The organism is Petralouisia sp. (assembly GCF_056822245.1).
In genome coordinates this window covers 1-43185 of sequence record NZ_JBQIOP010000036.1, presented here as the reverse complement: position 1 = coordinate 43185, position 43185 = coordinate 1, and the positions used below count along the sequence as shown (strand labels likewise).

The 43185-nt window shown below is 45.4% G+C and carries 39 protein-coding genes and 7 tRNA genes; 1 reads left to right on the top strand and 45 read right to left on the bottom strand.

Translation table 11 applies throughout. The features are described from left to right. Positions 1-58: 58 nt before the first annotated feature. From ACTO17_RS14085 to ACTO17_RS13900, 38 genes are all read right to left on the bottom strand, one after another. Positions 59-1141: a hypothetical protein gene (locus ACTO17_RS14085; RefSeq protein WP_482558371.1), complete on the bottom strand. Its 1083-nt coding sequence runs from the start codon at positions 1139-1141 to the stop codon at positions 59-61. 356 nt (positions 1142-1497) lie between these two features. Continuing rightward, positions 1498-2916, bottom strand: a complete 1419-nt coding sequence (gene hydG / locus ACTO17_RS14080) for a [FeFe] hydrogenase H-cluster radical SAM maturase HydG (protein WP_482558370.1) — start codon at positions 2914-2916, stop codon at positions 1498-1500. Continuing rightward, on the bottom strand, positions 2904-3971 hold the full coding sequence (gene hydE / locus ACTO17_RS14075) for a [FeFe] hydrogenase H-cluster radical SAM maturase HydE (RefSeq protein ID WP_482558369.1): 1068 nt from the start codon (positions 3969-3971) through the stop codon (positions 2904-2906). Before hydE ends, hydG begins: the two co-directional genes overlap by 13 nt. A gap of 302 nt (positions 3972-4273) precedes the next feature. Then, positions 4274-6238 (bottom strand): bifunctional metallophosphatase/5'-nucleotidase, encoded by a 1965-nt coding sequence (locus ACTO17_RS14070; protein ID WP_482558368.1) that lies wholly within the window; start codon positions 6236-6238, stop codon positions 4274-4276. Between the two features lie 10 nt (positions 6239-6248). Continuing rightward, positions 6249-7364 carry a DUF362 domain-containing protein gene (locus tag ACTO17_RS14065; protein WP_482558367.1) on the bottom strand — a complete coding sequence of 372 codons (1116 nt, stop codon included), beginning with the start codon at positions 7362-7364 and terminating at the stop codon, positions 6249-6251. Positions 7365-7812: 448 nt separating this feature from the next. Further along, positions 7813-8787 carry a biotin synthase BioB gene (gene bioB / locus ACTO17_RS14060; protein ID WP_482558366.1) on the bottom strand — a complete coding sequence of 325 codons (975 nt, stop codon included), beginning with the start codon at positions 8785-8787 and terminating at the stop codon, positions 7813-7815. A 220-nt stretch (positions 8788-9007) separates the two neighbouring features. Continuing rightward, on the bottom strand, positions 9008-9778 hold the full coding sequence (locus ACTO17_RS14055) for an anti-sigma-I factor RsgI family protein (protein ID WP_482558365.1): 771 nt from the start codon (positions 9776-9778) through the stop codon (positions 9008-9010). After that, positions 9771-10253 carry an RNA polymerase sigma factor gene (locus ACTO17_RS14050; protein WP_482558364.1) on the bottom strand — a complete coding sequence of 161 codons (483 nt, stop codon included), beginning with the start codon at positions 10251-10253 and terminating at the stop codon, positions 9771-9773. Before ACTO17_RS14050 ends, ACTO17_RS14055 begins: the two co-directional genes overlap by 8 nt. Before the next feature lie 21 nt (positions 10254-10274). Further along, positions 10275-10943, bottom strand: coding sequence for a hypothetical protein (locus ACTO17_RS14045; protein WP_482558363.1), 669 nt, complete (start codon positions 10941-10943; stop codon positions 10275-10277). Positions 10944-11211: 268 nt separating this feature from the next. Continuing rightward, positions 11212-11619, bottom strand: a complete 408-nt coding sequence (atpC, locus tag ACTO17_RS14040; RefSeq protein WP_482558362.1) for an ATP synthase F1 subunit epsilon — start codon at positions 11617-11619, stop codon at positions 11212-11214. A gap of 11 nt (positions 11620-11630) precedes the next feature. Beyond that, positions 11631-13022, bottom strand: coding sequence for a F0F1 ATP synthase subunit beta (gene atpD, locus ACTO17_RS14035; RefSeq protein ID WP_172537963.1), 1392 nt, complete (start codon positions 13020-13022; stop codon positions 11631-11633). 130 nt (positions 13023-13152) lie between these two features. Further along, positions 13153-14010, bottom strand: a complete 858-nt coding sequence (atpG, locus tag ACTO17_RS14030; protein ID WP_482558361.1) for an ATP synthase F1 subunit gamma — start codon at positions 14008-14010, stop codon at positions 13153-13155. Between the two features lie 18 nt (positions 14011-14028). Next, positions 14029-15534, bottom strand: a complete 1506-nt coding sequence (gene atpA / locus ACTO17_RS14025) for a F0F1 ATP synthase subunit alpha (protein ID WP_482558360.1) — start codon at positions 15532-15534, stop codon at positions 14029-14031. Then, on the bottom strand, positions 15531-16097 hold the full coding sequence (gene atpH, locus ACTO17_RS14020) for an ATP synthase F1 subunit delta (RefSeq protein WP_172535800.1): 567 nt from the start codon (positions 16095-16097) through the stop codon (positions 15531-15533). The genes atpA and atpH overlap by 4 nt, the downstream gene beginning before the upstream one ends. Further along, positions 16085-16600: a F0F1 ATP synthase subunit B gene (atpF, locus tag ACTO17_RS14015; RefSeq protein ID WP_172535799.1), complete on the bottom strand. Its 516-nt coding sequence runs from the start codon at positions 16598-16600 to the stop codon at positions 16085-16087. Before atpF ends, atpH begins: the two co-directional genes overlap by 13 nt. 55 nt (positions 16601-16655) lie before the next feature. Next, complete coding sequence (gene atpE, locus ACTO17_RS14010; protein WP_016213229.1) at positions 16656-16913, bottom strand: ATP synthase F0 subunit C; 258 nt, start codon at positions 16911-16913, stop codon at positions 16656-16658. A 98-nt stretch (positions 16914-17011) separates the two neighbouring features. Next, positions 17012-17701: a F0F1 ATP synthase subunit A gene (gene atpB / locus ACTO17_RS14005; protein WP_482558372.1), complete on the bottom strand. Its 690-nt coding sequence runs from the start codon at positions 17699-17701 to the stop codon at positions 17012-17014. A 112-nt stretch (positions 17702-17813) separates the two neighbouring features. Then, a complete protein-coding gene (locus ACTO17_RS14000) occupies positions 17814-18227 on the bottom strand; it encodes a hypothetical protein (RefSeq protein ID WP_482558359.1) in 414 nt (137 codons plus the stop codon). A gap of 5 nt (positions 18228-18232) precedes the next feature. Further along, positions 18233-18511 (bottom strand): AtpZ/AtpI family protein, encoded by a 279-nt coding sequence (locus tag ACTO17_RS13995; protein WP_482558358.1) that lies wholly within the window; start codon positions 18509-18511, stop codon positions 18233-18235. Between the two features lie 180 nt (positions 18512-18691). Continuing rightward, positions 18692-19177: a deoxycytidylate deaminase gene (locus ACTO17_RS13990; protein ID WP_172535795.1), complete on the bottom strand. Its 486-nt coding sequence runs from the start codon at positions 19175-19177 to the stop codon at positions 18692-18694. A 13-nt stretch (positions 19178-19190) separates the two neighbouring features. Next, positions 19191-19820, bottom strand: a complete 630-nt coding sequence (upp, locus tag ACTO17_RS13985) for a uracil phosphoribosyltransferase (RefSeq protein ID WP_482558357.1) — start codon at positions 19818-19820, stop codon at positions 19191-19193. A gap of 1 nt (position 19821) precedes the next feature. Further along, on the bottom strand, positions 19822-20283 hold the full coding sequence (locus ACTO17_RS13980) for an arsenate reductase/protein-tyrosine-phosphatase family protein (protein ID WP_482558356.1): 462 nt from the start codon (positions 20281-20283) through the stop codon (positions 19822-19824). 17 nt (positions 20284-20300) lie between these two features. Then, positions 20301-21362: an L-threonylcarbamoyladenylate synthase gene (locus ACTO17_RS13975; RefSeq protein ID WP_482558355.1), complete on the bottom strand. Its 1062-nt coding sequence runs from the start codon at positions 21360-21362 to the stop codon at positions 20301-20303. A gap of 162 nt (positions 21363-21524) precedes the next feature. After that, positions 21525-22235, bottom strand: a complete 711-nt coding sequence (locus tag ACTO17_RS13970; RefSeq protein ID WP_482558354.1) for an N-acetylmuramoyl-L-alanine amidase — start codon at positions 22233-22235, stop codon at positions 21525-21527. A 71-nt stretch (positions 22236-22306) separates the two neighbouring features. Beyond that, complete coding sequence (locus ACTO17_RS13965) at positions 22307-23752, bottom strand: sensor histidine kinase (RefSeq protein ID WP_482558353.1); 1446 nt, start codon at positions 23750-23752, stop codon at positions 22307-22309. A 3-nt stretch (positions 23753-23755) separates the two neighbouring features. After that, positions 23756-24475 carry a LytR/AlgR family response regulator transcription factor gene (locus ACTO17_RS13960; RefSeq protein WP_482558352.1) on the bottom strand — a complete coding sequence of 240 codons (720 nt, stop codon included), beginning with the start codon at positions 24473-24475 and terminating at the stop codon, positions 23756-23758. 22 nt (positions 24476-24497) lie between these two features. Beyond that, on the bottom strand, positions 24498-25412 hold the full coding sequence (locus tag ACTO17_RS13955; RefSeq protein ID WP_482558351.1) for a hypothetical protein: 915 nt from the start codon (positions 25410-25412) through the stop codon (positions 24498-24500). A 38-nt stretch (positions 25413-25450) separates the two neighbouring features. Beyond that, positions 25451-29080: a transglutaminase domain-containing protein gene (locus tag ACTO17_RS13950; RefSeq protein ID WP_482558350.1), complete on the bottom strand. Its 3630-nt coding sequence runs from the start codon at positions 29078-29080 to the stop codon at positions 25451-25453. A 174-nt stretch (positions 29081-29254) separates the two neighbouring features. Then, positions 29255-29905 (bottom strand): hypothetical protein, encoded by a 651-nt coding sequence (locus ACTO17_RS13945; protein WP_172535786.1) that lies wholly within the window; start codon positions 29903-29905, stop codon positions 29255-29257. A 107-nt stretch (positions 29906-30012) separates the two neighbouring features. Beyond that, positions 30013-30771: a LytR/AlgR family response regulator transcription factor gene (locus ACTO17_RS13940; RefSeq protein ID WP_482558349.1), complete on the bottom strand. Its 759-nt coding sequence runs from the start codon at positions 30769-30771 to the stop codon at positions 30013-30015. Positions 30772-31015: 244 nt separating this feature from the next. Beyond that, positions 31016-32440 carry a 6-phospho-beta-glucosidase gene (locus ACTO17_RS13935; protein WP_482558348.1) on the bottom strand — a complete coding sequence of 475 codons (1425 nt, stop codon included), beginning with the start codon at positions 32438-32440 and terminating at the stop codon, positions 31016-31018. Positions 32441-32454: 14 nt separating this feature from the next. Further along, on the bottom strand, positions 32455-34380 hold the full coding sequence (locus ACTO17_RS13930) for a beta-glucoside-specific PTS transporter subunit IIABC (protein ID WP_482558347.1): 1926 nt from the start codon (positions 34378-34380) through the stop codon (positions 32455-32457). An 80-nt stretch (positions 34381-34460) separates the two neighbouring features. After that, a complete protein-coding gene (gene licT / locus ACTO17_RS13925) occupies positions 34461-35303 on the bottom strand; it encodes a BglG family transcription antiterminator LicT (protein WP_172537019.1) in 843 nt (280 codons plus the stop codon). Between the two features lie 261 nt (positions 35304-35564). Further along, complete coding sequence (locus ACTO17_RS13920; protein WP_482558346.1) at positions 35565-37664, bottom strand: glycosyl hydrolase family 18 protein; 2100 nt, start codon at positions 37662-37664, stop codon at positions 35565-35567. Positions 37665-37766: 102 nt separating this feature from the next. Continuing rightward, positions 37767-38558, bottom strand: coding sequence for an adaptor protein MecA (locus ACTO17_RS13915; RefSeq protein ID WP_482558345.1), 792 nt, complete (start codon positions 38556-38558; stop codon positions 37767-37769). Positions 38559-39592: 1034 nt separating this feature from the next. Further along, complete coding sequence (locus tag ACTO17_RS13910; protein ID WP_172537557.1) at positions 39593-39793, bottom strand: DUF1858 domain-containing protein; 201 nt, start codon at positions 39791-39793, stop codon at positions 39593-39595. Positions 39794-40054: 261 nt separating this feature from the next. Then, on the bottom strand, positions 40055-41203 hold the full coding sequence (gene fucO / locus ACTO17_RS13905; RefSeq protein ID WP_482558344.1) for a lactaldehyde reductase: 1149 nt from the start codon (positions 41201-41203) through the stop codon (positions 40055-40057). 472 nt (positions 41204-41675) lie between these two features. After that, entirely contained in the window at positions 41676-41879 is a 204-nt protein-coding gene (locus ACTO17_RS13900; RefSeq protein WP_482558343.1) for a hypothetical protein, read from the bottom strand. Positions 41880-41986: 107 nt separating this feature from the next. On the opposite strand from ACTO17_RS13900, the gene ACTO17_RS13895 reads away from it, so the two are divergent. After that, a complete protein-coding gene (locus tag ACTO17_RS13895; protein WP_482558342.1) occupies positions 41987-42301 on the top strand; it encodes a helix-turn-helix transcriptional regulator in 315 nt (104 codons plus the stop codon). A gap of 53 nt (positions 42302-42354) precedes the next feature. Here the strand turns inward: ACTO17_RS13895 and ACTO17_RS13890 are convergent. The 7 genes from ACTO17_RS13890 to ACTO17_RS13860 form a co-directional block, all read right to left on the bottom strand. Beyond that, positions 42355-42427 (bottom strand) — tRNA-Lys (locus ACTO17_RS13890). A gap of 16 nt (positions 42428-42443) precedes the next feature. Continuing rightward, a tRNA-Phe gene (locus ACTO17_RS13885) sits at positions 42444-42516 on the bottom strand. Between the two features lie 14 nt (positions 42517-42530). Then, positions 42531-42604 (bottom strand) — tRNA-Met (locus tag ACTO17_RS13880). A 44-nt stretch (positions 42605-42648) separates the two neighbouring features. After that, positions 42649-42730 (bottom strand) — tRNA-Tyr (locus ACTO17_RS13875). A gap of 17 nt (positions 42731-42747) precedes the next feature. Next, positions 42748-42820: transfer RNA gene (locus ACTO17_RS13870), tRNA-Thr, on the bottom strand. Between the two features lie 25 nt (positions 42821-42845). After that, positions 42846-42918: transfer RNA gene (locus ACTO17_RS13865), tRNA-Val, on the bottom strand. 48 nt (positions 42919-42966) lie between these two features. Further along, a tRNA-Asp gene (locus tag ACTO17_RS13860) sits at positions 42967-43040 on the bottom strand. Positions 43041-43185 lie beyond the last annotated feature (145 nt).

Genomic DNA, 43185 nt, shown 5'->3' with positions numbered 1-43185 from the left:
CGGCCCCTTCTTTAGACTTTAACTCCTGCATCGCAAATGAATCTGCTTTGGTATATTCTCACTGCTTTCTCCCAAAAAGGAACCGTTTCTCCTTCTTCTCAGGTGCAGGGTTTTCCTCCCCTTCTTTCCACTTAAAATACTCAGCGTCCAAATCCACATGAATTTCCGGCGGAAGTTTTGGAATTTCTGCTGTTTCCATGGATAATTCCGGCCTGGAAGAAAGGGCCGAACCGCCTGTTTTTGCAGCGTTTTCCATTTCCTGAATCTCAGATTCCACCATGGCTGCCAGACCTGCGCCGGCTTTTGCCAGAATATCGTCCAGTCCTTTCTCCCGCTCAGCCATCGTAGTTTCTCTTTTAACGGTTCGCTCAGAATCCAGGGACATATCCTCAATTTTTATCTGATTTCCCCGGTTTCTTTTGGCTCTCCGGCGCAGATTTTCTGCAAATTCTTTTCCGGTGATATGCGCCAGGCTGTCCGCTGCATCTGATTGGCTGTCCGCGCCCTGCTGATCTGATTCATAACTTTTGCCGGTGCGCTCAAAGTAAGCCTGGTTAATTTTAATCTCCGGTTTCACAGCAGAGTAAGATTTTCCCTCGTTCTGAATCTTTTTCTCCTTCCGGCCTTCCATCTCCATCTGACGTTCTTTTTCCCGCTGCCGGTTCACCTCTTCAATCAGCTTCACATATTTGTCGGTATCAGCAAAATCCCGAAGCTGTCCGGTCAGCTCCAGCTGGTTGTGTCTGACCCGGTCCCGCTGTTCTTCTATCTCCGTGTTCATTTTGCGGAAAATACTCTGAACCGCCTGGTTGGCATCATCCATAATATAACAGATCCGGTTAATGGCGTCATCCGTATACATAATAGAAGCCGCATAAATATCGTCCGCATGTCTGCTTGCTTTCTGAAGTATTTCCTCTCCCCGCTTCTCACAGCGCCGTTGTGCTATCTCATGTTTTCTTGTGGTAATCTCATACTGATCCATCGCCTCATAGAAAGCAAGATTCAGCTGCTCTAACAATTCAAAAACAATCTGTTTTTCTACTATAATTTTCGTGCCGCTTCCCTCATAAGGCTCACTTTTGGAAAACAGCAGGTGTATGCTTTTTAAAATGCGCTCTATTTTGTCCTGTACACTCATATTTCATCCCCTGTTCTGCTGAAATGTATCTGAAACTTATACCCTGAAGCCAGTGAATCTGCCCCTGAACATAAAACCCTGTATTCTTCGAAAATTTTTAGGACATACCTTTGTCAATTTTACCAGAATTGCCTTATAGTTGCAAGAAAAAATCTCTCTTACATTTTCCTTACAATCCGGCCGCTGGTCTTTTTTTCCAGACAAAAATATGATACACTCCCTGACAAAGAATTGACAGCTGCCCTCTTTGCAGGAGCTTTTGCCGGAATTTTCTTCGTCCCTGTTATATCATATGCAAGGGCCGTCCAAACATGACGGAAAAATGATTGAGGACAGGACTTCCTATAAAACGCCTGCTAAAACCGGAAATCCCTCTCCCCATTATGGATATTCGCCAGGTAATCAATCACTTTCTCTTTTACTTTGGGGTTGGTGATAACATCCAGTTCTTTTTCAATCAGCTTATCTCCCAGTTCCCTGGTTTCAGGAGAAGCATAATCCTCCAGATATTCTTTTAAGGTCATCAGGGCGTTGGGATGGCAGCAGTTTACAATCTGACCGCTTTTTAACAGTGTCATAAAGCGGTCTCCGGTTCTTCCTTCCCGGTAACATGCGGTGCAGAAACTGGGCACATAGTCCATTTCCATCAGCCATCTGACCACCTCATCCAGTGTACGGTTATCGCTGACGTCAAACTGCGCTGAATTTTCTTCCTCCGGTTCCGGCTCCACATAGCCTCCCACACTGGTTCTGGAAGCGCCGCTGATCTGGGAAATCCCAAGGTGCAGCACTTTTTCCCGGCAGGCTTTGCTCTCCCTTGTGGAAACGATCATTCCTGTATAGGGAACGGCAATCCGGATACATGCCACAATTTTTTCAAAAATCTCATCCGAAATACCATTGTCAAACACATCCGGATCAATATCATCCGCCCGGCGCAGCCTGGGAACGCTGATGGTATGGGGGCCCACGCCTTTACAGGCTTCCAAATGCTCTGCATGCATCAGAATTCCGGTGAAATCATAGCGGTAATTGTTCAGCCCGAACAAAACTCCCAGGCCCACGTCGTCAATTCCTCCTTCCATCGCCCGATCCATTGCCTCGGTATGGTAAGCATAATCATGTTTCGGCCCTGTGGGATGCAGTTTTTCATAAGATTCTTTATGATAAGTTTCCTGAAATAAAATATAAGTGCCGATTCCCGCTTCTTTTAATTTCTGATAATTTTCCACCGTGGTGGCGGCAATATTTACATTTACCCGGCGGATTGCCCCGTTTTTGTGCTTAATGCCGTAAATGGTATGAATGCATTCCAGAATATACTCAATGGGATTGTTCACCGGATCTTCCCCTGCCTCCAGCGCAAGCCTTTTGTGCCCCATATCCTGGAGAGCCATAACCTCTTTTACCACCTCTTCCTGGGTAAGCTTCTTTCTGGCAATATGCTTGTTTTTCAGGTGATAGGGACAATACTCGCAGCCATTAATGCAGTAATTGGACAGATACAGCGGCGCAAACATCACAATGCGGTTGCCGTAAAAATCCTTTTTGATCTGCTGCGCAAGGGCAAAAATTTCCTGATTGATATCCTCAATCTCACAGTCCAGAAGCACAGCTGCTTCCCGGTGGGAAAGTCCTTTCCGAAGTTTTGCTTTTTCCAGAATCTGCTCTAACAATTCCCTGTTATTTTTGTTTTTCTGTGCATAAGCCAGAGATTCCAGAACCTCTTCATGGCTGATAAATTCCTCTGCTTTCGGTGACATTACGTTATACATAGTATTGATTCCTCCTTATAATCGCCCCGGTCAGTGACCAGTTCATATCCAATCTGCTCCATTCTCCGGCTCAGACAGACCCGGCATTCCGCCGCCTCATCGCCGGTACAGATTTTATTGTCATACAGTTCATATTTTTTCCGCACGGAAGTGGGGGACAGGTTGGGCATAACCACGTTGGCCCCCGCCAGAATTCCTTTCTCCCTTCCTTTGGGATCGATGGTTCCCAATGCAGTGGTGGCCGGCAGCAGCAGCTTGGGCAGCATTACCCTGAGAAGCCCGATTAAAAACAGCGTCAGCTCCAGGGCTCCGGCCGCTTCCCCGGCAAAGGGGGTATCGTGATGGGGCACAAAAGGCCCGATTCCTGCCATATGAGGTTCCAGTTCACGGATAAACATCATATCCTCCGCCAACTGGACAGCGGTCTGCCCGGGACTTCCCACCATAAATCCGGTGCCTGTCTGAAAGCCGATTTCTTTCAGGCTGTACAAACACTTTTTCCGGTTTTCCAAAGACAGTTCCGGCGGGTGCAGTTTCCGATAATGCTCCTTATCCGCCGTTTCATGGCGAAGCAGATAACGGTCTGCCCCTGCCTGGAAAAATCCGAGATAACTCTCATAGGAACGCTCGCCAATGGACAGGGTGAGCGCGCAATCCGGGTAATTTTTTTTGATTTTCCGGATCAGCTCTTCCATCTTTTCCTGGGAAAAGCTTCCGTCCTCGCCTCCCTGCAGCACAAAAGTCCGAAATCCAAGATCATATCCTGTTTTGCAGCATTCCATAATCTGAGCTTCTGTCAGCCGGTAACGCTGGGCGTTTCGGTTGCTCTTTCGGATACCGCAGTATTTGCAGTCATTTCTGCAGTAATTGGTAAATTCGATTAGTCCTCTGGTATAGATTTTATTTCCATAATATTTCTGCTGCCATTTTCTGGCTTTTTGAAACAGATACTCTGCTGCATCAGGGCTGCGGCCCTCTAACAGTGTAATCCATTCTTCTCTGGTGAGCCGGGATTCAGCTTCCAGTTTGTCAATTAATTGTTTTATTTGCTTCATAGCTCCTCCTGGGGGAATTTTGGGATACGGACAGCAATTCAAAACTGTACTGTAAAAAACCCCTGCGCCAAAAGGCACAGGGGCAGAATATTCTCGCAATAATTTTGCTTGCAGGCTGCACCGTCCCCTTCAGGCTGTCCTTGTGGTCTGGTTTGCATATATATTTTTACACTGTCTAAACTATTTCCACCCAATATTACAGTAAACAGTTTATTTCGATACACAGGTGAAATCATTCCCCGGTTTGCAGTCAGAAGCTTCTTCCTGCTTACCTTCTCAGAATTTCCGTCCGTATCTCAATATCAGCTCTTTGTCTCTTTCAATCTTGCCCTGCGCTTTTTCCTCCATCGTACCATCAACAGAATCAGCAGAACAAGAATAATGATCAGCCCTGCGCCAATGGCAAATACAGCCACAGCGATCCGGTTGGGATTTTTCAGGACAGCCCGCAGGCTGCTGTCGGCCTCTACCACTTTACGGTTATGGGTGGTGCTGTAATATTCCGGAATCTCCGGCTCCTCTGCCTCAGCGCTCTTTTCAAAGGAATCCAAATATCTTGCCACACATTCCCAGGCTTTCAATTCCCGCCCGTTTACATAGATAATATGTTCCTCCAACTGCTCCACGGGAATCTCGTTTCCCTCAGCATCCTTGGGCACAATGGAGAGAATGCCGTAAGACTGCTCCGTCACTGCGCCTAACATCTGTCCGCTGTAGAGATCCGCAATCAGGCGGTAGAGCTTGTCATCCTCTAATTCCTGCACCGTTCCGTCCATATCCTGAAATTCCACATCCGTTACTTTATTCAGTATCATACGGCTGGGATTGATTTTGTAGGACAGACCGCTGACATATAGCTGTGCGGTTGACATCATCGGAGAAATGGACGCATCCACCTCCGCCATGGTTTTCAGCTCTTTTCCGGTAAAGTATGCGCTTACTAAAGGATATCCCGGCACACCGTCCGGCCCGATGCCCAGAGAAAGAATCTGGAACGCATCCGAAACGGTAATGTCTTTATTCTCAGGAAGCGTATCGCGGATGCAGCCGCTTGGCACTACTGCTACCATCGCCGGATTCTCGTCTCCGGTATCGCTGCTGTTCACCACGTAACGGTAAGAATCTGCCAGAAGATTTCCCAATGGCTCTTCCTGCAAAATCTCCCCAAGTCCGTTGATTTTCGTAAATTCCCATGGATTATGGGCTAACACCTGTCCTCTGGTAAATCCAAATTGGGACAGATAATCAGAATCAATGGTTTTGCCCAGCTCCTGGATTTTGGCCGCTGCTTCTTTGTCCTCCGGATAGTGTTCATCCATCAGCGTCAGCTCATAATCCGCAAGGCTCCAGCGGCCTTCCTGGTTCTGAACCATATTCAGGGCTCCCACTCTGGCACCGTATTCTCCTGTGGATACAATAACCGTATCGCCGTGGACAATGGGCTCTGCCAAAATACTGTGAGTATGGCCGCTTACAATCAGATCCAGTTCCGGCACTGCTTTGGCCAGTAATTCATCTTCTGATTTCTTCTCATCCTCCCAGGTTCCGCTGTGGGACACACATACAATCATGTCCGCGGCTTCCTGCTTCTGAATCTCTTCCACTGTTTCTTTTACCGCTTCCGCCGGGTCACGAAAAGTCAGGGCACAGGTAGGCGCGCATTCCAGGGAATCTTTGCCGAAAACCCCGATTACTGCAACTCTTACGCCGCCTTTTTCCACTATGATATAGGGTTTCACGCCATACATTTCGAATGCCTGCTGCAGTATGGCTCCTTCTTCTGCCTTTTCACTTTTTAACGTTGCTTCCCAGTCTATGTTGCAGACCACCAGAGGCGGAACCTTATCTCCGCTGTCTTTTGCCGCCTGAAGCATATCCGCCAAGCCCTGACTCCGGTAATCAAATTCATGATTTCCCAATGTGACGGCGTCTGCGCCCAGCATTCCCAACATCCGCAATTCGGCTGCCTGAGAGGTAAATACCGTCTGATACAGCGTCCCCATGGAAAAATCTCCGCCGTCTAAGTACAAAAGATTCTCATTCTCCTGCCGCTGACTGGACAAATAAGTCATAATCCGGGCAAAGCCTCCCACCTGCTGCTCCTTTCCATCTTCTTCCAGATAAAAAGGCTCCAGATGAGAATGGAGATCATGGGTAAAAACCACTTTCACCTCTTTGGGCTCCCGGGCAAATGCGGCGTTTCCTGAAATCACCGCCCCCATCAGGCAAAGCAGCAGCAGCTTCCATACTCTCTTCACTATTTTCATAAATTTTCCCTTAAATCTCAATCAGTTCATATTCCCGGCTGCCGATGCCGATTTTCTCCGCATGCTCCACGCAGGATTTCCAGTTGGTATCCGGATGGGTAATATGGAAATGATCGTGGGCCCCATCGTGATCATGCTCTTTATTTTCCTGGAGAATGCTTCCTGAAACCACTGGCTGACGGTTGCAGGCATCTGCACAGGCAACGTCTAAGGCCACCGGATCAAAGGATGCAAACATTCCCACATTGGGGATAATCGGAATATCATTTTCCGGATGGCAGTCACAGTTGGGAGACACATCGCAGACAATGGAAATATGGAAATGAGGCCTGTTCTGAATCACCGCTTTACTGTATTCCGCCATTTTATAATTCAGCACGTCATTGGAATCTCCGAAGCTGGGCTCAACCGCATCTCTGGGACAGATGCCGATACAGCGTCCGCAGCCCACGCAATTATCATGGTTAATGGAAGCTTTTTTGTCTGTTACGGTAATTCCTGTATGGGCGCATACTCTGGTGCACATGCCGCAGCCCACGCATTTTTCCTGATTTACATAAGGCTTTCCTTCGCTGTGCATCTCCATCTTTCCTGCACGGGAACCGCAGCCCATTCCGATATTCTTCAGCGCTCCGCCGAAACCTGTCATTTCATGTCCCTTAAAATGATTCAGTGAAATAAAAATATCTGCATCCATCACGGCCTGGCCGATTTTGGCTTCTTTGACATACTCGCCGTTTACCGGAACAAGCTCTTCATCCATTCCCTTCAGCCCGTCTCCGATAATCACATGGCAGCCTGTGGAAAACGGCGTAAACCCATTTTCATATGCCGTATCCAGATGATCCAGCGCATTTTTCCTGCTTCCCACATACAAAGTATTGCAGTCTGTCAAAAATGCTTTTCCTCCTAACTCTTTCACGGTATCCGCCACCACTTTGGCATAATTGGGCCGCAGAAAGGCCAGATTGCCCAACTCCCCGAAATGAATCTTGATTGCCGCATACTTATCTGTAAAATCAATGTTTCTGATCCCTGCTGTAAATATGAGGCGTTTTAATTTGGCGGGAATATTTTCCGTATATGAAGTTTTAAAGGTTGTAAAATATACTTTTGACTTATCCATAAGAACCGTTCCTCCTTGAGTTGTATTTAGAGTACATTATAACATTGCTGCCTCTTTTTTTGCAAGAAAATATCGAAAACCTTTCACAATTTTAGGCGTTCGGGCCAGGGCTTTTTCACCTGATAATTTTTTTACTTTTTCTTCATAATTTCTTTTGAATTCTTTATCTTTCTTTTAGAAATTGTCCACAGTTTGCACACATTTATATCCTATACTCATTATATCAAATGAAGTTGATAGCACAAACAAGCGCGCACCGTTATTGACTTCGACAAACAACAATTTAACTTTTTTCGAAAAGTTATTTTACATATATTGGTGCCACCGCCCAAGATGTGGCACCCCATGAAACATTTCATAAATTTACTCCCCCAAAAAGGGTTGCCGCACGGCAACCCTTTCCTTCCGTTTTGAACAGCTCCTCCAGCTATCACCCAGAATATTCAGTTTATTTTTCCCAGGCAGCCGCCTGATAGCCTAATTCTTCCAGCATTTCCATATCCTTTTGGATCGTAATTCCCGCAGTTGTCAGCATATCGCCGGTAATGGCTGCATTGGCTCCGGACTGAAAGCATCTTCGTCCCTGATCCTGCATCAATCCTCTGCCGCCTGCCAGCCGGATAAACGCTTTCGGCAGAATAAAACGGAACACAGCTACAATCCGGCACATTTCCTCTTCTGTCAGCCTGGGATTGTTCTCATAGGGTGTTCCCGGTATGGGATTCAGCATATTCACAGGTACGGATTGAACCCCCAGTTCCCGCAGCGTGAACGCCAGGTCAATACGATCCTCCATGCTTTCCCCAAGGCCCATAATTCCGCCGCTGCAGATGCTGAGCCCGGCTTTTTCTGCCGCCTGCAGCGAATTGATTTTGTCTTTCTGTGTATGGGTGGTACAGACATTTGGAAAATAATTTGCTGAAGCTTCCAGATTATTATGTACCCGCACTGCGCCTGCCTCTTTCACTTTCCGGAATTCTTCCTCCTCCAGAAGTCCAAAGGATACGCAGACAGAAATATCCACATGCTCCTTAATCTGACGAATGCTCTCGCATACCTGTTCCACTTCCCGGCTGCTGAGCTTTTTGCCGGAGGTGACAATGGAATATCTGGGCACTCCCCGTTTACTGCTATATTCCGCCTGTTTCAGCAGTTCTTCCGTTCCCAATAAGGGATAACTTTCCACATCCGTTGGGTAAAACGACGACTGTGCGCAATATTTACAGTTTTCTGAACATTTTCCGCTCTTTCCATTGATAATGGTACAGAGATCAAACTGGTTTTTGCAGAATTTCTGCCGAATCTCATCTGCCGCCTGGGTCAGCTCCTCCAACGGCATCTCTGCCAGTGCAAGCGCCTCCTCCTTACTGATTTGGTATCCCTCTAAGACTTTTTTCTTTAAACGCTCCAGCTTCTCTTTCATAGTTCCTCCATTTCCGGTTTCCGCATGTTTCTGTTTCCAATATTCTCCTGTGTGTTTGCCGCTGTTTCAAACTGCTGCAAAGCGCAGTCAAACACGCTCTTTTTCTAAAAATACTATACACGGAATCATTTTTATTGTCAACTTGCACAAGATAATTGTTTACATTCTGTTTATGCGTAAAAGACGGAACGATTCAGACTTTCAGAATTAAAAAAGGACATCACTGATGGTAATGTCCGTTCTCATGATGGTGATGCTGCTGCTCGCCGTGGCTGCAGCCCACCTGCATATTATCTAATTCATTATCGGTTACCGATTCTTCCCTTCCGTTTTCGTACTGAACTAACAGCTCCCGAAGCCGGCACATGGAAATATTCTGGCAGTCCTCTGTGGACAGGCCGGAACCGTACTGGGACAAAAGCTGATACATCTGATATTTGCCTAAAGACATACCGTGATCATGGGCTGACGCTACCGTTTCCATGTCCGCGCTTCTGCACATTCCATGATAGTGCGTGGCCACTACGCTGTTCTCAAGACCTGACAGAAGCTCCTCTGCTTTCAGCGAGGCCACGGTAACTGTCAGCTCTGCATCTGTGGTCAGATACGGCTGCATGGCTTCACTCTCCACCAGAAGTTCCACTGCTTCCAGATAATCCTTGCCTTCCAGCTGTACATGCTCCAGAACTTTTGCACCGTCTTTGTTCCGGCTCTTTGCGTCTGTCACACGGTTTCTCCGGTTCAGCGTCAGTTCAATGGAAGGATTCACGTCCACACTGACATAAGACACCGGCATTTCCCAGAAATACCAGTTTCCAATTCCAATGCATATCAGCAGCAGGGCACAAACAGGAGCCAGAGAACGCATACGAAATCTCACGGTGTTTTCTGAAGTTTTCCGTCTCTTTTGAACCAGATAATCAGAGACAGACTGTTTCATCTGCTCTGTTGCGTGAACCTGATCAAATGCTTCCCGAATCTCATCATACATTCCTGTCACCTCCAAGCTTCTGTTTCAGCAATTCTCTCCCCCTCGACAAAAGGGAATATACGGTGTTTTCCTTTTTATGCAGCATTGTTCCGATTTCCTTTGCAGTGTACCCTTCATAATAATGAAGATAAATCACATCTTTGTACTTCACTGGCAGCGAAAGCACGATTTCCAAAATTCCCATCTGTTCCGGCATCACACTGGCCGCCTCCTCTGAAAGCACTTCCAATGGCACAGTACTGTGACGGAATAATTTCCTCTTCAAATCTTTACAGGCATTGAGCGTGACGCGGATTAACCATGCTTTTTCATGTTCCTGGCTCTCAAAGACCGCAGAATGGAGGACATACTTCAAAAACACCTCCTGAAGCACATCCTCCGTATCCTCATGGCTATTCAGATGCAACAGGCAAATCCTGCGAATCATATCAGAATGTAAATCTATTGCCTGCTCGACCTCCTGTTCGCTGCGCATAAAATATCCCCTTTGTATTTCCTACCAGTGATGACCTCCATGATGTCTGCCTCCATGGTGACCGCCGTAGCCGCCGTTACCGCCGCCGGAATAATTATCACAGATTCCATCTCCGTTAGAATCTGCATAATTCCCGCAATGGCCGCTTCCATTGTGGCTGCAGTAATCGCAAACTCCGTTTCCATCAGCATCCACATAATTGCCGCATGCTCCGCCATGGGCGCAGTGGTCGCAAACTCCGTCTCCATTGGCATCTACATAATATGGGCAGCCTGCCGGCGCTGCTGTATCCGGTACTTCTGTATCAGCAATATCTGCCGGTGCAGGCTCTTCCGTTGGAGCTGGATCTTCCGCAGGAGTTGAATCCTCTGCCGGTGCAGGATCTTCTGTCGGCGCAGGTTCCTCTGCGGGAGCTTCTGCTGCGTCATCCACTAAATCTGTATCCTGAATATCAACTAAAATATCTTCCTCTGCTGCCGGTACTGTATCGGCAGATTCCTCAGGAGTCTCCTGCGGGGTTACTGCGCTGGTCTTTACAATGGCATTGCTCAGCCCGGCATTCCTGGTGGTTACCTCCTGTTCCACACGGGTGCTTGTTTTCTGTAAGTTCGCTGCAATTACAGGCGCGGAAATCCCGCATACCACAATTAAAGCGAACGCTGCAATCAGTGCTTTCTTCATCTTCTTCATTTCTACCTCCTGAATATTCTTAGTGAATGGTTGTCGTTGTAATTTGTTCTTTACTTATAATACGATGCAACTGGAAAAATACTTGCATTTTTTTGAAAAAATTTTTCAATTTTTAAAAATTCCCTGCGGAATGAAATTACGGGGATATCCGCCTTTAAAATAATTGCCACGCTCTATGTCTGTTCCTTATGCTCCATTTCCCCCGTTGTCTAAAAAAGCATCGCAAATATCAGATTCTCTGTCTGATATCTGCAATGCTTTTCTTTATCTAGCGTTTCGCGTCAAGCCGCACCAGAGCCTTCTTTAATGCAATTTCTGCACGGGCCACATCAACTTCTGCACTGTGGCTGCGAAGCCGTTCTTCTGCACGGGCCTTGGCCGCCTGTGCACGGCCTGCGTCAATCTCGTCGGGCCATTCTGCAATCTCTGCCAGAAACGTTACTTTTTCTCCGAGAATCTGCACAAAACCTGCATGGATTGCCGCAAATTTCTTTCCGCCCGGCTCTGTAACGGTTACAATTCCGGGAGCCAGTACGGTGGTCAGAGGGATATGGTGTTTATAGACACCCATCTCTCCATCTACGGAAGTAAATTCCACCATAGACGCTTCCCCTTTGTAAAACACACGATCCGGTGTGATAATTTCCAATTGAAAGATCTTATTTTCCTCTGCCATGTGCTCACCCCCTACTTCATGCGGGCGCGAACTTCATCAATCGAACCGGCATTCAGGAAATGGCTTTCCGGCACATCATCATGTTTGCCTTCCAGGATTTCTTTAAAGCCTCTCAATGTCTCTGCGATAGGTACATATTTTCCGTCCAGTCCGGTAAACTGAGTTGCCACAAAGAAAGGCTGAGACAGGAATCTCTGCACTTTTCTTGCACGGTTTACCACCAGCTTATCATCCTCGGACAATTCATCCATACCAAGAATCGCGATAATATCCTGCAGTTCTTTGTACTTCTGAAGAATCTCCTGCACGCCCCGGGCCACTTCAAAGTGCTCTTCTCCCACCACACGGGGGTCCAGAATACGGGAAGTGGAATCCAACGGGTCTACCGCCGGATAAATACCCAGCTCTGCAATGGAACGGGACAAGGTTGTGGTCGCATCCAGATGGGCAAAGGTTGTTGCCGGCGCCGGGTCAGTCAGGTCGTCCGCCGGAACGTAAACTGCCTGTACAGACGTAATGGAACCGTTCTTGGTAGAAGTAATACGCTCCTGCAAAGCGCCCATTTCCGTCTGCAGCGTAGGCTGATAACCCACGGCGGAAGGCATACGTCCCAGCAATGCGGACACTTCGGAACCGGCCTGGGTGAAACGGAAAATGTTGTCGATAAATAACAGCACGTCCTTTCCGCCCTTGTCACGGAAATACTCTGCCATGGTAAGTCCTGTCAGTCCCACACGCATACGCGCTCCGGGGGGCTCGTTCATCTGTCCGAACACCATACAGGTTTTATCAATAACTCCGGACTCTTTCATTTCATAATACAGGTCGTTTCCTTCACGGGTACGTTCTCCTACACCGGTAAATACGGAATATCCATCATGCTCTGTGGCAATGTTATGAATTAATTCCTGAATCAACACGGTTTTTCCTACTCCGGCGCCGCCGAACAGACCGATTTTACCGCCCTTCTGGTAAGGGCAGAGCAGGTCAACGACTTTGATGCCGGTCTCCAACATTTCCGTAGAGGTCGCCTGTTCCTCAAATGTGGGAGCTTTTCTGTGAATCGGCATGTGTTCTACATTCTTGGGAGGATCGATTTCATCAATGGGATCTCCCAGCACATTGAACATACGTCCCAATGTCTGCTCTCCCACCGGAACGGTAATGGACGCGCCGGTTGCTTCGGCATCCATCCCCCGGACCAATCCATCGGTAGAACCCATGGCGATACATCTTACCGTATCATCACCCAGATGCTGAGAAACCTCCACAACCAGACGTTTTCCGTCTGCCATCGAAATGTTGATTGCTTCGTTGATTTCCGGCAGGCTGCCTTCGGAAAACTTAATGTCCAAAACGGCGCCGATAATCTGAGTGATTTTACCTATATTCTTATCTGCCATAATTTCACTCCTTAAATTGTTAATAACTGCATAAATCTCAGTCTGAAGTTCTTCTCAGCCTGATTTCAGATTCAGAAGCACAAACAGAATGCCCTGCAATCCGTACATTTCACAGAAGCAGAAAACGCTTCTATGAAATGGCTTCGGCGCCGGCAATAATTTCTGTCAACTCCTGCGTAATAGAGCCCTGACGCGCTCTGTTATATTTCAGTGTCAAATCACTAATCATTTCCTCTGCATTGCTGGTTGCGGAATCCATGGCCTGCATTCTGGCCCCGTTTTCACTGGCAACCGCTTCCACCAGCGCACCGTAGAACAGACTTGTCAAATATTTCGGAATAATCAGGTCTAACGCCTCTTCCTCATTGGGTTCATAATTCATCAGCGTATTGCTGTCCGCCTCTTTCAGCTCCGCTTCGTCAAATTCTATGGGAAGCAGCTTCATCAGCGTAGGCTCGTGGCTGACCGTATTCTTAAAATGAGTATAAGCAAGATAAATTTCCCCGATTTCCCCTTTGGTAAACGCTCCCAGTACTTCCTTGCAGATCTGAGCGGCGTCTCCGTAAGTGGGCCCTTCAATGACATCTGAATAATCCCCTGTGATTTCATAGCCTTTTCGTTCCAGGGATTCCCTTGCCTTGCGGCCAATGATATAGATTTTGGCCTCATCTTTGGGAATTCCGCTGTCTGTAACAAGCTTCACAATGTTGGAATTATATCCGCCGGCAAGTCCCCGGTTAGAAGCAATGGTTATGACTGCTTTTTTGGAAGAACTTCCCGCCTGTAAATAAGGATGGCTCATGTTCCCGGAACGGGCCAGCATTGAGGTTACCGTCTGATACATATAGTTAAAGTATGGATTGGACTGCTCCGCACGGCTTTTGGCTTTCTGCAGTTTAACGGTGGAAACCAGCTTCATGGCTTTTGTGATTTGCTGCGTACTTTGTATGCTGCCTTTTCTTCTTTTGATGTCCCTCATGGACGCCATAAATATTCACCACCCGTCCTACTTAAATTGCGCTTTGCACTCCTCAATTGCTTTTACAAGCTTGCTCTCAGTTTCTTCTTTGATTTCCTTATCGTTACGGATTGACTCCGGAATCTCGGGATATTTGGTATCTACAAATTCAAACAGCTCTCCTTCAAAACGAAGGATATCCTCTACCGGTACATCCAGAAGATATTTCTTGGTGGCTGCGTAGATAATCATAACCTGATATTCTACCGGCATGGGCTTATACTGGGGCTGCTTTAACATTTCACGGATTCTTTCTCCCTGTGCCAGTTTCTCTGTGGTATCTGCATCCAGTTCTGATCCAAACTGTGCAAATGCCGCCAGCTCGCGGAACTGCGCCAGCTCTACACGGATCGGCGCTGCAATCTTCTTCATAGCCTTAATCTGTGCGGAGCCCCCTACCCGGGATACTGACAGGCCGGCATTGATTGCCGGACGGAAACCTGCGTTAAACATTTCTGTTTCCAGATAAATCTGTCCGTCTGTAATGGAAATTACGTTGGTAGGAATGTACGCAGACACGTCTCCGGCCTGTGTCTCTATAATCGGCAGCGCCGTTAAAGACCCGCCGCCCAGTTTATCAGATAATCTTGCCGCACGTTCCAGAAGTCTGGAATGAAGGTAAAATACATCACCGGGATAAGCCTCACGTCCTGGCGGACGGCGAAGCAGCAGGGAAAGGGTACGGTATGCCGTAGCATGTTTACTCAAATCATCATAAACTACCAGAACATCCTCTCCGTTTTCCATCCACTCTTCTCCGATGGCGCATCCGGCATAAGGAGCGATATACTGCAGCGGCGCAAGCTCGCTGGCAGTGGACGCCACAACTGTGGTATAATCCATAGCTCCGAACTCTTCAAATGTCTTTACAATGGTTGCAACGGTAGAAGCTTTCTGGCCAATGGCAACGTAAATACATTTCACGCCCTGGCCCTTCTGATTAATAATTGTATCCACCGCAATAGCTGTTTTACCTGTCTGACGGTCTCCGATAATCAACTCACGCTGTCCTCTTCCGATGGGCACCATGGAGTCAATTGCCTTAATACCTGTCTGCAGCGGTGTATCTACAGATTTTCTTGAGATAACGCCGGACGCCACTCTTTCAATCTGTCTGAACTTCGTTGTTTCAATGGGCCCTTTGCCGTCAATGGGCTGTCCCAGCGCATTCACAACACGTCCGGTCATGGCGTCGCCTACCGGAACCTCAACCACTCTTCCCGTAGTCTTAACGGTATCCCCTTCATTGATATTTTTTTGGTCGCCCAGCAATACGGCTCCCACATTATCTTCTTCCAGGTTCAACACCATTCCATAGACTTCGCCGGGAAATTCCAATAATTCGCCCTGCATGGCGTTTTCAAGGCCGTGAATACGGGCAATACCGTCTGCTACCTGAATTACCGTACCTACGTCTGATACTTCAAGCTGCGCCGCATACCGTTTCACCTGCTCTTTTATAACTGAACTTATTTCCTCCGGTTTTAAATTCATGGAGCGCATTCACCTACTTTCAACTGTATTTTTGATAATTCCCTGGTAAGGCTCTGCAACTTGTTCTTCACACTGCTGTCAACCACCCTGTCACCAATCCGAATTACCACGCCGCCGATTAAACTTTCATCCACATCATAATGCATCTCAAATTCTACATATCTGGTGGTTTCCTGTAATTTATTTCTGATCTGCTCTTTCTGACTGTCTGTAAGCGGCATCGGTGCAGTCACATAAGCAGTGCCAATATTTTTATATTCCTTTACCTGGTCAATGAAATATGTGAATACAGATTCCATTTCACCATAGTGACCCTTAGAAACAAGCATACGCATAATCCCTGTGATTTCATCACGGACCCTGCTTTTAAAAATCTGTTCCAGAATCTCTATTTTTTCTTCTTTTACGATTTTCGGGTGATTCATCAGTTTGGAAAGCTCGTTATCTGTTTGAAGAATCTGCTGTATGCTTCTTGCTTCTTCCAGCATTTCATCCACCTGACCAGATTCCACAGCAAGCTCAAACAGTGCATCCCCATAAGTTTTGGATACTAGCTTTGCCATGTACTTTCACCTATTTCCTTCAATGTTTCCTCCACCAGTGCGTCCTGAATGGATGTATCAATGGAGGCTGTGACTACCTTGCCTGCCATCATTGAGGCTATGGCAATCATTTCCTGTTTTGCCTCATCCATAATACGCTTTTTCTCCAACAATGCTTCTTCGTTGGCGCGTTTAATGATGCGGGCAGCTTCTTCCTTCGCCTCATCTACAATCCTGCTTTCATTTTTCAGGGCTTTCTGGCGGGCCTCACTTAAGATTTCCTCAGCTTCTTTCTCGATTCCTTTGATTTTCGCATCATACTCTGCTTTCACAGCAGCAGCTTCTTCCCTGTCCGTTCTGGCAGAGTCAATATCATTCTTAATGCGATCCTGTCTGTCCTTTAACATCTTCTTTGCCGGATTAAACAGCAGGTAAGACATCAGGGCAAACAGAAATAAAATGGCGAGAATTGAAAGAACCGTATCATGCAAAAGCTGGGGATTTAAGCCAAATAACTGTTCCAAGGCCGGTCCTCCTTTCATCTGATTTGTGCTGCTCTTTGCACATAAGGGTATGCCCTTACTTTAATGGCTGCACAAACATCAGAAGGATTGCTACCAGCAAACCGTACAGACCTGTTGTTTCTGCTACCGCCTGGCCCAAAAGCATCGTAGAAGTAATGTCTGATTTTGCTCCGGGGTTTCTTCCAACTGCAGACGCAGCGTGACCTGCTGCAATACCCTGACCAATACCAGGGCCGATACCTGCGATAACCGCAAGACCTGCGCCGATTGCTGAACAAGCTCTGATTAATTCTGCTCCTGTAATGTTATCCATAAAATTTTTCCTCCTTGAGTTTTCTTTCTAAGATATATAACTCTTAATTTTTATTGACCGGATCTGAAGTCCGGGTGTTACCTGATGTTGCATGTCATCTACTCTTCCTCTCCGATTGCGTTGCTGATGTATGTCATCGTCAGCATACAGAACACATAGGTCTGGATACATCCTGAAAACACATCAAAATATGCATGCAGCGCGCCTGGCCAGAAGTAGGCGACTTTGGACAATAAGGCATAAATCAATGCCATGATAATGGTTCCTGACAATACGTTTGCAAATAAACGCAGTGACAATGAAATCGGAACAGCGAATTCACTGATCAGGTTAATGGGGAACCAGATGGGCAGCCATGGCGGAAGCGGGGAACACATATCGGTCCATATCGCTTTGGGCGTCTGATATTTAAACTGATTGAAATGAATCAAAATAAAACTCAGCAGCGCCAACGGCAATGTCACGCCGTAATCGGCTGTGGGCGGCCTTAATCCAAACAGGCCGGAAAGATTGGATATCAGAATAAAGATAAATATCGTACCCACATAATTGACAAATCTGCTGCCGCTTTTTCCCATAACGCCGCAGACCATGCCGTCCAGTTTTTCCACAATCAGCTCCACAACATTCTGAAATCCTCCGGGAACCTCTGACGCATGTTTCATGGCACGATTGGCCGCAACAGAAAATCCAATCAATATGGCCATCACAATCAGAAGGCTGACATGAGTTGTGGTGATCCAGAATGTCTGTCCAAACAGCTCATAGGAAAACAGCCCGTGCACCATAATATCAATGTCTGCACCGGATGACAGTAAAATTGAGCTCTGCACTCTCTCACCTCCTTATAAATTTGCTTTTGAAACCTTATTTACCATATTTTCTGATCTATCACCTCTTTTAACTTTTTCCATGAAAATATTTTTTCTGAAAAGCTGATAAAAATTTATGTGTTATGGGCTGTAAATAGGCAGATACTTTCAAACCCATTACACCCGCAAACATAACCACTACATTGCCAAGCTCAAAATATCCCACAATTCCAAATGCCAGAACAACTGCCAGATACCGCAGGGCCGCATACAGAGACGCCCTTTTAGAATACCTGCCCTCTGCCAGTTCCTCTACGGTGTCGAAAATAACGATTGCCATATTCACCGCCATTCCCGCTGCCAGAAAAATACCGGCCCAGAGCCCTGTACAATATCTTATTCTGTCACTTACAAACCATATGCCAGTTATTTGAAGCAGCAGGCCATACAGTACAATCCCTGCCAGTAATTCCGGAAGGGCCTGATTAATTCTTCTTAACATGAACTCTACCCTTTTCCTTGCCGCCCGGTTTTTTCAGAATGCCGGGGAATCGTTTCATTATTACTGTTCTTCTCATCGGAATAAATATTCTTCGCCATAATGAAAATATTGCGGAAGCCTGCCAGCGCGCCTATGGCAAACAGTGGGATTGTAATCCAGTTTATCTCATACTTTTTCCCAATATAAACTCCTGCCATTACACATAAAAAAATCGGCACCAGCATGTTAATTCCAAACTGCGTAATTAACGCCAGAGAACGATATACGCTTTTTTTGTATTTCACACGGCACCTCCGTCATAACCCATAATTTCCACCATATGAAATTATTATATCTATTTTCTGTAGAAATGTCTATTCCTTTCTTTGATTTTTGGAAAGATGATTGATGCAAAAAGGGCTGCCCGGAACAAATATGCTTCCCGGAAACCGGACAAGCATCGCCGTACAGCCCTTATATTTCCTTTACAGCACCATCTTCACTTCCCGCTCCGTATGTGTATACTGATAATACCGCACTCCCGCGGCGTCCAGCATCCGCTTGGAGGCAATGACAGAGGGCGTATCCTTATATTTGTCGCTGTCATACACCACGGTTTTGATGCCTGACTGGATAATTGCCTTCGCGCATTCATTGCAGGGAAACAGGGAAACATACAGCTTCGCCCCCTCCAGACTGCCGCCTCTGTAATTCAAAATCGCATTCAGCTCACTGTGAGTCGTGTACAGATATTTGCTGTCCAGCGGCTCCCCTTCCCGGTTCCATGGAAATTCATCATCAGAACATCCGATGGGAAATCCATTGTAGCCCATGGACAAAATCTTGTTATCCGGACTGACGATGCAGGCCCCCACCTGAGTGCCCGGATCTTTGGAGCGCATGGCGGAAAGCATTGCAACTCCCATAAAATATTCATCCCAGGTAAGATAATCCTGTCTTTTACTGCCCATTCTGAATCTCTCCTTATTTCGTACCAAAAATCCGATCCCCGGCGTCTCCAAGGCCCGGCACAATATAGCCATGTTCATTCAGTTTCTCATCCAGAGCCCCAATATAAATATCCACATCCGGATGCGCCTCCTTCATGGCCGCCATTCCCTCCGGCGCTGCAATGATACAGAGAAAATGTATATTTCTGACGCCTTTATCCTTCAGCATTTGAATGGCTGCCACTGCAGAGCCCCCTGTGGCAAGCATGGGATCTACCACAAACACTTCCCGTTCTGAACAGTCCTCCGGCAGCTTGCAGTAATATTCCACCGGCTCTAATGTATCCGGGTCACGGTACAATCCAATGTGTCCCACTTTTGCCGCTGGAATCATTGCAAGCATTCCGTCCACCATTCCAAGACCGGCCCGGAGAATCGGAACCACTGCCAGTTTCTTTCCCTTCAGCCCTTTAACCGTAGTGGCGCAGATAGGCGTCTCAATCTCAATATCCTCCAGTTCCAGATTCCTGGTGGCCTCATAGCACATCAGCATGGCGATTTCGCCCACCATTTCCCGAAAATCCCTGGAGCCCGTCTCGCTCTTACGTATCCACCCAATTTTGTGCTGGATCAGCGGATGATCCATAATCATTACTTCTGCCATATTATCCTTCTCCTTCGTTTATAAGATTAATCAGTTTTTTGATGGTCTTATTTAATGTCTCGTAACAGAGTCCGTAAGACTGGAGGGTTCCTCCGTAGGGATTTAAAATCTCCAGTTCATCCCCGGTTAAATCCGTCAGCACCTCCACTTCCGCTTCCAGGCTGTCTTTATATTCCTCCAGAATCTTCTGTTTCTGAGCAGCCTCCATGGCAATGATCAGGTGCTCCGGCTGTAAATCCTCTGCCGTAAGCTGTTTTGACATCTGATGTTCCGTGCTGATGCCGTTGCTGATCAGCACAGCCTCCGTTTTCTGATTCAGCGGCTCCGGAAACAGCACCACAAGCCCCCTGCTTTCAATTTCCACCGGGTATTTTATGATGTATTCCTTCATGATAGCCTCCGCCATAGGTGCACGAGCCGTACCGCTGTCGCATACAAAAATAATTTTATTATATCTTTTCATATCCGTCACCTTCCTGTTTACACTTCTATCACCTGATGTCCCGCTGCTTTCAGCATACGGTTTCTGATTGCCTGTCCGATTCCCGACGCAGAAAAACTCTCTGAATATATAATTTCCACATCCAGCTGATCAAATTCACGGAGAATCCCATATAAATGCCTGGCAATGGAGTCCGCGTCCGTTCTGGTTCCAATGCTTTTTACAATCCCGTACCTGTATCCGTCTCTGGTTTCTTCTGTTCCGATAATGCCTGCAGATTTTCCTTCTTCCGCTGCTTTTTTTGCCAGTTCATTGATTTTCTTCTGCACCCTCTCCTTCGGGCCGGATACCAGAATCAGGTCTGCCCTGGGCGCATAATGCCGGTATTTCATACCTGGCGCTTTCGGACGGATTTCTTCATTCTCAGACGCAAGACCGGGGTCAATTCTGATTTCTCCAATGACTTCCTGTATCATCTCCGCTGTAATATAGCCCGGCCGTAAAATCATAGGGATTTTTTCTGAAAAATCCACAATTGTGGACTCTATACCAATCCCCACAGGGCCTCCGTCCAGAATCATGGGAATTCTGCCCCTCATGTCTTCTGCCACATGCTCTGCCCGGGTGGGACTTGGTTTTCCGGAAGTATTCGCGCTGGGCGCTGCAATAAATCCGCCGCCGGACTGGATCAGAAGCAGGGCTGCCGGGTGGTCTGGCATACGTACTGCCACCGTCTGCAGCCCTCCTGTCGTTTCCAGGGGAACAATATCGCTTTTCTCAAAAATCATCGTCAAAGGCCCGGGCCAGAATTTATCTGCCAGTTTTCTTGCCTGTCTTGGCACTTCTGTCACTATTTGCTCCAGATCTTCCAGATTGGAAATATGTATAATCAGAGGATTGTCTGAAGGACGGCCCTTTGCTTTGTAAATCCGCTCTGACGCCAGAGGATTCAGGGCGTCCGCCCCCAGTCCGTACACTGTTTCTGTGGGAAATGCCACCAGGCCCCCCTGTCTTATGAGCTGCCCTGCTGCATGAATTTTTTCCCGGATAGCTTCTTTGCCCTGTCTGTCATCTGTAATATTTACAATTGCTGTTTCCATGGTCTTTACCTGCTCTTGGTTCTCTTTACTGATAGCGGGCGATTCATCGCTGTTTCAGCATACCGCCCTTTCTGCTACCACATATTATCCCATACTCATGCAATCTTCGCAACTACAATATATAAGAAACATTCACTTTACAGACTGGCAAAAACACAATAACTACTGTCCGGCCGGTTCTGAAGATACACCCCGGCCCAGATACTCCAAAATGCCTGCCTTCACCGCTTCGGCCACTTTATCCTGGTATTCCTCTGTCGCCAGAAGAGCCGCTTCTTCTGAATTACTCAGGAATCCGCACTCCACAATCACCGTGGGGCTTGGCGTCTTTTTCAGAAGAAAATAGCTTTCATTTGCCTTCGCCTGCCTGTGATTCTGAGGATCTAACTGCGCCGCCAAATTTTTCTGCAGCGTTTCCGCCAGTTTTTTTCCCTCCTGGGACTGGCCGTAATAGAATACCTGGGCTCCTTTTACCGCCTCTTCCGGATAGCTGTTCTGGTGAATGCTCACAGTAAATACCGGTTTTGCCTTGGTTATGATCTCGCAGCGTTTGCGCATATCCTCCACCTTCTTGTTATTGGAGGATTTCTGGTACAGTCCGCCCTCGTCCGTCCGCGTCATAACGATTTTAATGTTTTCTTTTTCCAACAGTTTTTGAAGTTTTCTGGCAATTTTCAGATTAATGTCTTTTTCTTTTTCCTTGTTGATGCCGATTTTACCGGGATCATCGCCCCCGTGGCCTGCATCCACAACAATGCAGATTTCCCCCTTCTGCGCCCTCATATTTTCTACCATATGGGCCCCCTGCCTTGCAAAAAAGTAGGCCCCTATCAACAGCACTACTGCCATTATCACTTCGATTCTTTTTTTCATCCGCCGCTCCCGGTTTATCGTCCTTGTTACTATTTATGATAAACCCGGGCAAAGTATTCTTCCAACATTTTTCATTCTGCCATCAATAAAATGCAGAGACAAAATTCCCCGTCTTTTAATGTGATGTCGATGTCGCCGGCATATTTTCCTGCCACTCTGCGTATATTGGACAGCCCATACCCATGGCCTTTTGCCTGTTCCTTTGTGGTAAGAGGAAGCCCTGTTTCTGCATTCCACTTAAGACTTCCGGAAAAACTGTTGCAGATTTCCATAATATAAGCGTTATTTCTCCGGTAAGAGACAATGGAAATCCGGTTTTCCCCTCCTTTTTTGGTATGCTCCACCGCATTCTGCAAGGCGTTGTTTAAAACCACGCTGATATCAAACGCATCTATCTCTGTTTTGGCAGGATAATAAAATTCTGATTGAAAGGCGATTCCCCGGTTTTCCGCCTCTTTTGCAAACTCCTGCAAAATCACATTGGTAACGGGATTTCCGCTTTCTATCCCGCCTGTCATCTGAGCAAGCGCTGTCTGCAGACTCCGGCTGTAAGCCTTTGCCTCTTTGGGGTTGCTTCCTTCATACAGTTTTTCCAATGTCATCATATGGTTTGCCATATCGTGGCGGATGCCCCGAATCTTATGATACAGGCTCTCCACCTGCTCAATATGCCGTCTGACACTGTCCATCTGCGCCGCCAGGAATTCTGCCTGCTGATTTTCCTCCTGAGCCGCCCGAATCCTCTGATACAAAAGAATCACCGCTATCACTGTCACAGATGACACCAGGCAGAACAACAGCGTCATTCTGTCATAAGTCTTTTCCATCTTTCCTGTTTCCAGCACATAAAATACTCGATAATAACGCATAATCTCATAGCCCAGCAGACCCATCAGGGACGGAAGAGACAGCAGCGCCAATTCTTTGTTTCCCATTTCTTCGGACTTATTGGGATAAACTCTTACCACCTGCCAGAGTCCGGCGGCAGTAAACGCCAGCTCCATAGCCAGAAAACATATGCACATCAGGACATACAGGGCGAAAAACAGCTCCGGATGGTTCTGCATATAATCGGTTCTTGCCGCAGCATCGTAGAGAAAATCATACAGAATTTCCGCCATACCTGCCGCAAACCAGTTGAGCGCGAAAAATGTAACTGCAAGAAATAATTTCTGCCTGTAATTTCTCCTGTCCATCAGGCAAATCACAAAAAGCATGGCAAAACTGGCCATGCCGTAAATCACATATGCATCCACAGAAAGACGGGCCGTATAAATCAGCAGCATAGTCAGCGCATATGCTGTCCCGCCAAGGGCCGCTCCCTTTTTCTTTGGGACGCAAAACGGCAGAAAAAAAGATTCCCCCGTTTTCGGGGGATAAATCTCGTGTTCCGCAGATGAGAATCTCAAAAAAGGCTCCGCATACCGATAGAAGCAGTATCCTCTTAAAATTCCCTCTGCAATCGGTGTTATAGCATGTACCAGTTCTTCCAGTTTACCGGAATTTACCTGCAGCATTTCCTATCCCTTTCCCTTTCTCTGGTTAAATCTCAAATAGCATTTCACAAAGTCATGATAATTCTGCTTTGCCACAAGAGCCTGCCCCCTTTTTAAATAGATGGCGCCGGCATTATATTTTCTGACAAAATTCAAATTAATCAGATACGCTCTGTGGGGACGATAGAAATCCTCTCCTGCTTTTTTCTCCAGTTCTTTCAGCTTTCCATAATATTCTATGTCTGCGTCCATGGTATGGAGGATGATTTTCCGGTTAAATACCTCCGCATATACAATCTCCTGAACGGGAACTGTGATATGCTGGCCTTTTGATGTGACTATCAGGCTTTGCCTTTCTTTTCCTGCGCCCGCACCTTCTGAGTCTCTTTCGCGAACCTGCCTGACAGCCTTTTGCAGAACTTCTTCAAACTTCTCTTCCTCCAGCGGTTTTATGAGATAGTGAAAGGCCCCCACATCAAAAGACTGGAATACATAATCTTCCGTTACCGTTACAAAAATGATTATCATCTGCCGATCCCGTTTGCGAAGCTCTCTGGCCGTCTCCATGCCGTCTTTTTCCGGCATCTGTACATCAAGAAACAGAATATCCGGAAGCTTCCGGGCAGCAAGAAGCTCCTCACCAGATGAATAGACAGCAATATCTTCTGCCGGATAATACTTCTTTACTTTATCTGTGAGGATCTCCCGTATTTCTTTCTGGTCATCGCATATGCCAATCCGCACATTTTCACCTCCCGGAAACCTTTTACCGTCTTTTTGTCCGAAACATACAGATCACAGTCAGCACATATCCCACCAGTAATGTCCGATAATACTGCCAGCTGCCCGAAAAAGCAAGAAAGTCATCCAGTTCTACAAATATATCCATAAATCCGAACCCATTCTCCTGCATCAAATCAAAAATGTCCCAGGCCCAGGCAATTCGGTTTGCCAGATATATGGTAAACGCAGTTACCAGCAGCGTAATCACCATGCCTTTCCGATCCATGCACTTCCCCAGCTTCTCATAGCCCCAGGCCGCGCAAATCGCCGCCGCTGCTCCTGCAATCCCGGCAATAATTCCAATCCGGAAAAATAAAATCCAAAGCGCGCCGCCCACCAGTGAACCCAGAAGCGCGCCGAAAAATCCCGGCACCGGACTGCTCTTTTCCTGAGATATATTTGAGAAAAATGAATTTTGACCGTCTCCCGGTACATCCTCTCTCAAAACCCCGGCGCTGGCGCATTCGCTGCACAGATAACAATAGCCGTCTGAAACCTTATGACGATTGGCCAAAGAAACCGGTCTCCCACAATTCCGGCATCCTGATATGTAGTGATTCTCAGACAGATATGCAATCAAAGGCTCCACTGCACTGTTTATGACAGCCGAAATATTCTTTTCCTTCTTCTCTATCTGAACTGAGAACCTCACCATATATTTTTCCGTCTGGCATCCGGTGATCTGCTCCTGCTCTCTCTGTTGTTCCCTGAGAAAATTTTTCACAATATCATTATTTTCCGCCTCCGGCAGATGGGCCGCCACTGTTACGATATACTGGCCGTTTTCCGGTTCTATCATAATATAATAGCCTTTGTATTCGCCTGCCATGTGATCTCCGTACAGCTGCAGGCTCCCTGACAGAAGCTCGCTGCACAATTCCTGCTGCAACATCTTCATAACTCATCTCTCCTTCATTTTAAACTTTCTTCCAGTTCCTATTCCACCGTTACTAATTTGCTTCCCACACTGTAGCGGACTTTATATCCTTTCTTGGACACAGTCGTTTTAATTCGGAATTTCAGACCCTTAACGCCTGTATTTAAGCCGGTCAGCTCACAGATATACCTCCCGCTCTTTCCTTTCTGAACCTTGTTTAAATACTTCCATTTCTTTGTTTTCTTATCATATTGATAAAGTTTTTTGGATGTCACTTTAAAAGACGCCACTTGTTTTCCGGTGCTCTTATTATACTCATAAATCCGGTATGAAGTTGCATTCTTTACAGGATTAAAGCAAATCTGAACGGACGTGTCTGTTAAACGCACAACCGACACCCCGGTGGGAGCCTTCGGCTTCACGATAATCTTAACTTCTTTGGACATGGGCCCGTAATATGTCTTGCCGTTTACTTTTTTATAAGCCCTGACCTTATACCGATAGGGCTTGCCCCCTGTTCTCTTTTTATCAGTGTAAGAAAGTTTCGTCACATTGGCAGCCTTTACAAATTTCTTTTTGGATGCATCGTACCGAAGCACCTGATAGCCGCCTGCGCCCGAAGCCTTTTTCCACTTAAGCTTCACCTGTCCTGCCTTTTCAGAGGAAATGGTCAGGCCGGTCACCTTCTTCAGATTCGGCTTCTGCTCTGTCGGTTTCTGCTCTGGCTTCTCTTCTTCCTTTGGCTGCTCTGGCGTGGGGGTTATCTGGGGGCCTCCATCTGCCGGCGCAGGCGTAACCGTTACTCTGCACACGCCGCTTTGGGCTTCCGTGCCTGCCACACCGGACCTTGTGGTAACCACCAGTGTATAAGCGCCTTCATCCTGTTTCACCGCTGTCGGAACTGTCAGGCTGCTTCTGGTCTGCCCTTCTAAGGGCTCTCCGTCCTTATACCACTGGCAGGTATAATCCTGTCCTTCTGCCGCTGTGATCTCTGACGTGATCTCAAAGCCTTTCTTCTCTTCTGTCGTTATGCTGTCCATGTCAAGCTTCACCTGAGCCGGAACCGGCGCCGGCAGAACCAGAGTTTCCCCGCGGTCTGTCTCCTTCTGGCGAACTGTCTCAGCCACAAACTGAGCTTCAATAATATCTCCGTCTCTTAAAGATTTATAGTCAGCCTTAATAGTCATGGATTTACTGTCTGTAATTTCCTGATATTTTCCCCCTGATACCACAGCGTCAATTACATATCCGTCATCTGCCTGGATGGCCAGTTCCCGGACTTCTCCCTGAGCCAGCGTCAGGACTCCATTTTCCGCTCCGGTAATCTGTCCGCCCAAAGTAGATGAAAGAATCATGGATTTGGTTGTTTTGGGATTTGTCCCGTCATCCTCCACTGCCACAACTGCAAAGGGACTGAAGGATTTACACAGGATCACAAGACCATACCGTGTGACAGTTAAAGGCACTTCCTCCAATCCAACAATCTGCCCATTCTGATCCCGCTTAAAATGGTATGCCTTAAAGGTAACTCCCTCGTCATCCGGCCCATAGCCCTTGGGGAATCCAACGGCCAAGCGAACCGAAGAACCCACTGATAAAACATTTTTGTTGCAGGTCAGAAGATCAATGTTATATGTCTCGCTGCTCTTCACTGCCGCGCCCAGTTCACCCTCAAGCTTATTATTAATAATATCTGTATCCCCATTTGAGGTAGAAGTTGCCACAAGGGTCAGGCCCGTCAGCATCTCCGGTGTTACAGCAGCATTGTCATCTGTTTTCCACTCCTGGAAATCTTTCTTGGAAAGATCTGAATTTTCCAAAAGCTGCGGTCTTCCAAAATAACTAAAATAATATCCCTGAGAACGGAAAGCGCAGATTGCCTTTCTTCTGGAAGCCGTATAGCTGAAATTTTTCGGAACCTTTTCGCTTTCACTGCCCACCAGACCAGTTACATTAAATACATAATCCACCTGTTCATCCAGCCACAGTTCACTGGGTGTAAAATCAAAGCTGACGGTTCTGTCTTTGTCCCATGCAATGTTCTCAATCCTGCAGTTCTCAACCGCAGTGGTCTCCTCCTGCAAAACACTGACATCGATTCCCGGCCCCTGGGCGCCCTCTGCCAGTTTTAAAGTTTCATCAAATTCTATCCTGATTGCATGAGTTTTCCCAATTGATATCCTGGAAGTCAGGGAAGGAACTGCTTTCCTGACAAACGGAGGCGCCTGATAGGTTCCGTTAGGATTGTACAATACCTCAGTATATGCGTCAAACAGCAGCGGATCTCCCCAAAAAGACAATCTCTTAATCCCTTCCAAACTATTCTCCGTATAGTCCCCCGGCCCCTCGCTGGTAACTGCAAATTCAGAATATTCCGCAGTTGCAAGCTGCATCGTAACTTCCGTTTCTGTATCTGTAAACTTATATACATCCGGCAGGATATAGGCCCATCTGCCATATTTCCAGGTGTTTTTCTCGGCATCGTACTCAGACGTGCGCCACAGAATATATTTGCCGTTTTCCATTGATTTGGCTGCGCCCATCCCCTTGTAGCTTACCTTATACACTCCCATTTTCACATCACCGCTTAAAGCATCGCTGCTGAACTCTACTTTCAGGCCGTTGGTGTTGGCCACCTCCTGAAACATTCTGTCTGCCCCTGCAAGCTCCGGATACTGAAATTCAAAATTGGCTTCTGACATAACCCCGTCCGGAACATGCCTTTTGCTCATCGTCTCATTCCCTGCCAGAAGATAATCAGTCCGCTCAAAGCCATCCAGGCCCCCTTCTCCCGGAAGAGGAGATATTGGATCATCTGCTGTGGCATCCAGACCGTACCATACATTGTCCAGCTGGACATAATTCCACATATGGGGCTCTGCCTGGTCGATGGTACGCTGAAATCCTCCCTGTACCAGGATACACTGGATGCCCAGCCGATCCAAAGCTGCCTTCATGGCTCTGGCATAGCCTTCACACAGACTTTCTCCCTTGATCCAGGCGCCGTATGCCGTCCGGATGTGCCCTGTATTTTCTGTCCTGCAGGTATTTTCCATCCGGTAAGACGTGTGCTGGATCAGTTCATTATGAATATAGGCAACTTTCTGCTCCTGAGGGTCTTTTCCCTCTTCGGCCAAAAGGCTGTCGGCTCCCGCCGCAAGCTCCTGAATTCTGGCTTCATATTCGGCAATAGCCGCTTCCACTTCCGCCTGGCTATTAAATCCTTTTACAAAGTAATGATCACTTCTGCCCGGCCCCAGATAAGCGCAGTACTCTGAGCCCTTTTTCGTCACTCTCAAAGTCAGATAAGAAAAGTCCACATAAAAAATCTCCGGATAATCGGCATAAAAAGCGTCCCTTGCCGCACCCATATAGGTGAGAAGGGTCATATTTCCATTGGCATACCCGTCAAGCTGCGACTGGTTCAGATGCTTGTTTGCCACCAGATCATAATCTCCGGTTCCTGTTTTAAAAATCCCCTTTGTATACATTTGATACATGGCATCATAAAATCCCTGGGCTTCCTCCGGAAGCTGACTGTAGTAATATCTCCCACTCTCTCCTGCATCTGCCGCTTTACCTGCATCTTCCAACTGAGATGCATATGCCTGGCCGGTAAAACTGCCAGTCACAAATGACGCCGCAAACAGAATTGCCAGAACAAAACTAGCTGTCCTTTTCAACTGCATAACTTTCCTTTCCTTCCTAATAAATTACTAAAATTAATATTTCGACATCAGAATAACATGAGAAGAATCCTTTCGTCAAGAATTACCATATTCTTTTTTCGCAGCTGCAAATAAAACCCAAAAGAGACAGGTCAGCCTGCAAAAAGGCTGACCTGCTCCTTTAAACTGATTCCCTTAACCCCAGATATCATACTTATTTCCAAGAGACGCATAGCTGTTCCCGTTGGAATTGTATTTACTGGAATAACTTAACGCATTGGCTCCGGCATTGTCTGCAATCCGATCGCCCAGAAAAGCAACTTTTTCTGAAAATGATCCGGATGGCCCGAAAAGTTTCTCCAGGCTTTCCACATCCGCCTCTTTTAATTTGTTTTTATCTAAGCTTAAAGTTCCGTCTTTTCCAATGGTGATCCCGGCTGTCTTTAACGCTTCGCTGTGTTCCCCTGCTGCGCCGCTTAACATCTGACGGTAATAGTCATCCAACGGGGAAGCATTGGATTTTAAGGACTTTAACACAGCATTGTAATTCTCCAGCAGCTTTTCCACGTGGCTGTGAATTTCATCCATATTTCCGCTTTCCTTTGCTTTAGCAAATATGGAATCCTGCCCTTCTGCCAAGAATGCCTGTGCGCTCTTTGCCAGTTCCTCCGCTGTTTTTTCCTGCTTCTCATACTCTTTTTTCTGAGTCACATCCGCAGCAGCGCTGTTCCCGAACAAATCCTCCAGACTGTTCTGATTCTTGTTCAAATGATTCACCAGAGACATGTTCACCGGAACTCCGGCTCTTCTTGCTGTTGCATTCATAATCTGATCTGTTACTCTCATACTCTTACCTCCTGCTTACTGGCTACCGCCTTCTGACCTGCCGTCATTGTGCTGCAGCATCACTGTAATTTGAAATACATTTTCCTTTCATTAAAACAACTTCTGCCTCAATAATTTCCCTCCGAAATATACCTCAGGTATGCTTTCACAAAATCCTGGTATTTATATCTTGAGATCAGCAGTTTGTCACCGTTTTTCATCCAAACCTCTGTCCGGCTGTACCGTTCCACATATTTCATATTTGCCAGATAACCTTTATGCACCCGGAAGAAATTCTCCGAAAGTTCCTCCTCCAGTCCGCTGATCTTGCCGTAATAAGTGATTTTTTCACAGCTCAGACATAGAATCACCTTACGGTTGCTGCTTTCCACATAATAAATATCCTCTTCCGGAATCTTTCTTGTGGTATTCCCTTTGCGAATCAGCAATTCCCGGGGCGTCTCCTGCCTTCTGCCCTTCAAAATCCGGCATTCCTCCGCAGCCTGCTGAAGCACTGCCGCAAATTCCTTTTCCTCAATGGGCTTCACCAGAAATTGATACGCATGAACTGAAAAAGCCTCCATGGCATATTCCGGATAGCCCGATATAAAAATCAAAAGCGGAAGACTGCCCCATACTGCCGTTTCCTGCTCTTTGGCAGCTTCCCGCAGCCGCTTTGCCACGGTTATCCCATCCATATCTTCCATGGAAATATCCAGAAAAAGAATATCAATTGCTTCCGAAATATAACTGTCCAGTCCCAGGGACCGGAGCAACTCTCTGCCGGAAGAAAATTCCACAATTTCGCAGTCCGGTTCCTGCTGCTCTATCAGCTTCCGTATAAAACTGCGCACATACTTTTCATCATCACAGATTGCAATCTTCAACTCCGTCCACCTCGTGATATTTCCGAAAATTTTCTTCCGGTTTCTCCCGCTGCTTTCCAAACCTGAAATAGATCTATTTTCGGTCACTAATGTTATCGGCATACTTAGTAAAAAAACTTTAGAAATGAGGTGACAGGAACGATAAATGTTGTGACTGGCACAATTGGAAAAAGTAAAAGGCCGCATCAAACTCTGAGAGAGTTTTTGATGCAACCTTTTTGTATTTTGACCGACTGCTGTAAAATTACAGCAGCTCCCCATTACTTTCGATGACTTTTTGATACCAGTAAAATGATTTCTTGGGAATCCGCTTCATTGTACCTGTGTGATCATCGTTCTTATCCACGTAAATAAAACCATACCGCTTCCGCATTTCTCCGGAAGAAGCGCTGACCAGGTCAATGCATCCCCAGGTGGTATATCCCAATAAATCTACTCCGTCTTCTTCCACTGCTTTCTTCATTTCCCGAATGTGCTCTCTGAGATAATCAATCCGGTAATCATCCTCCACATAGCCGTTTTCATCTGGGGTATCTGTTGCGCCCAATCCATTTTCCACAATAAACAGCGGTTTGCGGTATCGATCATAGAGCACATTTAATGTAATGCGAAGTCCCAGAGGATCAATCTGCCATCCCCATTCACTTGCGGGCAGATATGGATTTTCTAAAGAAGCAAAAATATTTCCTTTGATCGCCGCATTTAATTCCGGATCGGCGCTTGCACACATGGAATTATAATATGAAAAAGAAATAAAATCCACTGTATTATCTCTGAGTAATTCCAAATCTCCTGATTCAATCTGAAGTTTTACCCCTTCCCGTTCCATCAATTTCAGGCCGTACTCCGGATAGCTTCCCCGGGCCTGCACATCAATAAACAAATAGCTTTTCCGATCCATCTCCATTGCGGCCCAGACATCTTCAGGCTTGCAGGAATATGGATATGCCTGGCCGGCTGCCAGCATACAGCCCACCTGGTTTTCAGGATTAATCTCTTTTGCAAGCTTTACTGCCAGCGCACTGGCAAGAAGTTCATGATGGGCTGCCTGATACACCACCTGTTTTTCATGTTCCCCTTCTTCAAAGCAAATCCCGGCTGCCATAAATGGCGCATGCAGGATCATATTGATTTCATTAAATGTAATCCAGTATCTTACATATTCCCGGTATCTGCAAAACAGGGTGCGGCAAAGCCTTTCATAAAACGTCAGCATCCTGCGGCTTCTCCAACCGCCGTACATTTCTACCAGATGCATCGGACAATCAAAATGCGTAATCGTAACCAGCGGTTCAATCTTGTACTTCCTGCACAAACGGAATACATCTTCATAATAGGAAAGCCCTTCTTCATTCGGTGTTTCCTCGTCTCCTTTCGGAAAAATCCTGGACCATGCAATGGACATCCGGTATACTTTGAATCCCATCTCAGCAAACATACGGATATCTTCTTTGTAATGCTGATACATCTCAATGGCCCTTTGAGCCGGATAATCATGCTCCTTATCAAAAACAAACATTTTTTTGCGTCCGGTCATTACTGCATAGCGATCTTCACCTGCCGGAAGTAAATCTACGTTGGCCAGTCCGCGCCCGCCGGATGCATAACCTCCCTCACACTGATTGGCCGCCGTTGCGCCTCCCCATAAAAAATTCTCTTTCAAAGACATGTTCCTGTTCTCCTTTAAAAAATTACAGTCAGCAATTCATCACCTGATTCAACCGTATCCTTCTCTGTTTCAATCAAGTCCGCCACATCATCCACATTGGTTATTAAAACCGGTGTTTCTAAAGAACAGCCTTTTTCCAGGATCAGTTCTTTATCAAAGGTTACCAGAATATCTCCCCTTTTTACCCTCATGCCTTCCTTAATATGGGACTCAAATCCCTCCCCGTTCAGCTGCACGGTATTCATTCCTATATGAATCAATATTTCCACTCCATGCTCCGTTACCATTCCAATGGCATGCTTCGTAGGAAATACTGCCTGTATCGTCCCATCTGCCGGGGCTGCAACTCTGCCAAGTTCCGGCAGAACCGCGATGCCTTTTCCAAGTATGCCGGAAGAAAAGGCCGCATCCTTTACTTCAGCAAGAGGAATAATTTTTCCTGTCAGGGGACTTGTTATTATCTCTTTTTTCACAGATATTTTTTCATGATTTTCTGCCTTAGCTTTCTCACTGGCATCACTGCTTTCGGCGTCCTCTTTGCAAAATATGAAAGCCAGAATAAATCCCAGAACAGTAGCCGCAATTGCGCCCACAGCCGCCATGGTCACATTATACATATCACCAGTGGAAGGATCAATCATTGCCGGAAATTCAAAAATTCCAAATCCCCCAAAAATATATTCTTTTAAATCAACTATGCCGTAAAACGCTCCTACAATGGCTGCTGCAATACAGGAAATAATAAAAGGTTTTTTCCTGGGTAAAGTGATGCCGTAAATTGCAGGTTCTGTAACTCCAAAAAAGCCGGAAATAGCTGACGGAATGCAAAGTCCCCTTAATTTCTCATTTTTCGTCTTAACCATAATCGCCAAAACAACCCCTGTTGTGGCCCAGGTCGCTCCAAAGAAAGGCATCATGATATTGTCATAGCCAACCGTCATTATATTATTCACATAAACTGGAATAAATCCCCAATGAAGGCCGAACATTACCAATACCTGCCAGAACCCTCCTACCAAAGCGCCTGCAATCAGCGGACTTATGCCCCGTACCATAAGAATTCCCTGCAGGATTAAGTTTGATCCAAAAGTAGCCACGGGCCCAATAACAATAAACCCAACTGCAAGAGCAATCAACAACGTAAACATCGGTACAAAAAAGAATGCAACAATTTCCGGTATCACTTTTTCCATCAGCTTTTGCACCTTTGAAGCAAAATATACAATCAAAATCACAGGTATTACCGTTGAAGTATAATCCATTGCAATCACAGGTATTCCAAAAAAAGTCTGATATACCGGTGATTCAAAAACTGTCCCTTCAAACAGCGTATATAAGGGTTCTGCTGCCGCAGAAAGGGTTCCAAGCTGAACTGCTGGGTAGCAAAGGGCGCATCCAATTGAAATTCCCACAAAAGGCTTCAAGTTGAATTTCTTAGAGGCTGTAAATGCCAGAAATACTGGCAGAAACATGAACATTGCGTCACTGAATGCATTCAGGTACAAGTAAGTTCCACTGGACTCTGCATACAGTCCCATGAAAGCAAACAGGCAGTTTAACCCCTTTAACATGCCGCATGCAGACATAATGCCAAGAATTGGCTGAAAAATGCCGGAAACGGTATCAATAAACCGGTTTGCAAGCCCTCCGGAAGATTTTTCCTGCTCTTTTGAAGCCTGTTCTCTGTTCTCTATTCCTGCCACTGCGCATACATCTGTATAAACCTCCGGCACATGGCTGCCGATTACCACCTGAAACTGCCCGGCGCTTTTCATCACCGTCACGACGCCTTCCATGCTCTTAAGTCCTCCCTCGTCTGCCGCACTTTCATCCTGCAGGACAAAACGAAGCCGCGTAACGCAGTGAGTCAAACTTACGATATTCTCCTTTCCTCCAATTTTTTCGACAATTTCTCTTGCCAGACTTTCATACTTTCCCATTCCTTCTACCTCCATTTTTTATAAATTTGAAGGTGTGGCCAACTGAATGTAACCATCCATCCAAAACATTGCTTTTTCGGTCAACCATTGCTTTTATATATAATCCGTTCAATATGAATTGTCAAATAAAGCATTTCATCCTCTGACAATACGTAGGAATACCTGTTTTTCACAAATTCTTTTATTTTTATTACACAGTTATAAGAATTCACATATTTTCTTTTAATGGCATCTAACAATTCGTCCTGATCATCCTGGCCATACATTTTTCCGCTCACCAGTCTTTGGGCAAAAAATTTTAAATGCGTCACAAATCGGTAATAATACACACTTTCCTGGTTAAATTCCACCTGAAAATGATACTTCACGATACTGGACAATTCTGCCATAATATCTATTATTTTCTGCATGTCCATGGAATTCTCATTCATCCGCGCTTCTGCAATATGAAATGCAAAAAAACCTGCCTCATCTTCCGAAAGCCGCACTCCTGTGTAGTTCTCCACAATTTGCAGAATATAAAGCCCCGTTTCATATTCCTCCCGGTAAAACCGCCGGATATCCCACAGCATCATATTTTTAACTTCTATCCCCTTCTTATACCGCTGAACAGCCCCGTAAATATGATCCACCAAACTGAGATAAAGCAGCGTATTCTGCTCAACCGACAGCTTCTCCTGTACACAGCTGATAATTTCATTGCCCATTGTCAGGTAATCTACCGGAATATAAGAAAGAAATTCTTTAAATTTCACATTCACATCTGGTTCCGACAATACGAAAATTTTCTGTATTTTGGAATCCTCGATTTGATCCCCCGTTCGTTTCCGAAAAGCAATTCCGCACCCGACTACTACAATTTCTCTGTGATTTTTATCCCTGCTTTCCACCGCGTTATTGTTATAAATTTTTGTAATAAGCATTTTTCTTCTCCACAAAATTTTTATAAAAATGACTTCCCCAACAGTATTGCTCTTTCAAAATTCTTAAAATGCAAAAATACCTGCTTATTAAGCTGTGGTAACATCCACCACAGATTTAATAAACAGGTATAGCTTACAACGTAATAACCATCCTTCAATTTCGAATATAATATCAGAAAAATTCTTTTCTGTCAACTACTAAAATTTGTCTGTCTCAGATTTTCCTGAACCCGATGAAATTGTTTGTAATTTCACCGCTGTTTAATTCACATATTTAATAATCGTATCCCAGGCAGACGGCCGCTCCAGACCCAGTTTCCAATAAGCTGCCCCGGCCAGATGATTCTGTTTCATGACTTTCAGCTTCTCCTCTAAAGAAGTCTCATTCTCAATCCACATTTTATAGGTTTTTCCATCTTTCTCATATGAAGCCGTATATTGGCCGTCCTCATCAGACCAGACTGCCTGGGCGCCGTTTTCTGTATAGCGGTTTTCCACAGTCTGCATCCCCTCCTCCGTACAGGTGAACGTATATGGAAGGTAATCCTCCGCTGCAGATTCCACATCCTCTCCGGCTCCATCCTTAGGCGTCAGTTCCCAAACTCTGCTGTAGAACGGCATACCCAAAATGGTCTGCTCCGGCGGAACTTCTTTTAAAGTATTCTCCACCCCTTCCCGCACAAATCCAATGGAAGCCACAGAACCAATATCCTCGGAGCCGCTGTAATGCTCATCATATCCCATAATAATCACATAATCCGCAAACAAAGCCTGCTCTGCGCGGTTATAAAATGCCGTATAGCTTGTTGGCACGTAATTATCCACAGAAAGCACCAGATTATTGTTCTCACACTTTAAGGAAAGCTCGCGTATAAACTGTATATAGGCGTCTCCCACGTCGCCGCTCAGCGCCTCAAAATCCAGGTTAACCCCGTCTAAATCATACTCAATGGCTGCTGCAATGATCTGGTTTGCCAGATAATCCCGGGTAGAGGTATGCGTCAGCACATAAGTACTGTCGGCCTCCGGATTCTCAAGATTGCTGACCAAAGCCCAGACCTCCACATTGTTCTGGTGGCAGTAACTCACATACTCTCTGCTGGCCAGTGAAAAAATATTCCCGTCATTGTCATTCAGGTAAAACCAGGTGGGAGAAATCACATTCACGCCCTTGGTAGTCTGCAGAATATTGGAAATCCTGTCATTAGCTTCCGGAGTAGTCACCTGATGCCACCCAAGGCTTATCGGCCCCTCCTTCAGCATATGGGAAAATACCGGTTCTTCAAACTCTCTTGACAGCGTCTCAGCCGCCGGTTCCCCCAGTCTTTTATTTTTCAGCCATCCAATCAGTCCGTCCTGGGTACAGACCCTGCTCCAGTCCTCTCCGGCCTCTAACACCGTGACTTTGCTTCCCTTTTCCAAATCTGCTACAATCGGACTCTTAATGCCGCCTTTTACCCGGATCTCCGTTTTCTTGCGGACAGACGCCGTCTGAACCTCACCCCAGGAAGCCGTAATCTTTACTCTGTTTGGATTCTGATACACATCAAAATCAATATTTGTATAATTCTGAACGAAATCCAATGCCAGATACATGTGCTCTCCATCGACTTTTACTATCACATAATCTGTACTTTCGTTCTTTTTTGTCACCGTATATTCTGTACTGCCTGCATTGACAGAAACTATATCCGTGTTCGTAACATACCGCAGGATATTTTCATTGTAATCCCAATAAAACCGCTGATTCAGATATTGCTGAACCAGTTTGTAATCCATGTATACATGTCCATCCCAGATTTTTGCCGTTTCTTCCAGACGTTTCCCGTCCAGAACCACCGCCAGATCTTCCTCTCCCTGGACGTTGTAATATTCATTCAAATCTGCCCGCTCTTTGGTGGGACTGTATTTCTTTATCACAACGCTTAAAAGGGCAAGCAAAACTACTGCTGTTATAAAAACAGCAGCAACAAACACCGGCATTCTGTTATTTCTTCCGGATCTCCTCCGTCTCCTTCTTCTAGATCGGTTCTGGGGCCTCCTTCTGTTGGCCTGCCTTTCTGTTTCTCTTCCTGCAGAATCCGGCTGTTCTTCCCTGAACCTTCTGCCCGCAGTCTGCCTCTCTGCTTCCTCTCCTGCAGAATCCGGCTGTTCTTCTCTGAACCCTCTGCCAACGAATTGCCCTCCTGCAGAATCCGGCTGTTCTTCTCTGAACCCTCTGCCAACGAATTGCTCTTCTGCAGAACCCGGCTGCTCTTCCCTGGGCCTTCTGCCAACAAATTGCCCTCCTGCAGAATCCGGCTGCCCCTCTCTCAGTTTTCTGCCGGCAGCTTTCTCCTGCATGTTGTCTGTGTCTGACATTTTATCCTCCCGTGCATTATATGTTTTATATCATAGGAGCGCTGTCCTATGATATAAAACACCAGAGCGCAATTATAAAATACTCTGGGACTTACACTCAGTTCAAATCTTACTTAACGTCTGCAATGCATCTTCTTTTAATATCAACTCATAATGTTCTTCAAAATATGCCCGGATTGCCGAAGAATACTTCTCCTGATGGGCATACTCCGCCAAAATATTACATACTTTATTAAATTCTTCCGGCGTATGGTGGCTTTTACTGATAATCAGATAATATTTCCGGTTCAGTTTATTCTTATAAAGCACATTGCACCCATTATAGAATCCCTTCAGTACCCGTGCCAACCGGTTAACCTCATCCAGTTCATCAAATACAAACAGCTTCGTGATATCCACTACCAAAGGTTCTTTCGGTTCTTTCTTATCCTTGCGGGACGCTTTCTCCACAGGAATAAAATCATCCGCACCTTCGGCAGCTTCAGCGCTTTTGGTCTGTTCCTGAAGTCTGCGGACCAAATCTAAAATATCATCTGCCCCTGCTGTTTCAAAGACCTTATCTGTCTCTTCTCCGGTAAATTCATCCTTTACTTCATCCTCAGGATCTCCCGGGGCAAACTGTGAAAATCTGGTATCCAGTTCCTCCGGATACTCCACCTTCGTTATAATCAAAATAATTGTATCTGCGGACAAAGGAATCGCCTCAATCATCAACGGAATATCCTCTGCCTCAAATCCACATTCATAGGCTGCCTGCTGCATCATGTCACGAAAAAGCATCTTCGCTTTTTCCGTTCCATATGCCAGTTCGCTTAACTTAAGCTGGCGATCTGCCAGATCTTCTCTTGTAAGGGTGCAGCGAATTTGGTTCTCATTTACTTTTTCAATTTTCATGTGATCACTTCCTTCTCCTCAACTGCCACATCAGAAATCAAAACTTCTTAAACTCTTCATGTTCAACTGAATCTATGTTAATGCAAAACTAACTTGTATATTTACTGTGAAAGCCCCTGGCTTCCACAGTATGGATGGCCATGCGGCCCGCCGGACGACAGGCTGAGCATGATGGGGGTTACTGTGAAAGCTAACCTTTTCATAGTACTCAAAGTATATTACATATTCTCATATTTCGTCAAGTCGTACACTCCTGGATTTTCTAAAAAAAATATAAAATCTCTAAAATTTTGCCAAAACACCTTGCATTTGGTATTATTTGTATGCTATAAATGATATTGAAATGCAAGTCTGGTTCAGGCAGAAAGGAGCCAACACGAATTATCCGGTCTTTGCACTCACAACACATTTCAAGAGAGTTTTCTATATTACAAATGTACATATCTGTTTCTGCACATCCTGTTCCATAGATTTATAGTATGTGGAAATCCGATAAAATTAACCTGGAAACACACCTGTCATCTGTATATTTCTCACTTTAACAAATGTTTACTATAAACCGCCTGTTCCTGCATTTTTGCAAAAGACCTTTTAAGCAACTTGTTTGCCTGGAAAATTCTGTCAATAAAAATATAGCTGTGCTGGCAGCCGCGGAACTTATACTTCCGTATTTGGGAAAAGAAAAAAGAACTTATGAATTTTCCGGCAAATTTTGTCGTTTCCTTCATTCTAAGAATAACGGAAACATGTCATATGAAGCAATGACGTACCGCTGCTTCATACATTAACTTATTATATCACGGAAATATCTTCATAATTTTATGAAGCGCCAAAGGGGGAATTCACTCAAATATTTTAAATTTTGTGTAAGAAGAGAATTTTTATTCATGAATCATACATTTGGCAGCCTATGCAATATCTGCAGTCAGCTGCCCTGAACAAAAGAAAGATGGAGTAAGGGCTGTGTATTGAACATAGCCTTTTACTCCATTCCCTAAAATCTTCTTCATCATCCGGCAAATCTGGCAGTACTTTTATTTAGCCAGAAATTCATTGATTTTATTTACTAACGCATCCGGATCAATGCCATGTACCATCGCTGCTTCTGCAATTGTCTCCATCTGAGATGACGGGCAGCCAAGGCAGTGCATGCCAATCTCCAGTAAAATCGGCGCTACATTTTCATCAATTTGAAGCAATTCACCAATCATTGTTTCTTTTGTTACCTGAGCCATTTCTCCTACCTCCTTACGCTTTCGCTTCTGTTGCTGTTACATACAGTACGCGTATTTTTATATTATAATACCATTTTCCCTATTATGCAATGATTTATTCGCATAATCTGTAAATCCATCCACACAATCACGCCCATACTACCATTCATTCCCATAATTACGCCCATACTATCATTCATCCCCATAATCCATTAAAAAGGGCCATTGGAAAATTACCATTTCCCAACAGCCCGTTCTGTCACTTCTGTTTGTATTTTTATATCAGATCAGTGATTCATATAATTTGGTGATATCCTCTACACTGGTTTCCTTGGGATTGCCAGGTCTGCATGCATCGTCATAAGCAGATTGCGCAAGGAAAGGAATATCCTCTTTCTTAACAATTTCTTTCAAATCAGCCGGAATTCCTACATCTTCCGAGAGCTTCTTCACAGCGTCAATAGCGGCTTTCCGATATTCTTCCTGAGACATGGCGTCTGTACCTTCCACTCCCATTGCCTTTGCAATGTCGCGGTATTTCTCTCCTGTGGCTTCCGCATTATACTCCATAACAGTTGGCAGAATAATTGCATTTGCAATGCCATGAGGCGTATCATACAGAGCTCCCAGAGGATGTGCCATGGAATGAACGATTCCCAGTCCAACATTAGAAAAGCCCATACCTGCCACATACTGTCCCAATGCCATTCCTTCTCTTCCTTCGGGTGTATTATTCACAGCGCCGCGGAGGCTTCTTGCAATAATTTCAATGGCTTTAATATGGAACATATCGGATAATTCCCAGGCGCCCGCTGTAATATATCCCTCAATTGCATGGGTCAAAGCATCCATACCGGTAGCCGCTGTTAAACCCTTCGACATAGAAGCCATCATGTCTGAATCTACAAATGCTACAACAGGAATATCTTTCGGATCAACACATACCATTTTACGGTTTTTCGCTGCATCTGTAATAACATAATTAATGGTAACTTCTGCCGCCGTTCCTGCAGTTGTGGGAACCGCAAAAATCGGAACAGATTTATTCTTAGTAGGCGCAACGCCCTCCAGACTCACCACATCTTCAAAATCAGGGTTATTAATAATGATGCCGATAGCTTTTGCAGTATCCATGGAAGAACCGCCGCCAATTGCTATCAGATAATCTGCCCCAGATTTCCGAAACGCCTCTACGCCAGTCTGAACATTCTCAATGGTTGGATTCGGTTTAATGTCAGAATATAATTCATAAACTAAGCCCGCTTCATCCAATACATCCAATACTTTCTTTGTCACTCCAAATTTCACCAAATCCGGATCAGAACATACAAAAGCTTTCTGGAACCCCCTTCCTTTTGCTTCTGCTGCAATCTCCTGAATTGCGCCTGCTCCATGATAAGATGTCTCGTTTAACACAAATCTGTTTGCCATTTTTCCTTCTCCTTTTTATTAGTAAGATTCTTTTACAGAATCTCTGCTAATAGTATCACAAACTTCATTAAAATTTCAATACTTTTTGAAAGAATACAGACAAAAAATATATAAAATTTTTAACGGCTTTCTCGCCTCAATCCGAAAAGAAAATCTGCAATGCTGCCATTTCCATTCTCCTTCATTCCATATTTTCATATAATAAGTTCCGGGCGGGAGCGTTCTGGACAATTCTGCCGAAGCCCAGCCAGTAAAAATATTCAATTGAAATGTTAAATCTTCTCTTCTCAAAACTTCCTTTCCGAATTCATCGTAAATTGTTCCCCCGCATCCTTTTCCGCTGTATTTTAAATATAAAGTAACGTGAGATTTTTCCGGAACTGTAAAACGAAAACACCTTTTTTTCTCACTATATGAAATCTTTCCCTCATACTCCTCACCCAATTCATATTCTTCCGTTTCCTCACCCAGTTCATATTCTTCCGTCGGCTCCAAAACCGCAGCCTTTGCCTGCAGGACTTTTAATAAAAAAAGGAAACAAAGACATAATAATAACATTCGTAAATTTTCTGCCACATTCTTCTGCATTGTTATTCTCCATTTTCCATACTGCTGCCATTATCATTTTATAAATGTCTTTTCCCCTCATTTTTTTAATATAATCATTTCTCATCATATAATAACATTTTAAAATAGATGTTTCAAGATATTATAACATTTTTGCATAGAATATTTTTAATGTTTCTCATTTATAATTATGTATATATCTAAGAGGAGAATGCCATGGATGAATTTGTCAAAAACCGGATTACACAGCTTCGAATTAAAAAAGGAATTTCAGAATATCAAATGAGCTATGATTTAGGGCATAGCAGAGGTTATATCAACAATATTTCTTCCGGAAAATCACTTCCTTCTTTAACTGAATTTTTTTCCATTTGTGATTATTTTCAGGTAACGCCTGCTGAATTTTTCGACCAGCAACAGCAAAATCCAGAACTGGTAAACAAAGCTTTGTCTAAATTTAAACTGCTGAATGATAATGACATGATCCTGGTATTAAGCCTGCTGAACCGCCTTTGTGAAGAGCATGGGTGAAAAATACTAAAAAAGAAGCCTTAAAGATTAAGGCTTCTTACTATGACAATAAATGAGACATCGGGGATTCGAACCCCGGACAACTTGATTAAAAGTCAAGTGCTCTACCAACTGAGCTAATATCCCATAATAAATTTGCAAATGCCCAGTTCCGGAATCGAACCAGAGACACGAGGATTTTCAGTCCTCTGCTCTACCAACTGAGCTAACTGGGCAGTTAACGAAAAAATTGCGGGGATAGGATTTGAACCTATGACCTTCGGGTTATGAGCCCGACGAGCTTCCAGACTGCTCCACCCCGCGGAATAAGATGAGCGGATAAGAAAAACGAATTTAACTTATCCTAATGGATGGAGAAGGATTCGAACCTTCGAAGGCGGTGCCAACAGATTTACAGTCTGCCCCCTTTGGCCACTCGGGAATCCATCCATAATAAATTTTCAAAGAGCCGATGATCGGACTCGAACCGATAACCTGCTGATTACAAATCAGCTGCTCTGCCAATTGAGCCACATCGGCCTGTCTGATGATTCAGGCATAAAAATGGGACCTACAGGGCTCGAACCTGTGACCCTCTGCTTGTAAGGCAGATGCTCTCCCAGCTGAGCTAAGATCCCATATTTGTTCTGTACATCCTTATATACGCTGTTATATAAAGATGTGAACGACCCAGAAGGGACTCGAACCCTCGACCTCCGCCGTGACAGGGCGGCGCTCTAACCAACTGAGCCACTAGGCCACTTACAAAAGTATACCAAATATATTGCCATTTGTAAAGCAATATTTCATATACCTTCAAAAATCCATACAGCCAGACAATCCATCCACCTTCTTCTTCCTGGTCAAGCCCTCGACCGATTAGTGACAGTCAGCTCCATCCATCT

Bases quoted from the DNA above. Each gene is read 5' to 3' on its own strand.
- fucO (WP_482558344.1), bottom strand. From the start codon at position 41,203: ATGGCAAACAGATTTGTGTTAAACGAGACATCTTATCATGGAGCAGGC.
- ACTO17_RS14050 (WP_482558364.1), bottom strand. From the start codon at position 10,253: ATGCGCAGCGAACAGGAGGTCGAGCAGGCAATAGATTTACATTCTGAT.
- licT (WP_172537019.1), bottom strand. From the start codon at position 35,303: ATGCTTATTACAAAAATTTATAACAATAACGCGGTGGAAAGCAGGGAT.
- atpD (WP_172537963.1), bottom strand. From the start codon at position 13,022: ATGGCAGATAAGAATATAGGTAAAATCACTCAGATTATCGGCGCCGTT.
- ACTO17_RS13990 (WP_172535795.1), bottom strand. From the start codon at position 19,177: ATGGGCAGTAAAAGACAGGATTATCTTACCTGGGATGAATATTTTATG.
- ACTO17_RS13930 (WP_482558347.1), bottom strand. From the start codon at position 34,380: ATGGGAAAGTATGAAAGTCTGGCAAGAGAAATTGTCGAAAAAATTGGA.
- atpG (WP_482558361.1), bottom strand. From the start codon at position 14,010: ATGGCGTCCATGAGGGACATCAAAAGAAGAAAAGGCAGCATACAAAGT.
- ACTO17_RS13915 (WP_482558345.1), bottom strand. From the start codon at position 38,558: ATGAAAATTGAAAAAGTAAATGAGAACCAAATTCGCTGCACCCTTACA.
- ACTO17_RS14045 (WP_482558363.1), bottom strand. From the start codon at position 10,943: ATGAAGAAGATGAAGAAAGCACTGATTGCAGCGTTCGCTTTAATTGTG.
- hydG (WP_482558370.1), bottom strand. From the start codon at position 2,916: ATGTATAACGTAATGTCACCGAAAGCAGAGGAATTTATCAGCCATGAA.
- ACTO17_RS14065 (WP_482558367.1), bottom strand. From the start codon at position 7,364: ATGGATAAGTCAAAAGTATATTTTACAACCTTTAAAACTTCATATACG.
- upp (WP_482558357.1), bottom strand. From the start codon at position 19,820: ATGGCAGAAGTAATGATTATGGATCATCCGCTGATCCAGCACAAAATT.
- ACTO17_RS13975 (WP_482558355.1), bottom strand. From the start codon at position 21,362: ATGGAAACAGCAATTGTAAATATTACAGATGACAGACAGGGCAAAGAA.
- ACTO17_RS13955 (WP_482558351.1), bottom strand. From the start codon at position 25,412: ATGAAGATGTTGCAGCAGGAATTGTGCAGCGAGCTTCTGTCAGGGAGC.
- ACTO17_RS13935 (WP_482558348.1), bottom strand. From the start codon at position 32,440: ATGTCTTTGAAAGAGAATTTTTTATGGGGAGGCGCAACGGCGGCCAAT.
- atpH (WP_172535800.1), bottom strand. From the start codon at position 16,097: ATGGCAAAGCTAGTATCCAAAACTTATGGGGATGCACTGTTTGAGCTT.
- ACTO17_RS13980 (WP_482558356.1), bottom strand. From the start codon at position 20,283: ATGAAAAGATATAATAAAATTATTTTTGTATGCGACAGCGGTACGGCT.
- atpB (WP_482558372.1), bottom strand. From the start codon at position 17,701: ATGGTGCACGGGCTGTTTTCCTATGAGCTGTTTGGACAGACATTCTGG.
- ACTO17_RS13895 (WP_482558342.1), top strand. From the start codon at position 41,987: ATGGATGAATTTGTCAAAAACCGGATTACACAGCTTCGAATTAAAAAA.
- atpA (WP_482558360.1), bottom strand. From the start codon at position 15,534: ATGAATTTAAAACCGGAGGAAATAAGTTCAGTTATAAAAGAGCAGGTG.
- ACTO17_RS13945 (WP_172535786.1), bottom strand. From the start codon at position 29,905: ATGAGAGTAACAGATCAGATTATGAATGCAACAGCAAGAAGAGCCGGA.
- ACTO17_RS13965 (WP_482558353.1), bottom strand. From the start codon at position 23,752: ATGCTGCAGGTAAATTCCGGTAAACTGGAAGAACTGGTACATGCTATA.
- ACTO17_RS13920 (WP_482558346.1), bottom strand. From the start codon at position 37,664: ATGTCAGACACAGACAACATGCAGGAGAAAGCTGCCGGCAGAAAACTG.
- atpC (WP_482558362.1), bottom strand. From the start codon at position 11,619: ATGGCAGAGGAAAATAAGATCTTTCAATTGGAAATTATCACACCGGAT.
- ACTO17_RS14085 (WP_482558371.1), bottom strand. From the start codon at position 1,141: ATGAGTGTACAGGACAAAATAGAGCGCATTTTAAAAAGCATACACCTG.
- ACTO17_RS14000 (WP_482558359.1), bottom strand. From the start codon at position 18,227: ATGTTAAGAAGAATTAATCAGGCCCTTCCGGAATTACTGGCAGGGATT.
- bioB (WP_482558366.1), bottom strand. From the start codon at position 8,787: ATGAAAGAGAAGCTGGAGCGTTTAAAGAAAAAAGTCTTAGAGGGATAC.
- atpE (WP_016213229.1), bottom strand. From the start codon at position 16,913: ATGGATAACATTACAGGAGCAGAATTAATCAGAGCTTGTTCAGCAATC.
- ACTO17_RS14070 (WP_482558368.1), bottom strand. From the start codon at position 6,238: ATGAAAATAGTGAAGAGAGTATGGAAGCTGCTGCTGCTTTGCCTGATG.
- ACTO17_RS14055 (WP_482558365.1), bottom strand. From the start codon at position 9,778: ATGTATGATGAGATTCGGGAAGCATTTGATCAGGTTCACGCAACAGAG.
- ACTO17_RS13910 (WP_172537557.1), bottom strand. From the start codon at position 39,793: ATGGCTCAGGTAACAAAAGAAACAATGATTGGTGAATTGCTTCAAATT.
- ACTO17_RS13900 (WP_482558343.1), bottom strand. From the start codon at position 41,879: ATGATGAGAAATGATTATATTAAAAAAATGAGGGGAAAAGACATTTAT.
- ACTO17_RS13970 (WP_482558354.1), bottom strand. From the start codon at position 22,235: ATGAAAAAAAGAATCGAAGTGATAATGGCAGTAGTGCTGTTGATAGGG.
- ACTO17_RS13950 (WP_482558350.1), bottom strand. From the start codon at position 29,080: ATGCAGTTGAAAAGGACAGCTAGTTTTGTTCTGGCAATTCTGTTTGCG.
- hydE (WP_482558369.1), bottom strand. From the start codon at position 3,971: ATGAAGCAAATAAAACAATTAATTGACAAACTGGAAGCTGAATCCCGG.